The sequence below is a fragment of the Aquabacterium sp. genome (genome assembly GCF_016234775.1).
Lineage (GTDB): Bacteria > Pseudomonadota > Gammaproteobacteria > Burkholderiales > Burkholderiaceae_C > Aquabacterium.
In genome coordinates this window covers 1-57240 of sequence record NZ_JACRAH010000037.1, presented here as the reverse complement: position 1 = coordinate 57240, position 57240 = coordinate 1, and the positions used below count along the sequence as shown (strand labels likewise).

Sequence of the window (57240 nt, the reverse complement as noted above, 5' to 3'; positions counted from 1 at the left end):
ACAGAACGGTATCGGATAGCATGATTGGCGTCTGGGCTGATGGCGAAAATAGCACGCGCCCATCACCTTGCCCTCGGGAGCACCTGAGTGTTCAGGTGAATAAGCCTTCGCGGAAGGTGTAGGGCAGGTGAGTGTTCAGCTTTGAACTGAACGAATTATTTGGCAGGGGAAGAAGGATTCGAACCCTCGTATGTCGGAATCAAAATCCGATGCCTTAACCAACTTGGCGATTCCCCTACTCAGGACGCAGTGCGCTGCTGTATTGCTACTTCAACTCACTGCAACCTTGTAAGCTGCACTCTTGTTCAGAGCCTCGCATTATAGCCTGTTTTTTGCGTCATTCAAGTCTGTTGTTCAAAATCTTCACATTTTGATTTTGCTGCACCATCAATCAATGGGCTTCAGCAAATCAAGCAGTGGATGGTGAACCAGACCGTGAGCAACACGACCGACCCATGCGTGATCATCCAGATTCACATCAGCTGGCTGGAAGCTGGGGGCTTGCTGTGTGCTGGTGGGAATCCACGAAAACACGGTGCTGCCTGATCCCGTCATCCGGCTGTTGCCGAAGCGTTTCTGCATGATCTCCAGTGCCTGGCTGATCTGACTGCCGTACTGATTACTGTACTGCTCTGCGGGAGCTTGCAAGTCGTTTCTGCCAAAGCGCTGGGGCGCTGCAAGAAAGTCTGTGACTATAGCATGCTTTGTGTCGCGCTGTAAAACGGGACTGCCAAAAATCGCCACAGTCGGAACAGCGATGGGGGGCTTGAGCAGGGCCAGTGGGGTGTTTAGCGCCGCTGTTGGCAGCGAGATCGGGGTGATGGCCTCGCCAATGCCTTCTACCCAGGCGTTGCGCCCACGCACGAAGAAGGGCACATCGGCGCCGAGCTTGATGGCCAGGGCTTCCAGTCTTGCGCGGGGCCAGTTCAGGGCCCAGAGTTGATTGAGTGCAAGCAAGACCGTGGCGGCGTCCGAGCTGCCGCCGCCCAGGCCGGCGCCCCAGGGTACGTCCTTGTGAATGTGGATGTCACAGCCTTGTGATGTGCCGCTTTCGGCTTGAAGCAAGCGGGCGGCCTTCAGGCACAGGTCATCCTGAGGCAGTGCGACGTTCAGATCGTGGCGACGCAAATGGCCATCACTGCGTGTCTCGATGTGCAATGTGTCTTGCCAGTCGATCAGCATGAAGACGGATTGCAGCAAGTGGTAGCCATCGGGGCGGCGACCCGTTATGTGCAAGAAGAGATTGATCTTGGCCGGCGCGGGCAGATTGTGCAGGCTAGGCATGTCTTGTATGGGGCTCAGCGATCCAGGTAGATCTTGAGTTGAACAGCGCGTTGTGCTGGCGTGGCTGCGCGGCGTGCGTTCAGTTTCTTTTCAGAGAGTTCGTTGGTGTCGATCAGCCAGCCTTCCTGAATGAAGGTGTTGGCGTCAGGGCCGGGCAAGCTGGGCAGGTCAGGATCCGGCTGGCCTTGCATCCACTGGATCAAGGGTCGCAGAGGCAGTTGCTCACCCAGTGCGGCTTCACTGAGCGCCTCCAGGCTGTCATATCGTGTTCGCCCTTTGTCATTGCTTAACCAGGCTTCGCCCTGTTGCCAGTTGATCTGCGCCATCTGGCTGCCCATCAGTGTCATCAGATCCAGCTGACCTGATTCTGTGTTGCCCGAGAAGAAAAAGCCCAGACTCAAGCCTTTGGCGGATTGGTCGGCAAAGGCTGCCAGCTTGATGCTCATCTGGCCTTGCAGGTCCAGTTTGGGGCGTGCGACTGCACGCGGGAACGTCGGCGTCAACTGCTGCAGAACGGTCGGTGCCGATGTGTTCGTGTCAGCCGGTGCACAGGCTCCGCCGCTTCGCATCTGTGCCGCGATCGGGTCTGCATCGGGCAGGCTGCTGCACGCGCTCAAGCACAGCGGCAGCAGCGCGACGCAGGCATACAGGCGGCTCCAGTGGCTTGTGCTCACAGCTTGACCTGAAGGCGTTTCAAGGTTTCTTTGAGCGTGTCGTTGTCGGGTTCGCGCTTGTGGGCGTCTTGCCACACCTTGCTGGCCTCATCTTTTTTGCCTTGCGTCCACAGCACTTCACCCAGGTGGGCTGCGATTTCGGGGTCCGGGCGAGTCTGATAGGCGCTGCTCAGCAGGCGAGCGGCTTCCGAGAGGTTGCCTGCCTTGAACTCCAGCCATCCCAGGCTGTCGATGATGAACGGGTCAGCAGGGCGCAGCTCCAGCGCCTTTTTGATCAATACGCGGGCTTCATCGAGTCGAATGCCTCGATCAGCGAGGCTGTAGCCCAGTGCATTGAAGGCATTGGGGTTGTCTGGTGCCAGCGTGATGGCTTTGCGCAGCAGCGCTTCGGCTTCGCTGTATTTCTGCAGCTTTTCACCCAGCATGGCCTGGTCATACAGCAGATCACTGTCGTCAGGGAAACGTAGTGTGGCTTCAGCCATGACCTTGTAGGCTTCTTCCACCTGACGGGCATCGCGAAGCAACTGGGCTTCCGCCTGGTACTTCAAGACGGCATCCCTTGGTTCCGCCTCCGGCAAGTCGCGAATCAGCTTTCTGGCCTCCGGGATCTTGCCCTGGCGAACCAGCAGGCGGGCGCGTTGGCCCTGGATGTTCACTCGCTCGTGCTTGGGATCGGCGCGATCCAGCCAGGACAGGGACTGAGCGATGTCATTGCGTTGTTCCGCGATCTGCGCCATCAGCAGATAAGCCTGATCAACCTCGTTGGCGTCAGGTGAGCGGCTGCCTGGGGGCGCCGTCTCGGGCTGACCCTCGTTTTTGACCTTGCTCAGCAGGGTTTTCAGGGCAGCTTCTGCCTGATCGATCTGCTTGAGTTCCAGGCGAACGGCGGCCAGTGTGATCCACGAGCCCGTTTGCTCGGGGTGCTCCTTCAGCAACTGCTCCAGTTGTTGCGCGGCTTCTTCATAGCGCTGTGATCCAGCCAGTTTGCGGCCGTACGCCAGACGAACCACAGGTGCCACATCGCTGCGAGCCAGTTGTTGTTTGACGACGGCTTCTGCCTGGGGGCTGGCGTCCATGAGGTCGATGGCGATGAGCCCCGCATTGAGCAGTTGAGGCTTGAGCGCGAGGGCTTTGTTCAAGGCGTTCATGGCCTTGTTGGTGTCGCGCGCATGCATCCAGCCCTCGGCGCTGGCGGACCAGGCTTCTGCCAACTCCAGAGGAGCCTGGCGCCAGGGTTGCGTGGCGTCATCGATGACCTGGGCCGCGGCGGTCTTGTCCTGCAGGCGCGTCATGGTGCGTGGCAAGGACAGAATCCATTGCGGCTGCTGGGGCGTTGGCGTCAACTGAATGATGCTGCGCAATGGTGCAGCCAGGTCGGCCGAGCGGTTCATGGCCAGCAGGATTTCTGCGGTGTATTCCGACGCCTGCCTGGATTGCGGCTGAGCTTGTCGCCAGGCTTTCGCGGCGGTCAAGGCCAGTTCTGGCGAGCGGGCGCGAAATGCGACTTCCACTGCGCGTTGGTAAAGCTGCCCGTTCTTGTGCTGCTTGGCGGCTTCCAGGTAGTGCTGATAGGCCGAATTCAGGTCGCCGTTGTTGACCAGCATCTCCGCCAGGAAGATCTGGTAGAACATGGGCGCGTCCATGGGGGAGTTCTGGACGGGCGGTTTGGCATTGCTTGCCGTAGCGGGTGTGGTTGCCGCGTTGGTGGCTGGTGCCTTGTTGTCATTCTCTGCTGCCTGCGCGGCACTCACGGTGCTCAACGCCAGCATGGCGACGTTCAGCCAGCGTGCCGTCGACTTGTGTCGCCCAGGGACAGGCGCTTTTGAGCTAGCGGGATTGGGTGTGGTGGCGAGCAATTTCGCGAACGTGAGGGACATGTGGTCTCCAACAGATGTGGCCATTCTATTGATGTAGTGGTCCATCCTTTCTGTTCGAGTGGACCCGATTGACACCGGATAATTCCGTACATGCCTGAATTACCTGAAGTCGAGGTCACTCGACAGAGTTTTGCTGACCGCATTGCAGGTGCTCACATCGAGTCCATTCACATGGGCAAGCCGCTGCGTTGGCCGGTTGGTCATGACGTGGACACGCTGACGGGATGGCGGGTGGGTGAGGTGCTTCGGCGTGGCAAATACCTGTGGTTGCCTCTCTCGAACTCGAAAGGCCGGCAAGGTGGATTGTTGATTCACCTGGGAATGTCGGGCTCGCTGGCCTTCGGGCATCAACTGGCGCCCACAGGCATCCACGATCACTTCGAGATGATCACCAACAGGGGCACATTGCGCCTGACGGACCCTCGGCGATTTGGTGCCGTCATCTGGGGCGAGTCCATGCAGTCCGGCGTGCCGGGCAAGTTGCTTGCAGGCTTGGGGCTGGAGCCTTTTGATGTCGAGCTGACCGGGGCCTACCTGCACGAGCGACTCAAAGGGCGCAAGGTGGCCATCAAACAGGCCTTGCTGGTAGGCGATATCGTGGTGGGCGCGGGCAATATCTACGCGTGCGAAGCGCTGTTTCGTGCCGGCATCGATCCCCGATTGGCGGCAGGCAAACTCAGCAAACCTCGTTGCGAGAAACTGGTTCAGGAAATACAGGGTGTTTTACGGCAGGCGGTTGCGCTGGGCGGATCCAGCCTGAAAGACTTCAAGAATGCGCATGGTGCCCAAGGCCATTTCCAGCTGTCGACCCAGGTTTACGGACGCGAAAGCCAGCCTTGCCGGATTTGCAGCACACCCATCAAACGCATTACCCAGGGGCAACGCTCGACCTTTTTCTGCCCGAGTTGTCAGAAAAGGTGACAGCTGTGGCTTGATTGGCGAATAAGTCTGTACGTTTTGTCCCAACTCGGTCGAATAAGCTTATTTGCCTGACCACGGCTTGAGATAGGATCAATTCCCATGATGCCGACTTTTGCCAGCCACCTGGATGCACTTGGGCAGTGGCGTGCCGACACGGACGCCAAACTGGCTGCCCTGGCACGTTTTGCCCGCGAACACGATCTGCTTGACGACGCGTCGGCGGAGTGGTTCGAGGCCATGCGTCATCGCCTGTCTGGCGAAAAGCTGATGGTGGCGTTTGTCGCGGAGTTCTCGCGCGGCAAGTCCGAGCTCATCAACGCCATCTTCTTCTCGGACAAGGGTCGTCGCATGATGCCGGCCTCGGCTGGCCGCACGACCATGTGCCCTGTCGAGTTGGGCTACGACGCCGAAGATCCCGTTGGCTTGTCGCTGTTGCCGATCGACACCCGCCTGGAAGCTGCTTCGCTGGCCGAATACCGCCGCCAGCCCAAGGAGTGGACCTGGATCGAGCTTGATCTGTCCAACCCGGACGGCATGGCGCAGGCGCTCAGCGAGGTCATGCGCACCCGCATGGTGACGCCTGACGAGGCTGGTCGCCTGGGTTTCTGGGATGCCGAACGCCCTGAAGAAAATCCGCCCCTGCAGCCTGATGGCACGGTGGAAGTGCCCGTGTGGCGCCATGCCCGCATCAACCTGCCACACCCGCTGCTCAAGCGTGGCCTGGTGGTGCTGGACACCCCTGGCCTGAACGCCATCGGTACCGAACCCGAGTTGACGCTGGGGCTGCTGCCTCAGGCGCATGCCACCGTTTTCATCCTGGGCGCCGACACGGGCGTGACCAAGTCCGATCTGTCGATCTGGCGTGATCACCTTTGCGGCCCGGCGCTGGCACGCTTTGTGGCGCTCAACAAGATTGACTCGCTGGCCGACCCCCTCAGCACGCCTGAGCAGGTCGAGCAGACGATTCAGCGCCAGTGCGACAGCGTGGCGCAAACGCTGGAGATCCCCGCCGCCCATGTGTTCCCGATCTCGGCGCGCCAGGCCCTGGCTGCACGCTTGACAGGCAACCATTCGGGCCTGGGTGAAAGCCGCCTGGAGACGTTCGAGAACGCGCTGTCTGAAGGCTTGCTGCCGCGCCGCCGCGAGAACCTGGGGCAGGCCGCGGTGCAAGGCGCACAGCAGTTCCAGGTACAGCTCAACCGCCGCTTTGGCGAGATGCGCCGTCTGTTTGCCGATCAACTGCATGAGTTGCGTGGCCTGCGTGGCAAGAGCAGCGGCAAGGTTCAGTTGATGCTGCAGCGTGTGCAGGCCGAAGCCACCGAGTTCGAGCAGTGCACGGCCCGTCTGCAAGCCATGCGCAGCGTGCATGCGCGCATGTTGCGCAATGCCTTGCATGAGCTGTCGGCTGATCGGCTGCGTCAGGAAGTGGATGTGCTGCAGCAGGTGCTGGGCGGATCCTGGTTGCCTCTGGGCGCCAAGAAATCCTTCATCGACCTGTGCGCTCGCCTGCGTGATCTGATCGAGCAGGCGCAGCAACGCAATGACGAGATCCACGCGATGCTCGTGGCTTCCTACGCCAAGCTCAATGCCGAGTTCGGCTTCAGCCTGGTGGCCGATGTGCCGCTGGATGTGCGCAAGTACACCGATGACCTCAACCTCATTGAGCGCAACTACGTGCAGTATCTGGGCCTGAGCCAGGCCTTCAGGCTGGCGCAACCTGGCTTCCAGGAACAGTTCCGTCGCATGCTGATCTCGCGTCTGCGTGTGGTGTTCGAGACTGTGAGCAACGACATCGAGCTGTGGAACAAGACGGCCTCCGCACAGGTGGACAGCCAGCTGCGCGAGCGTCGTCGCAACTTCAAGCGCCGTTATGAATCGCTGGATCGCATCCAGTCTGCATCCAACGAGCTGGACACCCGCCTGCAGGAAGTCCAGGCGCAGGATGAACGCGTGCTGCAGTTGCAGACGCATCTTGGGGCCTTGATCGACGAGCTGGTCAAGCAGGCCCAGACCGACACGCTGTCGGCCGCACAGGCTGGTGCCGGCGTGCAGCACGTGTCGCTGGATCTGAATCTGGCGTCATCGCCCGAGGCCGCTCAGGTCACCACCGGGGCATGACAGCCCCGACCTCGGCCGGCCTGCTGCGGCATGCGCGGCAGGTAACCCCGGTTCTGGCTGATCGCCTGGTGGCCTGGCAGCATCAGGAAGGGCGGCATCATCTGCCCTGGCAGAAAGTACGCGATCCTTATCGCGTGTGGCTCTCCGAGATCATGTTGCAGCAGACCCAGGTCACGACCGTGCTGGGTTATTTCGAGCGCTTTCTGAAACGCTTCCCGGATGTGCAGGCACTCGCCGCGGCGCCGCTGGACGACGTGCTGACCCTGTGGAGCGGTCTGGGCTATTACAGCCGCGCCCGCAATCTGCATCGATGCGCGCAGGATGTGGTGAGCCTGCATGGTGGGCAGTTCCCGCCCAGCAGTGAAGCCTTGCAATCCTTGCCTGGTATCGGGCCATCCACCTCGGCCGCAATCGCGGCTTTCTGTTTTGACGAGCGCATCTCCATCATGGATGGCAACGTCAAGCGGGTGCTCAGCCGCGTGCTGGGCTGGGATCAGGATCTGTCCGTCAAGACGCATGAGCGCGCCTTGTGGGAGGCGGCCCAGGCCGTGTTGCCGAACAAGGCGGCCGACATGCCGTCTTACACGCAAGGCTTGATGGATCTGGGCGCCACCTTGTGCACGCAGCGCAAGCCGGCCTGCCTCACTTGCCCGTGGTCGGACATCTGCAAGGCGCGTGTGCAGGGGGCTCCTGAGCGCTATCCCGTCAAGACGCGCAAGCTCAAGCGCTCTGAGCGCGAAAGCTGGTGGCTGTGGCTCGAATGGCGTAAGCAGGTCTGGTTGCAGCAGATGCCGGACAAAGGCGTGTGGGCCGGGCTGTGGACCATGCCATTGCTGGACAGTGAGTCGGCAATCCTTGATCTGCTTCGAGATACATCATGCGCCATGGAGCTTCAGCCAGGTATCAAGCATGTGCTGACTCATATGGATTGGCGCTTGCGTCCATGCCGAGTTATCGTTGACGATGAGGCCGTGGCAGCAAATTGGGTGACGCGCTTGCGTTGCTTGTCACCTTCCGGGCGATGGGTGGCACATCGAGATCTGGAGCAGGTTGGTCTACCGGCCCCTTTGAGAAAGCTGCTTCAGTACTGACTGATGAGCGAAGTAGGCAAGCCGCGTTGATGCAGGATGTTAGAGTGGCGCCCGCTCGATTTGAGTGGCGAAGCACCACTATTCAGCGTGCGCGGAGGGGGGTAAATGAGTCAGTGGACAAAATGGCGCAGGCAGTCACTGCGTGGCTTGGCGTTGATGATTGTTGTCGGTGCGATGCCTGGCTGCGGTACGGTGCTGCATGTCGCGAACGTGCCGGGCAAGGACGCCGTGTCAGCGAACCAAGGCGTCTTGATGCTGAGTGTCACGAGCAATTCCCCACGCTCAGGACAGTTCGATAGCGTTGTTCTGGAACGGGTTGATCAGACGGCGGGCTTCACCATTCGGTATCAACTGAATCAGGTATCCAAGGGCCTAGCTCGGGACACAGCCTTGTATGTCGGCGCAGTGCCTGCGGGCAGCTACAAAATTGCGCGCTTCAACGTTGGATACCCTGGCGTTCCCGGCTCAATATTCGTCGAGTTGAATCCCGCCGCGCAGGATCGGATTGGTCGATTGAACGTCAAGCCGGGGGAAACTCAAGATCTTGGCAGATTGGTGGTGACGAACCTGAGCGGAGGTGTGCTGGTTGGGCGAAGTGAGTTGATCAAGTCCAACGTCGAGCTCGTCAAGCGATTTGCGACCGATGCGGCCATGTATGCGGAGCATGTCAATGGCTCAGGTTGGGACAGTCGTCGCGATCCCGCCGATCGCACGGAGGAATTTGCGCTGGAAACCCCAGCAGGCGCCAATGCTTTATGTGAACTGTCCTCTGGCGAAGTGGTTGCGGCTAGCCGTGTCGGCTCTATCCTCGTTCGCAATTGGGTGGGAAAGTGGCGTCGCATTGGCATTGATGGCCTGGAGTCTTTGCTTTGGCTGAAGCCGGTTGAAGAACCAGGCAATCGGCTCGTGGCGGTCGGGGAGTTCAATACCATTGTCAAAGTGGGAGAGGATTGGATTCCGCAGCGTTTGAGTGCCGGTAACCTACCGCCCGGCAACTTGATCTATGTAGACGGCAACAGCAAAGTTGGTTGGTATGTAGCGCTGTCTACCAGGAACAAGGTGACGATCTATCGTGCTGATTCGATTGATAAGGGAGATTGGAAGCCAGTGCGAGCGGCTGATGTTAGCTACTCAATGTGGAACGGTGCGTCTAATTTCTGGGCATGGCCAACGGCTGAAGGATTCGGTTACGCCCTTTCCAATGGCGAGTTGCATTGGTTCAATTTCTCGTCAGGCAACTGGACGCAAACCTCTGCCCCTGAGCGCCGTCGTATCTCTGACGTGCAGCCGAGCCCAAATGGCGCGTTGGGTTTGCTTAGTTCACCGGGAGGTGGGTTGGGAGGCTTCTTTGCAGGGGTGCACTTTACGTTGGATAGGGGCAAATCCTGGCAAACCATAGACTCCCCATTCAAGGTCAACGAGAAAGCACCGGTTCTCTTGGCTTCAGGGGCTTTGCTTATGCAAGGAAGCGCTTTGTCTGAGAAGGATCTCTATTACCGTGCTCAATCAAGCGATGCGTGGACCAAGATGTCCGCTAATGTCTACATTTCGGAGCAATTGGTTGAGCTGCCGACAACGGGCCTGTTTGCAATCGACGACGGGAGCACCGCCTCGGGTTATGCATCCATCCGTCGCTCGATAGACGATGGGCGTACGTGGCAGATCGAGTACAGCAATTTTGTCAAAAGGAATAAATAGGCCATGTTACGGGCGCCTCACGATCATCGCTCAAGCGATCGTGACGATGACCGGCGCGTGATCGCTGGGGCGTTCGTTTTTGCGTGGGGCCTTGTCAATCACACAAGCGGTGGTTCTGGCCTTGAGTGCATGGCTGACCAGGATGTGGTCGATGCGCAGGCCCTGGTTCTTGCGGAAGGCCAGGTTGCGGTAGTCCCACCAGCTCCAGGGTTTGGGTGGCTGTTCGAACAGGCGGAAGGCATCGTGCATGCCCAGATCCAGCAATTGCTGGAAGTGCGCACGTTCCTGCGGCGTGCAGTGGATCTGGTCCTTCCAGGCCACGGGGTCATACACATCGGCATCAGTAGGGGCGATGTTGAAGTCGCCCATCAGCACGAGGTTCTGATGTGTCTGCAACTCCTGCTTGAGCCAGTTTTGCAGCGCATCCAGCCAGCCCATCTTGTAGACGAACTTGTCGCTGTCGGGCGCCTGGCCATTGGGGAAGTACCCGCCGATCACGCGCACGCTGCCCACGGTCTCATCGAGGACGGTACCGGCGATCACGCGGGCTTGCTCATCCGCAAAGCCGGGGATGTTCCTGACGATGTCGGTGCTGCCAGTGCGTGTCAGCAGGGCCACGCCGTTGTAGGTCTTCTGGCCGAACCATTGCGATTGATAGCCCGCAGCTGCCAGATCGGCATGAGGGAACTTGTCATCGGTCAGCTTGGTTTCCTGCAGCACGAGCGCATCAACCGGGTTGGCAGCCAGCCAGTCCAGCAATTGGGGCAGACGAACGGACAGCGAGTTGACGTTCCAGGTGGCAAGTCTCATGGTGTGTGAAGCGCGATGTAGTCAATGGCTTGCCACCTGTTCGCGATTGCTGGTGACAAACCTGGCTACACGTCTGGGTGGCGACACCTTGATTGTGCCCTTGATGCAACTGGGCGAAGCGCAGACCTTCCAGGTGCCGCTTCGCCTGCTCGCTTCTGGCCGGGATCAGACCTGCTGCGCTTGTGCCTTGAGGGCCAGGCGCTTGGCTCGCGACCTGATGTTGAGCGCCTCTACAGCCAGAGAGAAGGCCATGGCAGCGTAGATGTAGCCCTTAGGGACGTGCATGTCCAGTGACTCGGCAGTCAGTGCCATGCCCACCATGACCAGGAACGCCAGCGCCAGCACCTTGACGGAGGGGTGTTTGTCCACGAACTCTCCAATCGGCTTGGCTGCGAACAGCATCACGCCAACAGATGCGATCACGGCGGCGATCATCACACCGAGCTTGTCGACCATGCCGACTGCGGTGATCACCGAGTCCAACGAGAACACGATATCGATGATGGCGATCTGGCCGATGATGCCCCAGAACAAGCGCTGGCCGGCTGCCTTGATGACAGCTGGGTCGGTGTCGGGGGCATGGTCGTCCTCACGGGCTTCAACTTCAACAAAGATCTCGTGCGAGGCCTTGTAAAGCAGGAACAGACCACCCAGCAGCAAGACCAGATCGCGGCCGCTGATGCCTTTGCCCAGTACTGTGAACAGATCGGCGGTCAGGCCCATGACCCAGCTCAGCGAAAAGAGCAGCATCAAGCGGGAGATCATGGCGAAGCCCAGTCCCAGGCGGCGTGCTTTGTCGCGCATCTCTGCAGGCAGGCGCCCTACCAGGATCGAGATGAAGATGATGTTGTCTACGCCCAGCACGATCTCAAGGGCGGTGAGCATGCCAAAGGCAATCCAGATGTTGGGGTCGAGAAGAAATTCCATGGATGTGTCTAATTCGAGTTATGCGGCCGTGGCCGGAAGCACGGACGTTATCGAATTAAGACACATCGGTAAAGCAGAAATTTATGGGGCAATATTTCGGGAAAACCGAAATATCGTGTGTCGAGCAAAGCACCGAGGCATCAAAGCTGCTCGACCAGGTCCGCCACCGTGCCGAACACATCACGCTTGGTGCTGTCCATGTCGAGCGACACGCCCATGCGCACCACCACCAACTGCTTGCTGGGCACGATGACCGTGAACTGACCCAGGTGGCCCAGGAACATGACGGTGTCAGCCGGAATGCGGTTGATCAGGTCGGTGGGGATGGCTTTGGACGAAGGCTGGCGCCAGATGTAGCCACCGTATTCCGCGCTCGCAGGCGAGCCGGCCAGCAGGAAGTTCATGGCATGGGTGTTGATCAGCGTCTGACCTTGCCACTGCCCGCCCTGGCTGACCAGTTGGCCCAGGCGGAGCCAGTCGATCGGCCGCAAGATGCCCCGTGCGCCACCTACCGGCGTGCCGGATGCATCAGGCTCGATGATGCCCTGGCGGATGCCCAGCGGCATCAGCAGGCGTTGCTGGTAGTAGTTGTACAGGGCCTGGTGGCTGCCACCCAGGAGCTGCTTCATGCGCAGCATGGCGATGTTGGGGAAGCCTGTCGAGTAATTGAAGACCGTGCCTGGCGTGCTGGTCAGTGGGCGCTCGGCCGCCCAGCTGCCTTCGTCAGCTTGCGAGAACAGCATGTCGGTGGTGTCGCCCGCACCGGTATAGCCCTCGGTCCATGCCAGGCCTGGTGCCATGTTGAGAAGCTGCTTCCAGGTGATGTCGGCCTTGGCGCTGCCGGACCATTGGGGTAGCCCCACCGTTGCGTCCAGGTTCAGTCGGCCGTCAGTGGCCATGGCCCCGGCAAGCAGTGCCGTGAGGGACTTGGTCATGGACCAGCCCAGTTGGGGTTGTTCTCGGTTGTAGTTCTTGGCGTAGCGCTCGTGTATTAGTCGCCCCTTGTGGGCCACGAGGAAGGCGATCGAGTTCTTCTTCTGGCTGACCTGGCTGGTGGACTCGCTGAAAATCTGATCACCACGCGCCTTGAGCAGAGCGACCTGGCTGGCACTCAGGCCAGCGGCGTCAGCGGCTGCTTCACCCATGGGCCAGGATTGGCTCGATGGCGCTGGCGTGTCGATGGCCTTGAAGGGCTGGGCGCGCACGGCGGCTTCGGTCATGCCAGGCGGGACGATGGTGCAACCCAGGCCCTTGCGGTAGATGGCGGTGCGAGGGTTGCTGATGAGTGGCACCCAGCTGCGCACATTGACCTTGATGCCTGGAACGTAGTCCACCATCCACACGGCCGACAGCGGCTGCACGACCGGCACCGTGTAATACCAGCGAACACGGAGATAGTCGTCACGGCTTTGCATGGTCCGCGTGCACATCTCCAGGGCTGCGTAGCCCGTGCCGGCGGGGATGTCGTCGATCAGGTTCGCTTGCGCGCCTTGTATGGTGAGCGCGGTCAGGCAGGCCAGCGCGAGGCGGCTGGCATGGCGACGGGTGACGGGTGTGTTGTCCATGGGCAGGCGCCTCCTCGGTTGGGTGTGTCTGGGTAGCGTTACGCGGGCAGAATTTATCTGGCTGCCTCGTGAACGCAACCGGGCACTTTCCCCGGGATGTCGCCTGCTGTACCGCTTGTTTCGGGGGTCAGCCTCGGCGGTAGGTCACAAAGGCGTAGTCGAAGTCGTTAGGCACGGGCGCATGGTGCGTTTCGCGTGAGACTTCCTTGAACGCGGTTTTGTCCCAGGTCGGGAAGAAGGCATCACCTTCGAAATCCCGGTCGATTTCGGTCAGCACGATCTCCTGCACGAGCGGCAGGGCTTCCGTGTAGATCTGCGCACCACCGATGACGAAGGCTTTTTCTACCGAACTGTCCAGCAGGGCCAGCGCGGCTTGCAGCGAGGAGGCGCTGTCGATCCCAGGCGCCGACCACGAGGCGTTGCGCGTGATGACGATGTTGCGACGGCCCGGCAGTGGGCGGCCTATCGAGTCATAGGTCTTGCGGCCCATGATGACCGGGCAACCCATGGTCGTGCGCTTGAAGAACTGCAGGTCTTCCGACAGGCGCCACAGCAGGGCGTTGTCCTTGCCGATGGCACCATTGCGGGCGACGGCGGCGATCAGGCAGAGCGTGGTCATGTGTGCGTGTTCTCGCTCGCCGGATCAGACGGCCACAGGTGCCTTGATGGCCGGGTGGTGCGTGTACTCGAGCACCTCGAAGTCTTCGTACTCGTAGTCGAAGATCGAGTCAGGCTTGCGCTTGATGTTGAGCAGCGGGTAAGGGTGCGGCGTGCGGCTGAGCTGCAGCTCGACCTGCTCGGTGTGGTTGCTGTAGATGTGGCAGTCACCGCCGGTCCAGATGAAGTCGCCCACATCCAGATCGCACTGCTGGGCCAGCATGTGGGTGAGCAGGGCGTAGCTCGCGATGTTGAACGGCACACCCAGGAAGATGTCGGCGCTGCGCTGGTACAGCTGGCAGCTCAGCTTGCCCTTGCCGCCTTCGGTCTGGGCCGGGGCCACGTAGAACTGGAAGAAAGCGTGGCAGGGCGGCAGCGCCATCTGGTCGATCAGGCCGGGGTTCCAGGCGCTGACGATGATGCGGCGCGAATCAGGCGTGGTCTTGAGTTGCTTGACCACGTCGCTGATCTGGTCGACATGGCCGCCATCGGGTTTGGGCCAGCTGCGCCATTGCACCCCATAGACGGGGCCGAGCGAGCCGTCGTCACGGGCCCATTCGTCCCAGATGGAAACGCCGCGCTCCTGCAGCCACTTGACGTTGTTGTCGCCGCGCAGGAACCACAGCAGTTCCACGATGATGGATTTGAGGTGCACCTTCTTGGTCGTGACCAGCGGAAAGCCTTCGCTCAGGTCGAAACGCATCTGGTGGCCGAACACGCTGCGCGTACCGGTGCCGGTGCGGTCGGTCTTGAGCACGCCAGTGGTGTAGACCAGGCGCATGAAGTCTTCGTATTGGCTGCGAACGGGGCGGGTCACGGGCAGGGCACCTCGAGAATGCAAAACAGCCGGGATTATCGCCCGGCTGCTGGGATTGGCCTTCGGTCAGGCCTCGAATCAGCGCGTGACGGGTTGCTGCGCCGAAGCCTGTTCGGGTTCGCGCAGGAAGATTTCCACGCGGCGGTTTTTCGCGCGGCCTTCTGCCGTTTCGTTGCTGGCGATCGGCTCACGCTCGCCACGGCCTGCGGTGTCCACTCGGCTGGCTGGCACGCCGCGGTCGGTCAGGAAGTCCTTGACGCTCTCGGCACGCTCCTTGGACAAGGGGTTGTTCACCGTGTCTGAGCCTGTGCTGTCGGTGTGGCCAACGATGCGCACGTGCATGCCGTTGCTGTCCTTGCTCAAGCCGTTGGCAAAGGTTTCCAGTACCGAGCGCAGTTCGGGCTTGATGGCGGCGCTGCCCGTGGCAAAGGACACATCGTTGGGGATGTTGACCTTGAGCTGGTTGTCCTGCGTGCGGGTCACTTCGACATCGGTACCGCGCGTGGCTTGTTCCATGGCTTCGCGCTGGGCCTGCATGCGCTTGGACCACACATTGCCGGCCACTGCACCGGCGATGCCGCCAATGACGGCGCCTGTCGCTGCGTTCTTGCCGGCCACCTGGCCGATGACGGCGCCAGCCAGGGCGCCAATGCCGGCACCTTGTGCCGTGCCACGCTGGGTTTCATCCATGTTGGCGCAACCGCTCAGGAGCATGGCCGAGCTGATGGCCGACATCATGAGGGTGCGAGCGGGATTGAATGGGGGCATGTGTATCAATAGAGCACTCTTGCGAGCATGTGTGGTTCAACGCAGCACGACCGGTTCAGGCTGACATGGCCAGCGGCGGGGTGCCATCGTGGTCAGGTTCGATCTGGTCGAACTGCATGGCCGCGAGTTTGGCGTACAAACCGTTGCGGGCCATCAGTTCAGCGTGGGTGCCCACATCCACAATGTGGCCGGCTTCCAGCACCACGATGCGGTCGGCGTTGACCACGGTGCTCAGGCGGTGGGCAATGACCAGGGTGGTGCGGTCCTTCATGGCCTCTTCCAGCGCGGCCTGCACGGCGCGTTCGCTCTCGGTGTCGAGCGCGCTGGTGGCCTCATCCAGCAGCAGCAAGGGCGCATTCTTGAGGATGGCGCGTGCGATGCTGATGCGCTGGCGCTGTCCACCAGACAGGCGCACACCGCGCTCACCCAGGAAGGTGTCGTAACCCTCGGGCAGCGCAGTGATGAAGTCGTGCGCGTGGGCGGCCTTGGCTGCTGCGGTGACCTGTTCATTCGTGGCATCCGGGCAGCCGTAGCGGATGTTTTCCAGCGCGGTGGTCGAGAAGATGGTGCTGTCTTGCGGGACGATGCCGATGCGTTGGCGCAGGTCGTTCAAGGACAACTGGGTGACGGCTTCGCCGTCGATCTCGATGCGGCCAGCTTGGGGATCATAGAAACGCAGCAGCAACTGGAAGACCGTGCTCTTGCCGGCGCCGCTGGGGCCGACCAGGGCCACGGTTTCGCCCGGGTTCACCAGCAGGTTGAAGTTTTCCAGCGCAGTTTGTTGTGGGCGAGACGGGTAGTTGAAGCGCAGGCCGGCCAGGCTGACACGTGAGCCGCTCTTGGGTGCTGGCAGTGGTTTGGGGTGTGCCGGCTCTTGAATCGGTGAGCTCGCAGCGAGCAACTCCATCAGGCGCTCAGTGGCACCGGCTGCACGCAGGATGTCGCCATAGACCTCGGACAGCGCCGCCACGGAGCTCAACAGCAGGATCACGTAGACCACGGTCTGGCCCATGTGGCCTGCGGTGATCTTGCCGTCCACCACAGCCTGTGTGCCTTGATACAGACCCCACAGCAGCGCACCGGTGGTGGCACTGATGATGAAGGCGACGAGCACGGCACGGGCACGGATGCGACGCTCACCCGTCTTGAAGGCACTTTCCGTTGCGACTACAAAGCGCTGAGCCTCACGCCCCTCGGCCGTGTAACTCTGGACTACCGGCACGGCATTGAGCACTTCGGCGGCGATGGCGCTGGAGTCGGCCACGCGATCCTGGCTGGCGCGGGACAGTTTGCGCACGCGTCGGCCATAGATGATGGCGGGCATCACCACCAGCACCAGGCCACCCAGTACCTGCGCCATCACATAGGGGTTGGTGATGATCAGCATGGTCAGGGCGCCCACGGCCATGATGACGTTGCGCAGGCCCATGGATACGCTGGTGCCCACCACAGTCTGGATCAGGGTGGTGTCGGCGGTCAGGCGAGAAAGGATCTCGCCACTTTGCGTGGTCTCGAAAAACTCGGGGCTTTGCTTGAGCACATGCCCGTACACCGCGCTCTTGATGTCGGCGGTGATGCGTTCACCCAGCCAGGTCACCGAGTAGTAGCGGGAGGCCGAGAACACGCCCATGGCCACGCCTACGCCGAACAGGGCCAGAAAGTGCTCCCGCATGGCCATCACGCGTTGATTCGGATCTGCAGACACGAGGCCTTGATCAATCAAGGCGCGCAGTGCGATGGGCAGCACCAGTGTGGTCAGGGCGGCCAGCAGCAGGAATACGAGCGCCAATGCGATGCGAGCTTTGTAGGGACGCAGGAAGGGCTTGAGATCCTGGAGCGATCTGACGGACTTGCCCTTGGGCGGTTGGCTGCTGGACGCGCTGGACATGTTGACAGGCTGGTTCGTGAAAGTCATGCCATTATCGTGCCTTGACAATATTTGCATGGGCAAATAAATTATCGCCATGATTGATTCGTCAACTACTTCAGATGACGCCCCTGAGGCAGCGACTCCGACGGCGCCGATCTATGCCAAGGGCAACTGGAAGCGGGAAGACAGCTTTGGCTACCTGATGCGCCGTGTGGTGCAGATGATGGTGGGTGTGGTGGACAAGCGTCTGGACAGCCATGGCCTGACTCAAGCTCAGTGGACGCCCATGTTCATGATCAGCAAGGGTGAGTGCAACACCCTGGCGGCCTTGTCGCGAGAGTTGCAACTGGATGCCGGCGCCTTGACTCGCACCCTGGATCGCCTGGAGACCAAGGGCTTGTGCAAGCGCGTACGCTCCACCGAAGACCGCCGTGTCGTGCATCTGAGCCTGACTGAGGAAGGCGAAAAATCCATTGCGCCCGTGCCCGGTGTGCTGTGCGAGGTGTCCAATGCCCTGCTGGAAGGATTCACGCTGGAAGAGTGGCAGACCTTGATGGGCTTGTTGCGGCGCATTCAGGTCAATGCGGAGCACTTGCGCGAAGTGTCGGAAGCTAAGCGCTCGGTCTGATGGCTCACCAGGCCTTTAGCGGAGCCACTTGGGCATGACTCAGTGCGGTACCGCGTAGTTGGCGTCGGTCATCAGATCGATGCCACACGACAGGCCTTCCACCCAGTCAATGAACTGTTTGACCGCGGCGCCTTGCAGGGGCGCGCCGTGCTGCGGCACGATCATGTCGATGGGCAACTGACGCACCATGCGGGCCCAGAAGCGCAAGATCTTGTTGGACACCATGTAGCGACGGTGAAAGGCTTCCATGCCCGGCGGCATGGGTGACAGCGACGTGATGGTCTGCTGCGCCTGCTTGCCGTTCATCAGTGACACGCCCAGATCGCCTGAGAACAGGATGCGGCTGATCGGGTCATAAAACTGGAAGTTGCCTTCTGCATGCATGAAGTGCGCAGGCAGGGCGACCAGTTCGCTGTTGCCGATGGGAATGCGCATGCCGGAGTCGGGCATGCCGATCACACGGCCGGTGGTCTTGCCGGGCTTGCAGAAGTGCGGCACGAAGCGTTCCCACAGGGTGGACACGTACAGCTTGGCATCGGGTGTGGCCGTCATCCAGCGGTCCAGCGCCGCGATGATGTCCGGGTCTGCATGAGAGGCCACGATGGCTGACAGGCGTGAGGGCGCGAAGTGCCGTGTCATCGCCAGGTAGAGTTCGCTGTAGGCCAGATTGCCGCCCGGGTCGATGATGGCGCCGGTGTCGTCATTGACGATCAGGAACTGGTTGGCCTGAACTGCGCCGCCCCCTTCGTCACACAGATCGGAAAACATCAGGCACACGTGCCCCTTGTGGCGAAACAGTTCGTACGGCATGGTCTTTCTCGGTAAGGCGCAAGCTTAATGGCGTGAATCTCGGCTTGGCGTTAACCCAAATCAAACCTGGCAGGCTTTGCCGAAGAACCTGCTGTATCTGTGGCAGAAACCACATGGCGGCTAACGTTGAACTGCAAGTCGCAGTTTGCCCTGTTTGCCTGTGCTTGCAATGAGCAATCAGGCCTGTTTCCGTGAGGGTTTTTGGCTGATGTGGTCGTTCAGCGTGGCAAGCCAAAGGCGCTTCGCACACCGTCAAGCGCATGGGGCTGATCGCAGTGCACCACGATGCGTTGCGGCATGCTGCGCAACCAGGTGATCTGGCGTTTGGCCAACTGGCGCGTGGCCGCAATGCCTTTGTCCATCACGTCTTTGAGCACGGCTGGGTTGCTCAGGTCTTGTCCCGCGTCCAGGGCTTCCCAGACCTGGCGGTAGCCAACGCATCGGATGGCGGGCAGGCCCACATGCAGGTCAGGGCGTTGGCGCAGGCGTTTGACTTCATCGATGAAGCCGGCCTGCATCATCAGCTCGAAGCGTTGTGCCACGCGTTGATGCAGCCAGGCGCGGTCTGTCGGCTCCAGTGAGACGAGGATGGCATCGTGCTGCGGCTCATCTTGCTTGCGGGCACGTTGATGAAAGCTGGACAGGGGCTGACCCGTGCTGTGCCAGACCTCCAGTGCGCGCTGGATGCGTTGGGTGTCGCCGGGGGCCAGGCGCGCGGCGGTGATCGGGTCAACCTGGGCCAGCTCGGCATGCATCGCGGGTGTGCCGCGCTCGGCGATCTGCGCATCCAGCATGGCGCGGATGGCCGGGTCAGCTGAAGGCATGTCGTCCAGGCCTTCGAGCAGGGCCTTGATGTAGAGCATGGTGCCGCCCACCAGCAGGGGCGTGCGGCCTCGTGCGCGAATCTCGCCGATCAGACGCTGGGTGTCTTGCACGAAGCGGGCTGCGCTGTAGCTCTCGGTGGGGTCGAGGATGTCGATGAGGTGGTGCGGTACGGCGGCCATCTCATCGGCGGAAGGTTTGGCGGTGCCAATGTCCATGCCCTTGTAGATCAGGGCTGAATCCACGCTGATGATCTCGATGTCCACATCCTGCGCGAGTGCCAGGGCGGCTGCGGTCTTGCCGCAAGCGGTGGGGCCGGCGAGGATCCAGGTGGGTTGCTTCGTCATCTCGTTCATGCTGGTGCGCTGTGGTGGTGGCCATCGCGTTGCACGCGACCGAGCGCCACCCAGGCTGTCATGGCGCCGCCGATGCCCATGCCCAGCGTCATCGGGTGGATGGTGCCGGCCCACGCTGGCAGCGAGGTCCACCAGGACATCAAGGCGCCAATCAGGAAGGCGATGCTCGACAGCACGAAGCCTGACAGGGCGGAGGCGGCGCCCGCTTGCGTGGGAAAGGCCGAGACCACGCCCGTCTGCCCGCAAGGCTGGTGGATGCCGTGTGCAAAGGCGTACAGCCACATGCCGGGCAGCAGGCTCCAGGCCGGCACATGCCAGTTCCACATCCATTGCGCAGCCGACACCAGCACCAGCGCGATGCCGCCTGCCAGAGAACACCAGCCGGCCATGCGAACGGTGCCCACCAGACCTCGACGCGGCAGCATGCGGCGGCACAGAAAGGTGCCCATCAGGTAGGACAGGGACAGGGTGGACATGCCGAAGCCGTAGACCGTGCGGCTGGTGCCCAGCACATCGATGAACACGAAGGCTGACAGCGCGAGATAGACGAAGAGCCCGCCATAGGTGGACGAGGTCAGCATGGCGTGGGCGCGGAAGGTGGGGTGTTTCGAGATTTGCCACCAGTTGCGTGCCATGGTGCCCCAGTGCAGATGGCGCTGGCGGCGTTCATCGGGCAGGGTTTCGGGCAGGCGTGTCCAGATGAAGGCCCACGTGGCCAGACCAAACAGCCCCAGCAGGCCCATGGTGGCACGCCAGCCGAAGTAGGTGGCGGTCAGCCCGCCCAGGATGGGCCCAGCCAGCGCCAGGACGCCCAGGCCACTCATGCCTTTGGCCATCATGCGTGCGCCTTGTTCGGGCACATACAGATCGCGGATCATGGCGCGGCCGCACATCACGGCCGCTGACAGGCTCGCGCCTTGCGCCACGCGCGCCAGGATCATCATGCTGAGGTCCTGCGCGACCATGGTCAAGCCGCTGGCCAGCACGTAAAAGCCCAGACCCCAGCGCAGCACGGGGCGGCGGCCAAAGCGGTCCGAGATTGGTCCCCAGATCAATTGCCCGAAGCCAAACGCCAGGATCATGGATGACAGCGTCCATTGCACGTGTGCCGAGTCCAGACCCAATTCGCGCTGCATCTGAGGCAAGCCCGGCAGGTAGACGTCTGTCGTGATGGGCTGCAGGCCCGTGAGCAGGCTCAGGGCCGTGATCACCACCCAGGCGGGCAGCGTCCGATCAGCACCCGTGTGCTCAGAAACGCTCATCAGGCCTCAGGAAACGCCATTGACCCAGCGGCAGCTTGCCCAGGGTGACGCTGCCCATGCGCACGCGCTTGAGGCCCACCACCTTGAGGCCGACGAGTTCGCACATGCGGCGGATCTGGCGCTTGCGGCCCTCGCGCAGTACGAAGCGCAATTGCTGCTCGTTCTGCCACGACACCTGTGCGGGTTTGAGTTGACGGCCATCCAGTTCCAGGCCGAACTTCAGTTGCTCGATGGCCTCGGGCGGCACCACGGCCGAGACGTTTTCGGCCTCGGGTGCCGATTCATAGACCACGCGCACCAGGTACTCTTTTTCGACACCCGAGTCTTCGCCGATCAGGTGCTTGGCGATGCGGCCATCCTGCGTGAGCACGAGCAGGCCGGTGGAGTCGATGTCCAGCCGGCCGGCGGGCGCCAGGTTCTTGAGGTGACCACGTGTCAGTTGCACGGGGAACTTGTCATCGTGCCAACGGTTCTCTGGGCGGATCAGGGCGACGGCGGGCTCATAGCCGTCTTCAGCCTGGCCGCTCACATAGCCAATGGGCTTGTGGATCAGGATGGTGACGCGTTGGGCCTGCTGTGTGCGTGCCAGCGGGTCAATGGTCACGACTTGATGGGGGAAGACGCGTGTACCGAGTTCGCTCACGACCTCACCATCGACGCTGACCCAGCCTTGCTCGATCCACTCATCAGCTTCACGGCGCGAGGCCAGGCCTTTTTCGCTCATGAGCTTGGACAGACGCAGTCGGCCGTCGTCCTCGCGGGGCTCGACTGGGGGCTGAGGCTGGCGGGGTGCCTCGTAGCCTTGGGAGGCGCGTGTGGCCGAATGGCCATCAGCGCGGCGATGGTCGCGGCGCGGGGCTTGTTCCGGGCGCTCATCTTGATAAGGCGCGCGGTCAGGCGTGCGGCCTCGATCGGCGCTGCTGCGCTGGTCCTGATCTCGGCGCGGCGCGGCTCGGCGATCGCCTTGCGGTGCCTGGCGTGGATCACGGCGCGGCTCGTTGCGGAAGTCGCCGCGGGCATCGCCACGCGGCTCGCTTCTTTGCTCACCACGAGGGGCGCCACGGCCTTCGCCTCGATCCTCTCCGCGGAACTCTCCACGATAAGCGCCACGTTCCTGGCTCGGTGCCTGTCGTGGGTCGCGACGCTGGGTCTGATCGTCGTGACGCGGGGCGGCACGCTCACGGGCTGCCGCTTCTTCGCGTGCCTGGGCGGCTTCAGCCGCCGACATGCGCTTGCGCGGCGCCGTACCACTGCCACGCACGGGTGGTTTGCGGTAGGGGCTGCCGGCTTGTTCTGGCTCGGCCTGGGCCGGTTTGGCCAGGCTCAATTTTTTTCGTTCGGTCATATGGGTGTCCGGCAGGGCGGCTGCGTGGGGCGAGGTGGCTCAGCGACCACGCAGGAAAAGGGCGTCAAGTTCTTTGAGTGTGAGCTGGCGCCAGGTCGGTCGCCCATGATTGCACTGATCGGCGCGTTCAGTGGCTTCCATATCGCGCAGGAGTGCATTCATTTCAGCCAGCGTGAGCCGACGGTTGGCGCGCACGGCGCCATGGCAAGCCATGGTGGCCAGCAGCTCGTGCTGCGCACGCTTGATCACGTCGCTGGCATCCAGTTGGGCCAGTTCAGCCAGCACCGAGCGCGCCAGTTCCACGCCGTCGGCCTGCGTCAAGGCCATGGGCAGCGAGCGCACGGCCAACTTGCCTGGGCCAATGGCATCGACATCCAGGCCCAGCGAGAGCAGGGCATCGCGTTGGGTCTCGGCTGTGGCCACTTCTTGCGGCGTGGCCGCAAACGTCAGCGGAATCAGCAGGGGCTGGCTTTCCAGCCGTTCGTGGGCCAGTTGCGCCTTCAGTCGTTCGTACACGACGCGTTCGTGGGCCGCATGCATGTCCACAATGATCAGGCCCTTGGCGTTCTCGGCCAGCACATAAATGCCTCCGATTTGAGCCACCGCACGGCCCAGCGGCCACTCGTGGCTGTCGTCCATGGTGGCGGGGGCGATCTGGCTGGTCCAGTCGTTGGCCGGTGGTTGGGCGGTAATCGGATCTCGGTTGATGGGGGGCGCGCCTGTTGCGAACGGCACAGGTACCTCATCCTCATTCGACGATGCCGACACCACGCGCGGCAGATTCAGGTCGGCAAACGGGTCTGGCGCGGCTGCGGTGGACAACACCGTGGCGGTGTCTTGCGTGTTATCGGTCGCGGTAGGCCAGCCGCCCCAACGGCGTTCGGGTGCGCTGTCCTGCACGCGCATCCAGGGCAGGGCAGTTTGTTGTGGCGGCGCCAGTTTGGGTGGCTCCGTGGTGGCTTGCAACTGGAAACCTGGTGATGCTTGTTCGCTGAGTGCTTGCGCAGGCGCATCAATGCGAGCCTGCTCCGCCAGGGCTTCGGCAGCCTGGCCAGCGCGTGACAAGGCCAGCGCAGCCTCGACGGCCTTGCGCGCAGCCTGGTGAACCTGACGTGAATCTCGGAAGCGCACCTCGATCTTGGTCGGGTGCACGTTCACGTCCACCAGTTCGGGGGCAATCTCGATGAACAGGGCGTAGGTGGGTTGGCGGGAACCATGCAGCACATCTTCATACGCCGAGCGCACGCCGTGCGCCAGCAGCTTGTCTCGCACATAACGGCCGTTGACGTAGCAGTACTGCCAGTCGGCACGTGAGCGGGCAGCATCAGGCAGGCCTGCGCGGCCATGGATGCGCATGGGCCCGATGGCCAGATCCACCTCTCGGCTGGTGCGCACGAATTCTTCGCCCAGCACATCGGCCAGGCGTTGCGCAGGCGTGCCTGGGCGCAACTGTTCGACCAGCTTGCCTTCATGCCACACGCTGAAGCCCACATCCGGACGAGCCAGGGCATGGCGGCGAACGGCTTCCAGGCAGTGCGCCAGTTCGGTGGCGTCACTCTTGAGGAACTTGCGGCGTGCGGGCGTGCTGAAAAACAGCTCGCGCACTTCAACGCTGGTGCCCACAGCGCGGGCAGCCGGTGTCAACTCGCCTGAACGCGCATCCAGGCGATGGGCATGGGCGGCATCCGGTGTGCGGCTGGACAAAGAGGTTTCAGACACCGACGCAATCGCGGCCAGCGCTTCGCCACGGAAGCCCATGGTGGCCACATGCTCCAGGTCATCCAGCGAGCGGATCTTGCTGGTGGCATGGCGACGCAAGGCCAGCGGCAGCTCTGGCACGGGGATGCCGCAGCCGTCGTCTTCCACGAGGATCTGGCGCACGCCACCGGCCAGCAGCTTGACGGTGATCTGGCTCGCGCCTGAATCCAGCGCGTTGTCCACCAGTTCGCGCACAACGGAAGCAGGCCGTTCCACCACCTCGCCGGCAGCGATTTGGCTGATCAGTTCGTCGGGCAACTCCTGGATCGTACGGCGCGCTGGCGCAGGCTCAGGGGATGAGGTGTCCGAAAATGCAGGGTTGCGGGCGGGCTCAGGCGTCATCCCGCTATTGTAGAAGCCCCGGCTTCAGGGTGTGGGGCGATGTCGCCGAAGGGGCAATCCCGGCCATAATGCGCCGCCATGGATATCGCACACTTTCTGATTGACTTCATCCTGCACGTCGACAAGCACCTTGCCGAGTTTGTGCAGATGTATGGCGTGTGGGTTTACGGCCTGCTGTTCCTCATCGTGTTTGTGGAAACCGGCCTCGTTGTGATGCCTTTCCTGCCCGGTGACTCCTTGTTGTTCATGGTGGGAGCCTTGGCTGGCACAGGCGCCATGAGCTTGCCGGTGGCCATGGCCGTCTTGCTGGCGGCGGCGATCCTGGGCGATCAACTGAATTACTCGATCGGGCGCTATATCGGCCCCAAGGTGTTCCAGTGGGAAAACTCGCGCTGGTTCAACCGCAAGGCCTTTGATTCGGCGCACGCGTTCTATGAAAAGCACGGTGGTGTCACCATCATCGTGGCGCGCTTCATGCCATTCATTCGTACGTTCGCGCCGTTTGTGGCCGGCGTGGCTGAGATGAACCGTGCCACTTTCACGGCTTACAACGTGGTCGGCGCCCTGATCTGGGTCCTGGGCCTGACCACGGTGGGTTACTACTTTGGCAACATCCCCTTCGTGCAGCAGCATCTGAGCAAGATCATCTGGGCGATGATCCTGGTGCCCGGCCTGATTGCCTTGTATGGCGGCTGGAAGGCGAGTCGTTCAGCCAGTCGGGCGGCTTGAGCGTACGTTGAGCGACTTAAGGAGCCCGCATGTGGGCTCCTGTCGGCCAAGGGTGCTTTACAGCGCGCGATTGCGGGCTAGTGGCGGGTTTTTGGCGAAGTAGCGCTGGATGCCTTGCAGCAGGGCATCCGCCAGCTCGCGCTGGTAGTCGTCATCCTGGAGTTTGGCTTCTTCCTCCGGGTTCGAGATGAAACCGGTTTCAACCAGGATGGAAGGAATGTCAGGTGCCTTGAGCACGGCAAAGCCAGCTTGCTCGACTTTGCCTCGGTGCAGCTTGCCGATCTTGCCCAGGTGGCCCAGCACGGCATGGCCCAGCTTGAGGCTGTCCTTGATCTGCGCGGTGGTGGACATGTCCAGCAAGGTGCGCATCACGGTCGCATCCTTGTTCTTGATGTTGACGCCGCCGACCTGATCCGACGAGTTCTCCTTGCGTGCCATCCAGCGCGCTGCCGCACTGGATGCGCCGGTTTCCGACAGTGCGAATACCGAGGCGCCGCGTGCCTGCGGGTTCATGAAGGCATCGGCATGGATGGACACGAAGAGATCTGCTCGTACGCGACGGGCCTTGACCACGCGCTCGTGCAAGGGCACGAAGTAGTCGGATTCCCGCGTGAGCATGGCGCGCATGCCGGGTTGAGCGTTGATCAGGGCGCGCAGTTTGTGCGCCACCTTGAGCACAACGTCCTTTTCATACAAACCACTGGGGCCCACGGCACCAGGGTCTTCGCCGCCGTGGCCGGCATCCAGGGCGACGATGACCAGCCTTTGGGCGCCAGCCTTGGCGTTGCCGAGCAGGGCGTTGTCGCTGTCGACGCTGGCCTTGTCGGCGGTGCGGTCGGGGTTCTTGTCACTGGACTTGTCCAGAGGCTTGTCACCAGGACGGCCAGGCGGCGCCTTTGCCACAGCCTTGTCCGATGCACCCAGAGGGCGCTTGAGGTTGCCGATGAAGTCACCCAGGGCATCGTTCATCGCATCGGCGGCCTGATCGGATTGCGGATTAGGCAGGGCGGGGCGTGCGACGCCGGGGGCCGCAGGTGTGGCAGGCGCAGAGATGAAGGCGCCAGGGCTGCCGCCACTGGCTGGCAAGGCCGAAGCGCTGGCCGCCTGACCGCTGTTGCCGCTCGATGATGAGGCGCTGGGGGTGTTTGTCTGCGGGGCAGCTGAGGCTGATGGTGCTCCGGGCTGAGCTTGCAGCGCCATCCTCGGGTCAGGGGTCTGCGTGGGGTACAGGTCAAAAACCAGGCGATGCTGGTAGGCCGCCACAGGAGGCAAACCGAACACCTGTGGTTTGATGGCTTGTTTCAGATCCAGTACCAGTCGGGCCACGTTGGGGCGGTTCTGGCCGACCCGCACGCCGGCAATGAACGGGTCATCCGAGCGCACCTTGCTGACGATGTCGCGCAGTTGGGCGCTTAACGCGAGCCCCTCTATGTCGATCACCAGGCGCGTCGGGTTGGCTACTGAAAAGAAAGTGGCATTGAGCGGGACATCCGATTCCAGCGTGACCCGCGTGTAATCCGCTGCCGGCCACACGCGCACGGCCACCAGTTGGGCGCCAAAAGCAAGCTCCTTGGGACCCAGCACCATGATCAGGGTGCCGCCCAGCGCCTGCTTGAGCAGTTGTCGACGGTGAGACTGGTGACGCTTATCCATGGCTTAGCGCGCCCAGGGCATGTTGTCCAAGCGGGCTGGCCGCCTCGATGCGCACGGTGCGGCATTCACCCTCATCCAGCCGAGGTGGGGGCTGAATGTGGATCTGCAAGTCTGCGCGGGGCAACAGGCCTTGCGCTTTTTCGGGCCACTCGGCCAGCTTCAGGCCAGGCGCCGCGAAGATGTCGCGAAAGCCAGCGTCTTCCCACTCCTGCGGATCGTTGAAGCGGTAGAAATCGAAATGGTGAATGGCCATGCCGGGCACGTCGTGGGACTCGACCACCGCATAGCTCGGGCTCTTGATGCGGCCCTGCACGCCCAACGCCCGCAGCAGGTGGCGGGTGAAGGTGGTTTTGCCCGCGCCCAGGGTGCCATGCAGTTCGATGTAGGCGGAATGCCCCGCCAGCAGGCCTGCTTGCAGCGCTTGCGCCAGTTCAGCGGCCATGGCTGCGCATGCGGCCTCATCTTTCCAGATGAAGTCGCGCACCGTCGCCGGTATGTTGGCGTTGGGGCCTTGCGGGCTTGCTACGATCGTCACATGCGTCATGTACTTCAGTCACCTCTTCCGGGCGTTGTTCCGGATGCCTGTCCGGGGGATTCGGGCCGGACGGCCGACCTCGCTCAGGTCATGGCGAGCTTGCGCCAATGGGCGACAGAATTGGGATTTTCTCAGATTGGCGTAGCTGATGTCGACTTGTCAAGTGCCGAGGCCCCATTGTTGGACTGGCTGGCGCGTGGTTTCCACGGGGACATGCACTACATGGCCAGCCATGGACTCAAGCGGGCCAGGCCTGCAGAGCTCGTCCCGGGCACGGTCAGGGTCATCACGGCACGCATGGATTATCTGCCTTCGAGCTTGCCTGAGCGGGCTGGCGAGTGGCAACGTGTCGAGTGGGAGCGGCTCAAGCAGCCTTCTGCCGCCGCGGTGTCGATGTACGCACGGGGGCGGGACTATCACAAGGTGCTGCGCAACCGCCTGCAGAAGCTGGCCGACAAGCTGGCCGAGCTGATCGGCCCGTTCGGCCACCGCGTGTTCACGGATTCGGCCCCTGTGCTGGAGGTCGAGCTGGCCAGCCGCAGTGGCCTGGGTTGGCGTGGCAAACACACTTTGCTGCTGTCGCGCGAGGCAGGATCGACCTTTTTCCTGGGCGAGATCTTTGTCGACATTGATTTGCCTGTCACCGAGCCTGAATCGGCGCATTGCGGATCCTGCCAGGCCTGCATGGATGTTTGCCCGACCCAGGCCATCGTGGGGGAGCGATTGGTGGATGCCCGTCGCTGCATTTCCTACCTCACGATCGAGCAGAGCGGTCCTATCCCTGTAGCGCTGCGCTCTTTGATCGGTAACCGCATCTACGGTTGCGATGATTGCCAGCTGGCTTGCCCCTGGAACAAGTTTGCACGTCGAGCCGTGTTGCCCGACTTCGATGTGCGACCAGCCCTGTCCAACCCGACCTTGTTGCAGTTGTGGCAGTGGGATGAGGCCACCTTTTTGCGCTTGACCGAAGGCAGTCCCATCAGGCGCATCGGCTTTGCGAGCTGGCAGCGCAATATGGCTGTGGCGCTGGGCAATGCCTTGCGGACCGAGCCTGATGAGGCCGCACTGATGGCCATGCGCAGGGCCTTGTCTGCCTGGTTGGTGCAGCCTCCGGTCGGGACCGATGTGGACCTGGTCGGCGAGCATGTTCAGTGGGCATTGGCTCAGAGGCCGGCCGACTGATCTTCACGCATCCGACAGGATTTTGTCCGTCAAGGTGTCTGCAGCAGCTGCATGAGCAAAGCCGAAGTGGGGTAGCCGTCTGCAGGCAAGTCCACACTGCGTTGAAACTGCTGTAGTGCACGACGTGTGGCTGGCCCCATCTGGCCATCAGGTTTGCCGCTGTCGAAGCCGCGCTGGTTCAGTGCGGTTTGCATGGACTGCACCTCGCTGCGTGTGAGTGGGCGCAGGTCTTTGGGCCAAGGCGCTTGAACACCAGGGCCTCCGCCGATGCGCTGCGCCAGCAAGCAAACAGTGAGGGCATAGCTGGTGGCGTTGTTGTAGCGCAGAACGGCCCGGTAGTTGCTGCCTACGATGAAAGCCGGCCCGCGCGCACCTGCGGGTTGCAAGATCGAGGCGTCGGCCAGGCTCGGGAGTGGCGTGTTATCCATGGTGCGCACGCCTTCTGCGGCCCATTGTGCGGAAGGCTGCCGCAACTGAGCATCGGCGCGTGAGGGGTCGAAGCTGGCCGGCAGTTGCACCTCTGTGCCCCAGGTTTCCTCTGCACGCCAGCCCGAACGGGCCAGGAAATGGGCTGTGGACGAGAGCACGTCGGCCATGCTGCCCCAGATGTCTCGCCGCCCATCGCCATCGGCATCAACGGCGTAGACCAGGTAGGACGAGGGCATGAATTGCGTCTGCCCCATGGCACCTGCCCATGATCCCACCATGCGTTCGCGGTCTATGTCCTTGCGTTGAACAATTTTGAGCGCGGCCAGCAGTTCGCTCTTGGCCCAGGCCTCGCGCCGGCCTTCGAACCCCAGGGTGGCCAGGGCGTCAAAGACGGGAACGTCGCCGTAGTTGCTGCCGTAGTTGCTCTCCAGGCCCCATACGGCCATCAGGACGGGTGTCGGTACGCCATAACGTGTGCTGGCGGCATCGGACTCCATCTTGAATTGGGCCAGCTTCTGCTGCCCCTGGGTAATGCGTTGGGGGGAGATGATGGCGTCCACGTAGTCCCACAGGGCCCGCGTGAACTCGGGCTGGGCGCGGTCCAGTTCCACCGCCCGAGAGCGCAAGCGCACACCATCCAGAGCGGCGTGCAGCGTGGCATCGTCAATACCTGCTGCGCGAGCTGTGTCACGAAAGTTTGCCAGCCACTTTGCAAAGCGTTCATCGACGGGCGCTTCGTTGACCAGGCCCGAGGGGGCCTGGATCAGGGCAGGGCTTTCCGCTGAAGAAGCGTTGGAGCTGGGGGCAGGGGCGCTCTTCGGTGTGGTGGTGGGGCCGGATGCGCACCCGGACAGCGCGGCAAGTATCAGCAGGGTTGAGTAAAGCGGCAGGCAGTGGCGTGTGAACGGCCTCTTGGACATGGAGGTGCGATGAAAGTGTTGATGCGAAGGTTGATCAGCATGCCACACGAGGTCATCGCCCGCATTTCTGGCGATATGTTGGTGTGGTGGCTGTTTATTTGGCTGCGCGCGTGCCATGCTCCATCATTCAACTCAGCGAGAGCTTGCCATGTCCTTCGAACCCTATTTCCACGACGCATCGGCCACGGTGCGTTTCTGGGTGCCGTCGGGGGAGTCGGGCATTGGCGCGATGATCGGCAGCGAAATACTCACGTATTGCTTCCGTGGTCGGGGCGATGAGGGGGAACCCATGAAGGTATACACCGCACATCGCGACCAGATTCACGAGGCGGTCCTGAAGCGCATGGCGGCAGGGGCCAGGGAACCGGTGATCTTGAAGCGCCACGATCTGGGCATTGTGGGCGCTTGAGGGAAGGGCGGCGCTGGGCCGCCTTCCTCATGATGCCGAGGCCTCAGCCGTTGACGAGCACAACCTTGCCGCGCACCTGACGTGAGCCCATCAAGGCAAATGCTTCCTTCAGTTGCGACATGGGCAACTGGTGTTCGATCACGGGCTTGATCTTGCCTTCCATGTACCAGGCCGCCAACTGCATCAGGCAGGCTGCATTGTTCTGCGGTTCGCGCTTGGCGAATTCACCCCAGAACACGCCCATCACCGAGGCGCCCTTGAGCAGCGCCAGGTTCAGGGGCAGCGCGGGGATGGGGCCGTTGGCAAAGCCGATGACCAGATGGCGACCGCGCCAGGCAATCGAGCGGAAGGCTTGCTCGGTCAGGTCACCACCCACCGGGTCGTAGATCACATCGGGGCCCTTGCCTTCGGTGATGGTCTTGAGTTCATCGCGCAGGTTCTGGCTCACGTAGTTGATGGTGGCGTCGGCACCCAACTCCTTGCACAAGGCGCACTTCTCGTCCGTTGACGCCGCAGCGATCACCTTGGCGCCTGCGGCCTTGGCGATCTGGATGGCCGCCGTGCCCACGCCCCCGGCGGCGCCCAGCACCAGCACGGTTTCACCGGCCTTGAGTGCAGCGCGGTCCAGCAGGCCGTGATAGGTGGTGCCATAGGTGCACAGGAAGGCCGCGGCATCTTCGAAAGAGAAGACCGGTGGCAAAGGCATCAGCATGGCAGCTGGTGCCACCGTGTGCGTGCCAAAGCCGCCTGTGCCCGCAAAACCTGCAACGTGGGTGCCCACGGCCAGGTGCTTGACGCCTTCGCCCACAGCCTCGACCACGCCGGCGAACTCGGCGCCAGGCACGATGGGCAGCGGTGGGCGCATCTGGTACTTGCCTTGCACGATCAGCAGATCGGGGAAGTTCAGGCTGGCCGCCTTGATGGCAATGCGTACTTCGCCTTTGCCGGGCTCGGGTGTGGGGCTTTCCTGCCAGGTTAGTGCATCGGGGCCGCTCAATTCGGTACAGGTCCAGGCTTGCATGGTGTTGTCTCCTTTATGGTCTTGGGTCTAGCTTGCGGATGCCATGCCGTGCTGTCAGACGGCATCCTTGGCGAAGGTGTTGCACTGGCGCATGTCGCCGGACGCCATGCCACGCTTGAACCAGGTCATGCGTTGCTGGCTGCTGCCGTGGGTGAAGCTCTCCGGTGAGACATGGCCACTGGCGTTGCGCTGCAAGGTGTCGTCGCCGATCTGGGCGGCCGCGTTCATGGCCTCTTCCACATCACCGGCTTCGATGACCTGGCGGGCCTGTTGGGCATGGTGGGCCCACACGCCGGCATAGCAGTCAGCCTGCAGTTCCAGCCGCACGCTCATGGCGTTGTATTGCGTCTTGCTCAGGCGCTGGCGCATCTCGTCGACCTTGGCCGATGTGCCCAGCAGATTCTGCACGTGGTGGCCCACCTCGTGGGCGATCACATAGGCTTGTGCGAAATCACCCGGCGCACCCAGGCGATCGCGCAACACGTCGTAAAAGCCCAGGTCGATGTAAACCTTGTGGTCACCGGGGCAGTAGAAGGGGCCTGTGGCAGCCTGGCCTTGGCCGCATGCCGTGGGCACCGATCCTCTGAAGAGCACGAGCCTGGGGTCCTGGTACTGCCCGCCGGCCTGTTTGAACAGTTCGCGCCAGACGTCTTCGGTGTCAGCCAGCACGGTGCTCACAAATCGGGTCTGTTCGTCATTGGCTGGGGTTTGGGATCGGCTGGCTGCAGGTTGGTGTGCGGGCGCCGGCGCACTCATGCCCCCACCGCCGCCGAGCATGTTGAGCACCGTCAGCGGGTTCACGCCCAGAAAGTAGCTGGCAACCAGTGCAATGGCCACCGATCCCAGGCCGAAACCTCGCCCCCCGAACGACATGCCCGGGCCACCGCCACCCCTGGCATCGTTTCGAACGTCTTCGACGTTGTCGCTTTCTCTGTTGCCTTGCCAGCGCATGGTGTCGTCCTTCAAATGCGGCGTGCTTGCCTCGCGGCATTCTAGGTCCGACATCGGAAACGGCGGGTGTTGGGGCCGCCTAGAATGCCGGGGCTTATGACGACGTCCAACCTGTTCGCTTTCAAGGGGTCCCTGCCCAGCCAAGATGCCGATGTGCGCATGCCCCGCAACTGGCTGTGGCTGGTGGCGATCGGCTCGCTGGCGTGGCGCCTGTGGGTGTCGGCTGCCTTGCCCTTGACGGGTGATGAAGCCTTGTTTTATTGGTGGGCGCGTTTTCTGGACTATGGCTATTACGACCACCCGCCGATGGTGGCCTGGTGGATCGCAGCGGCCCGTGCGCTGTTGGGCGATGCCAGTTGGGCCGTGCGCCTGCCCGCTACCTTGCTGCCACTGGGGGTGGGCTGGGCCATGTGGTGGGCCTGGTCACCCGTCAGTCGTGAACGTGCGGCCTGGGCCGTGCTGTTTTACTGGTTGGCGCCCGTCAACTGGCTCAATGCCCTGATCGCCACCGACTCGCCGCTCATCCTCTGGGCGGCCTGGTCTGCTGCGGCCATGGTGCGGGCGGAACAAGCCGCATCTCAAGGACAACGTGGTTGGGCCCTGTACCGCCTGTATGCCCTCAGTGGCTTGTTCATGGCGGCCGCGTTCCTGTCCAAATACTTTGCGGTGCTGCTGGGTATTGCCTACGTGGTGTATTTCCTGCTGTTTGCCCGCCAGCGCTGGCGTGGCTTTGCCGTGATGGTGTTGTGCGCCTTGCCCGGCGCGGCCCTCAACGTGGTCTGGAACCTGTACCACTGCTGGACCAACATCATGTTCAACCTGTTCAACCGCAATGAGGATGCGGTGGCATCGTGGGACACGGTACTGAGCTATGTGGGCATGATGGTCTACCTGATCAGCCCGGTGTTGCTGTGGATGGGCTGGAAGCACCGCGCAGCGCTGTTGCGAACGGTTCGTGGTCATGCCCTGCTCAGTTGTGTGGCCGTGGTGCCCTTGCTGCTCTTTGGCCTGATGTCCGCCAAGAAGGTGATCGGCCTGCACTGGGTGATGGGCTTCTACCCCTTTGCCTTTGTGTTGCTGGCGCTGGCACTGCCCGATGGCCGGGCCTTGTCTTCCACAGCCAGGGGCCTGACCGTGATCCTGGTGCTGCACCTCGTGGCCTCTGTGGCGCTGTCGGTGATGGGCTTGCATCAATGGCAGCACTTCCGCTATTACCACCGCCTGGTGGAGGCCGCCCGCAGCGAGCAGATGGTGCGGCAGGTTCAGTCGCCCGGCGTGGTGCTGGCTTCCAACGGGTACTCATCGGCCGCCATCTTTGGCTATGCCGCCAAGGCGCATGTGCCCGTGCTGGGCATGGGCAGCGTGCATGCACGCCAGGATGACCTGACGGTGGATTACAGTGCGCTGGAGGGCAAAACGATCCGCGTCATGGCCACCCGAGAGCCCTCGGTGGAGGACTATCGCCCGTATTTCGACCAGGTTCGCCTGTTGCGCTATGAGCAGGATGGCGCGCCCTTCTGGGCCGTGGAAGGCGTGAACTTCCACTTTGACATCTACCGTGACGTGGTCATGGCCGAGGTCAATCGCCGTTATTACCGCTTTCCGTCCTGGCTGCCGGTCAAGGGCTGCGCCTTCTGCCAGCGTCTGTGCGGAGCGGATCGCTGCACGCCTTGATGCATCACCTTGGTGCGGCGTCGGGCTTGAGGCCCTACATGTCGCTCAGGCAACCCAGGTCGAACGTGGGCGGGGATAGAATCGCCGCTCCTGCTGTCCCCAAGCTGTTCATCGAGGCCCTTGGTAACCTATGTCTGCTGCGACGGATTCGTCCTTGCCTGTTGTCATCATTGGGGCCGGTCTGGCCGGTTTGACGGTTGCATTGCACCTGGCGGAAACCCAGCCCGTGATCGTGCTGGCCAAGCGCCAGTTGGAAGAGGGCGCCACAGCCTGGGCACAGGGTGGCATCGTCGGCGTGCTGGGCAGCGATGACAGCATCGACTCTCATGTGCGTGATACCCAGGAGGCCGGTGCCGGCCTGGTGGACGAGCGCACGGCTGAATTCATTGCCCGCCACAGTGCCGAGGCGGTGGAGTGGCTGGTGGCACGCGGCGTGCCGTTCTCGCCCGATCCGGACGGCCCGCTGGGCTTGCACCTGACCCGTGAAGGTGGCCATGCCGTGCGCCGCATTGCGCACGCTGCCGATGCCACCGGCAAGGCCATCCACGATGTGCTGCTGGCGGAAGTCAAGCGCCATCCCAACATCCACTTGCGTGAGAAGTGGATGGCGATCGACCTGATCACCAATCGGCATCTCAAGAAGTCGGCGCAGGAGCAGCAGGAGGCACAACGTTGCCACGGCGTGTATGCGCTGGACATCGAAACCCAGCGAGTGGAGACCATGGCCGCATCGGCCGTGGTGCTGGCCACCGGTGGTGCCGGCAAGGTGTACCGCTACACGACCAATCCCGAGACCTCGACGGGTGATGGCATCGCCATGGCCTGGCGTGCGGGCTGCCGTGTGGGCAACATGGAGTTCATCCAGTTCCACCCGACCTGTCTGTACCACCCGCAAGAGCGCAGCTTCCTGATCACCGAAGCCCTGCGTGGCGAAGGCGGCATCCTGCGCTTGCCCGACGGCACCCGCTTCATGCAGGATCACGACGAGCGCGGCGAGCTGGCTCCCCGTGACATCGTCGCCCGCGCCATCGACTTCGAGATGAAGAAGCATGGCGCCGATCACGTCTGGCTGGATGCCACGCACCTGGGCGAAGCCTTCCTCAAAGAGCATTTCCCGACCATCTACGCGCGCTGCCTGTCACTGGGCATCGACATCGCGAAGCAGCCCATTCCCGTGGTGCCGGCAGCCCACTACACCTGTGGCGGTGTGGTGACCGATCTGCATGGCCGAACCGATCTGCCCGGCCTGTATGCCGTGGGCGAAACCACCTACACCGGCCTGCACGGCGCCAACCGCCTGGCCAGCAACTCCTTGCTGGAATGCGTGGTGCTGGGCAGAACGTGTGCCGAAGACGTGCAAGGCCAGATCCCGGCTTCGGCGCCCAAGGTGCCGGCCTGGGACGAAAGCCAGGTGACCGATGCCGATGAGGAAGTGGTCATTGCCCACAACTGGGACGAACTGCGCCTCGTGATGTGGAACTACGTGGGCATCGTGCGCACGACGCGCCGCCTGGAGCGGGCCCTGCATCGCATCAAGCTGCTGCGCAGCGAGATCGACGACTACTACGCGGCTTTCCGCGTGAGCCGCGACCTGCTGGAGCTGCGCAATCTGGTGGATTGCGCCGAGCTCATCGTGCGCTCCGCCTTGTCGCGCCAGGAAAGCCGCGGCCTGCATTTCAGCCGCGACTACCCGCGCACCTTGCCGGTCAGCTTCCCAACCATCCTGTGCAAGAAGCCCAAGAAGAAGGACGCCTGGCTGCCTTGAGCGCGCCTTGATGCATCAGTGCGCCGTGAACTGCGTCAGCCAATCCAGGTTGGCGTTGAGCGTCCAGGCCGCGCTGCCAGTCTGCCAGCCCGTGTCCAGGTTGTTCTGATTGCTCAGGCAGCCTTTGGCGCGGAAGTAGCAGTGGTCCGCCGAGCCATCCTGCACCTCGCTTTTGAGCACCATGCGCCAACCGCTGCCGTCCGGCTGCAGGCAGGTGGTGCCGGTACAGGTGTAGCCGCTCACCGCCACGCTGCTGGCTCTCACGGTTGATTGGCTGCCGCCCCCATAGATGTCGTTTTCGCCATTGATCACGCGCAGCCTGGCTTGAGGCAAGACGCGGTTGCCGTTGCCCACGCAGGCGTTCACGTTGTAGATGATGTAGTTCTTGTGCGCACCGGAGGCGTAGACGGCTTCCACGCGCGAGTCGAAGTTCTTGGACAGGATGCCCAGCAAGGCCCCCTGGCTGAAGCCGCCGACCACGATGCCCTTGCTGCAATCAGCCTGGTCACGTGAGCACAGGGCTGTAACCGCGCTTTGGGCGCTGGCCTGATCGAAGATGCACTTGCTGCGGGTGTTGAGGGTGTTGCAGTAGCCCATGGCCGAGTTGGCGTACTGGATGGTGGCGGCCACATAGCCACGATCGGCCATGCCTTGCACGGCCGCCATGGCCTGGGCGTTGTCATAGGTGTCGCTCGTACCCCCCATGTAGATGAACACGGGATGCCGACTTGAGTCGGCAGGTTCCTTGCCTTTGATCTGGTAGGTGGTGTTGCAGCTGCTCGATCCACCTTTGTAGGTGCTCGTGAAGTCCGCGGTGGCAGCGCGCGCAGGCAAGGACAGGGCCAGCAGGGCGGCAGCAAGTGGGGTGATGGCGGCACGGAGGCCACCGAGGCAGAAAAGGCGCTTGAACATGGGCGTCTCCGAATGAAAGTGGCCCATGCTGGCGCGGCTCACCTGACGACGATGTCGGTGGGTCGACAAAATGCGGGTTTGTTTGCCTCGGGCGAACCCGGGTGTGAGGCTGCTTCCTGTTCGCTCAGCGCCTTGCGCGCATGGCGTAGCGTGCCTGCACGAACTCGAAGGCGAACTTGACGGCGTCCTGGATCAACTGCTCGCTGTCCTGGCGCTCTTTCTCGGTCATGTGGAAGGCGAGGTCCACCTGGTGGCGGATGTAGCGAGGTGGCAGGCGATTGAGCGCCACGCAGGCCACGTCCGGCAGGTGATCCTTCTTGAGAAGCGGGTAGTTCGGCGCCAGATCAAGGACCTGGTCCACCACTTGTTTCTCGTAATAGTTGTGCAGGGTTGTGAAGTCGGCGGCCATGGCGATGGTGTCCATCCCTATCGAGACAAACGGCAGTGTCGCCCAGCCCGGCTTTCCTGTGTCGTGAAAAATGGGGCTTTAAGCGCGGCTTGTTGGCCCAATTTCCAGCGGCCTTGATCAGGCGCCGATGCGCTCCAGCACGCGCAGCGAGAAGTCCACGGCCTTGACGTCCTTGGTCAGCTTGCCGATCGAGATGCGGTCCACGCCGGTCACGGCGATGTCGCGGAGCTGGTCCAGGGTGACGCCGCCCGACACTTCCAGCAGGGCTTCGCCCTTGGCCAGTTCCTTGTTAAGGGCCACGGCCGCACGCATCATGTCGTAATCGAAGTTGTCCAGCAGGACGCTCAGCGCACCAGCGGCCAGGGCTTCGCGTAATTCGTCCAGGTTTTCAACCTCGACCTGGATGGTGATCTGTTCACGCTGCGGCGAGGGCTGGGCCGCCACCAGGGCTTGCGCGTTCTTCACGGCGGCGGTCACGCTACCAGCAGCTGCAATGTGGTTTTCCTTGATCAGGATGCCGTCATACAGGGCCAGGCGCTGGTTGGCGCCACCTCCCACGCGCACGGCGTATTTTTGCGCCAGGCGCAGGCCGGGCAGGGTTTTGCGGGTGTCCAGCACTACGCAGCCACGCGGGTTGGGCGAGGCGCCTTCGATGGCCTTCATGTGGCGATGGGTGAGGGTGGCCACGGCCGACAGCGTCTGCAGGAAGTTGATGCCCGGACGCTCGGCTGTCAGCATGGCGCGCGCATCGCACTCGATCAGGCACACCTCGGTGTCGGGTGCCATCAGGGCGCCTTCTGCATAGGCCCAGGTGATGCTGGCTTGGGGGTCGAGCTTGAACAGGCAGGCCTCGAACCAGTCCCGGCCACACAGCACGGCCTCTTCACGCACGATCAGGCGCGACTTCACGCGCTGGCCGGCGGGTACCAGTTGCGCAGTCCAGTCGCACACGCCGACGTCTTCGAACAGGGCGTCGCGCACATTGCGGTCGCGGGCTTCTTGCAGGGTCTCGTTGTGGTCAAACATGGTGAATCGATACGGATAAGTCGTGCAGCGAACTGGGGGGATCAGGCCGCGCCGATGTTGGGCACGAAGCCCTGAGCAGGTTTGGCGATGGCAGCCGGGTTCTTCGAGACGAAGTCCAGCATGCGGTCGATGCAGCCATGGGCCTTCACACGGATGGCCTCGTCCACCGTGATCTCGCCCACGCCCTTTTCCAGGCAGTCCAGCACGCCTTGCAGGCCGTTCATGGCCATCCAGGGGCAGTGCGCGCAGCTCTTGCAGGTGGCGCTGTTGCCGGCCGTCGGCGCTTCGATCAGCACCTTGGCGGGCGCCATCTGGCGCATGCGGTGCAGGATGCCGTTGTCGGTGGCCACGATGAACTCGGGCGCGTCGGATTCGATCACGGCCTTGAGCAATTGCGAGGTCGAGCCCACCACATCGGCCTGGGCCACCACGCTTTCAGGTGATTCAGGGTGCACCAGCACCAGGGCCTTGGGGTGATCCTTCTTGAGCAGGTCCAGCTCCAGGCCCTTGAACTCGTCGTGCACGATGCAGGCGCCGTTCCACATCAGCATGTCGGCGCCGGTTTCCTTCTGGATGTAGCGGCCCAGATGGCGGTCGGGTGCCCACAGGATCTTGTCGCCTTGTGCCTTCAGGTGGTTGACGATGGACAGGGCGCAGGAGCTGGTCACCATCCAGTCGGCACGGGCCTTCACGGCGGCGCTGGTGTTGGCATAAACCACGACCTTGCGATCCGGGTGGGCGTCGCAGAATGTGATGAAGTCGTCGGCCGGGCAGCCCAGATCGAGCGAACAGGTGGCGTCCAGATCGGGCATCAGCACGCGCTTGTCGGGGCTCAGGATCTTGGACGATTCGCCCATGAACTTCACGCCGGCCACGATCAGGGTCTGGGCGCTGTGATCGCGGCCAAAGCGCGCCATCTCCAGGGAGTCCGACACGCAGCCACCCGTTTCTTGCGCCAGATCCTGCAGATCTCCGTCGACGTAGTAGTGGGCCACGAGCACGGCATTGCGCTCTTTCAGCAGGGTTTTGATACGCGCCTTGATGTCAGCCTTGGCGTCTGCACTCAGCGGCGCAGGCACCTTGGCCCAGGCGTGGGCCGTGCACGTGGCGCCGGTGGCGTCCTGCAGGTCATAGTCATACGAGACGGCATTGGCGTCTGTGCTGGCGTCGGTGTGGGCGGAGCTCATGGTGTCGAACGGGAAAGTCGCTTTCTATCGGCCCAGGCTACCAGTTCGCACGATAGCCATATGGCGTAGAAGGAAAAGATGATGTCGCTGAGGAAGTGGCCACCTTGCAGCATGCGGCCGAAGCCCACCACAGCACCGGCGATGGTGCCGATCAGCACCCAGCGGCGGCGCCACACGGGGCCGCAGGTCAGCCCCAGGCTCATCAAGGCAAAGCCAGCGGCGGCATGGCTGCTCACGAAACTGCGGTGGTTGACCGTGTTGTCGCCCGGCGTGAAGGGGCCATGATAGGCCTCGGTACCGCCAAACTGCACGACCTGAACGGGGCGAGGGCGGCCCATCAGGCCTTTGCACAGCCCTTCGATCACCAGCCCGTTGCCGAGCAGCGCGCAGCACACGGTGATGGTCGCGAGGTGCCGCCAGGGGCCCATCGCCTTGCAGGCCTGTTCCTCACGCCCGGTCTTGTGCAGAACACGGGCGATCAAGGGCGCCAGCATGGCAAACAGCGCCAATACCAGTATCAGGCCACGGCCAATCAGGGGCGTCCAGTCATAAAGGGCCCGCACTACCACGTCGTCACGGTGGAAGAAGCCCTGCTCAGCGTTCCAGTAGTTAACGGACACCAGCAAATCAAGGCCCGGGAACTGCGCAAAGATGGCGAGCGAGAAGAACAGGCCGGCCCAGATCAGCCGGGTATCCAGCTCATCGGGGTCCTGCTCTTCAAGATGACGTCGAGAACGGCGTCTGGGCTCACTGATCATCAGTTGTAGAGGGCTTGTCGGCGCCGCTTTGTTCCAGGTAGGTCTTCTGGTCATAGCCCAGAAAACCGCGCAGGAAGAACAGGTGCATGTCAACGTTGCGATCAGGTCCGACCGCAATCGACGTGGATTTCATGTGGCGGATGATGGCAAAACGCTTGGTGATCTCCGCCGGCTTGGGATTGCTGGTCAGCAGCAGCACGTCTGCCCCCACCTTGTTGGGTAGGCTGCGCGTCATCTGGTAATGATCCTGACGTTGCTGATTGGGGTTCCACGCCAGCGTCTGCACGTTGTAGCGGCGCCAGTGGTAGGCGGCTTCCGTGATGAACAGGCGCGAGTCGGTCAGAACCGGCAGGCCGGTGACCACCGGGTCTTCCAGTTCGGGGGCCAGGTCGGCAAAGGCTTCCTGCCAACCGCGCATGCGCACGAGCACGTCGTACTTGGATGACAAGGTTGGGCCCACCACATCACGCAGGTGCAGGGTGATGGAGGTCAGGATCAGGTTGCTGGCCAGCACGGCGATCAGCCAGGTGGCCGGACGCGGTGCAGCCAGGGGCACCAGCGGTGCACTCAGGCGCGAGGCGATCAGCAAGGTGAAGCCAACCATGGAGGGGGCGGCCCAGTTCACGTGCGCATCGGCATACAGGGCCTGCACGATGGCGATGGCCTGCAGGGGGATGCTCATGGCCCACAGGAAACGATAACTGGACACCGAGGCCAGGTAGTAGGCCGAGTTGCGCACCACGGGGCGCTTCGCAGCCTGCTCACCTTGCCCGCCAGGCTGGCTGGGCATCGTGGCCTGGGTGGAGTTCTTCCACTGGCTGGGCGGCATCATCTGGCTGGATGCAGCCCACTGGCTGGTGGGGGCCGTGTTGCCAGGCATGCTGGTGCCAGGGGTTGGCTGACGCTTGTAAAGCCAGATGCCCGCGATCACGGCCACGGGGCCGAGCATCAACACCTGACCGGCCAGGAACACCAGCGTGGGCAGAACGCCGCCGGAGCGATCCGATTGCGCAGTCAGTTCGACCGTGTGCTGCAACGTCGGGAAGCCATTGGCGGCATTCCACATCAGGTTGGGCGACAGCAGCGCCAGTGCCACGATCATGGCGACCCAGGGGCCTGGGCGCCACAAGCCGCGTTGCGGGCCATGCACGGCCCACAGCGTCCAGATGGCGGTGATGGCAAAGGCCGCCATGGTGTATTTGCCCATCAGGCCCACGCCGCAGGCCACACCCAGAAGCACCCAATGGCTCATGCGATTGGTGACCTGCGCACGCCACAAGGCCCAGGAAGCCAGCGTCCAGCACAGGATCAGCGGCGCATCGGTTGACGCGAACATGCCCATGAGCCCCACCATCGGGATGGTCATGAACAGGGCCGCAGCCACCATACCTGTGCGCACGCCGCTGCTGGTAGGCCACAGTGCTCTGGCCAGGCCCACCATGCACAGGGCCGTGGCGGGGTACAGCAACATGGTCAGGGCCTTCACGCCCAGCACACCGGAACCGAACAAGGTCGTGCTCAGCCAGATCAAGCCGGCTATCAGCGGTGGCTTGGAGAAGTAACCCCAGGCCAAGTGCTTGGACCAGTCCCAGTACTGGGCTTCGTCAAAGAACAGCGAGATGCCGGAGTGACGAACCACCCACAAACGATAGGCGAACAGCACGGCCACCAGGGCCAGCAGTTTCCACATGCGAGGGCCCCAGATCTTGGGCCAGCGTTGTCCTGATGGACGTTTCGCGACCGGTGCAGCGCCGGTGGAAACAACGAGAGCATTGGTGGGTTGGTTCATGGTGTGTGGTCAATGACAACAACAAACAACGTCAATGGGTCTGATGCCAGGCAGTGTCGGCATTCAGGTGCGGCGCTTCACTGGTGTGATACGGCGCCACGTCGCCACGGTCGTAATAAATGCGGATCAGCAACTCGGCCAGCACGCCTGTGGTGAGGAACTGCAAGCCACCCAGCACGCAGAAGAAGCCCAGCCAGAGCAGCGGTCGCCCGCCGATGTTCTCGCCCATGATTTTCAGCACGGCGAGGTAACTCAGAATCAGGCCGCCCACCAGGCCGACGGCCAGGCCAACCCCGCCGAAGAAGTGGCCAGGGCGACCGGAAAAGCGCAAGAAGAAGTTCACGGCCAGCAAGTCCAGCACCACGCGCAAGGTGCGCGAGATGCCGTATTTGGATTCGCCGCGTGTGCGCGCATGGTGGCTCACGGGTTCTTCGGCCATGCGCGCGGGCGAGGTCACGGTGGCCATCCATGCGGGGATGAAACGGTGCATCTCACCATACAGGCTCACGCGCTTGAGCACGCTGGCGCGGTAAGCCTTGAGGCTGCAGCCCAGATCCTGGAACTCCAGTTGCGTGATCTTGCGGATCAGGCGGTTGGCAATGCGTGAAGGCACCTTGCGCAGCCACAGACCATCCTGGCGGTTCTGGCGCCAGCCGGCGACGAGGTCCAGGTCCTCCTTGAGCAGGCGCGCCACCAGCTTGGGAATGTCCTTGGGATCGTTCTGGAGGTCGCCGTCCAGGGTCACGATGACGTCACCACGGGCCGCATCAATGCCGGCCTGCATGGCGGCCGTCTGGCGAAAGTTGCGCCACAGGTGGATGGGGCGCACATGGGGCCCGCGCAGGCGAGCCTGCTCATCGAGTGCCTGTTGTGTACCGTCGCGGCTGCCATCGTTGACGATGATCAGTTCCCATTCAAAGGGGTAGTTGCCCAAAGCATCGTGAACGGCCGTGACGAAGGGTTCGACGTTGTCGACTTCGTTGTACATCGGCACCACCACGGTCAGGCGGTGGTTGGGCACGGCATCGGTAGAGACGGGCTTGGCCGTCAGGGCAACAGTCATGACTTCACTTTCTCGCAAACAAACCCACCCTCGCTAGTCAGGATGACGAGCAGAGGGCGTACCCTGACGCGCACGGGGCTGGTTAGCCCAGGACAAAACAGATGCCAGTACGCCCGCCAGGACAGCGCACAGCAGAAAACAGACATGCAGGGCCAGTGCCGCGCTCACTGCCTGCGACAGGGCTGCCGATTGTGCCGGCAGATGGGCGGCCATGCCGGCCCAGACGCCCGCCTCATAAGTGCCAAAGCCCGCCGGCCCCTGCAGCGGCACGATGGCCGCCAATTCTCCACCCAAAGCGCCTGCCCATGAGGTCAGCCAGGGCGCGGTGCTGACGGCTGACAACAAGCAGGCGCCGGCAGCCAGCTTCAGGCTCCAGTTGGCCAGTGTGGCCAGCCAGGCCAGCGGGTGGTGGTGTTCGGGTTCCAGCAGCGCCTGCCTGAGTTTGAGCATCAAACCAGCCAGTTTGCCCGTAGTAGGCTCATCGGCATGACGGGCAAACCACGTGCGTGACAGGTAACCCAGAGCCAGCCAGCCCATCCACATGGCGGCGAAGCCTGCACCACGCAGCCACAGCGGCAGGCCAGGCCACAACAGCAAGCCCAGCACGGCGAGGATCACGACATCCTGCACCCGCATCCACAGCAGGCAGGCCACGGCCCGTGTCAAGGGCAAGCCCAGCTCGCGCGAGGCCAGCCATGGGAAACTCAGCTCGCCAGCACGCATGGGCAGCAGATTGATGGCAGCGTTGTGCATCAGGATCACGCGCAGGGCATCGGTGCGCACGCCCAGCCAGCGATGCGCCGCCTTGTGATGCCCTTCCAGATTGAGCACAACTTGCAGGCGGGCAGCGCGCAGCACATAGCTGACGAGCAAACCGCCCAGCGTGATGACCCAGGTGAGCCAGTCCGGGCGGGTGAAGGCTTGCGCTACCTGCTCGAACGGGGTGCGTGACAGAAGCCAGACCAGCAAACCCAATCCAAGTCCCCAGGCCAGGCCCTTTTTGAGCAGGCCACCACCAACCGCACCGGACTGGGTGGGAGTGTCAGTGGCAGGTGCGCTTGGGGGGTGAGTCACAGGTTCGGGGTAAGGCGGACAACCCGCCATTGTCCTGCAACTTGATGCAGGTCTGAAACCGCACCCCCTGAAACGACGGTGGCGCACCCTGGGGTGCGCCACGTGATGGCAAGAAACCTCGGTATCAGTTGTCGTATCGTGGTATCAGAGGCCGGCCTGGATCAGTGTGCGCCTTCGCGGAAGAGCACCACGCTGACGGTTTCAAACAGGATCAGCAGGTCGAGAAACAGCGAATTGTTTTTGACGTAGTACAGGTCGTACTGGTGCTTGTGCAGCGCATCTTCAACCGAGGCACCGTAGGCATAACGAACCTGCGCCCAACCGGTCACGCCAGGTTTCACGCTGTGGCGCACGTCGTAGAAGGGGATCTGCTCCTTCAGTTGGGCCACAAAGGTGGGGCGCTCGGGGCGGGGGCCAACCATGCTCATCTCGCCGGCCAGCACGCTGAACAGCTGCGGCAGTTCGTCGATGCGGGTCTTGCGGATGAAGGCGCCCACACGGGTGATGCGCGAGTCATTCTTGGAAGCCCACACCGCCACGCCGTCTTTTTCGGCGTCGGTGCGCATGCTGCGGAACTTCAGGCACATGAAGCTTTTGCCACCCAGGCCCACACGTTCCTGACGGTAGATGATTGGGCCGTCGCTCTCCAGTTTGATGGCCAGCATGGTGATCAACATCACAGGCGAAGCCAGCAGCAACAGGAAACCAGACGTGATGACGTCAAACGCGCGCTTGATGATGATGCGGCCACGCCCTTGAGCGAAACCGCGGCCATAGACCAGATAGCTGGCCTTGAGGCTGTCAACAGGTACTTCGCCGGTGGTCTGTTCGTAGAAGGCTGCCAGGTCCATCACGGGGATGCCCTGGATGCGGGCTGACAGCAACTGGTCCATGGGCACGTTGCCGCCGCGCTGTTCCTTGACAGCCACGATGATCTGGTTGATGTCGTGCTTGTTGACGATTTCGTCGATCGAGGTGGCGCGCGGGAAGATGTTGAAGCGCTTGTCTTCGGCAGGCAGAACAGACTCGCCAGCAGGGTAGAAGCCGATCACGGAGTGGCTGCGCAGGCGGCGAGACTTCAGGTCGGTGGCCACGGCGTGGGCTTCGTTGCCTGTACCGACGATCAGGATGCGCTGTTGGACCAGCGCACCGCGCCAGGCAGACATCAGCAGGCCGCGAACGATCAGCAGGCCGATCATCAGGTAGGCCACGGCGAAGCCCATCAGTTGGTGGGCCTGGCTGCCATCCACAACGGTCTTGACGGCCAGTTGATAGGCGATGGGGGCGCCCAGGAGGCAGCCCAGTACGGCGCGACCGAGTTTGGCTCGGGTTGTCTTGCGTTCGGAGCCTTCCCGATACACGCCGACCAAGCCGCAGTGCAGAGGGATCAGGAGAGCGAAACCCAGTCCGGATCGCAAGGCGCTGGACATGCCCATGGCCGAGCCGGCATCGCCATAGAGATGCGCGATGGTCAGCGCACCCAGCACGATGGCCAGGAAGCTCGTCAGGCTGTCTGCAAGCAGTTCAGCCAACGTCGCAATCGAAATGTGATGCTGAAAAACCCGGAACATAAGCGCCTCTCAAAGAGACCGGGCCGCTGCAACAAGTGCGACAACCCAACCCAAAGTAGTAAGTTTTTGTAATGGGGGGATTGTCTTCGCACCAGGCCGGTGGCATAACCCTGCGTTCAAGGGGGACCACCCTAGAACTGGGGGTCCAAATGACTTTGGTCGTCGCGCCAAACACTAAGCAGTGACGGAATGCCGGCCGATTCGTGCATTTTTCAACAGTTGCACAGATAAGCGCGTTGGCGAAGCCTGCCATGGTGCAAATCTGGGTAACTGAAACATGTCTGTTTCTCGGGTGGCTACACCCCTTGCCGTGCAAAAGGCGGCACTGTAACCCGCCTCCTTGACCAGGTCTCGGTGCTCCCGGAGGTAGTCGGTGAGTGGGCGGCCATTCGGATAGGCGAACAGTTGAGGCGTTTTACCTGTGATGTCGCTCAGCGCCATCCGGTTGGTCAAGATGTCCTGACGAGCCTCATCCAGTGTGATTTTGCTCAGAATGGGGTGCGTATGGGTGTGCCCGCCAATGGTCATGCCGTCTCTGGCTAGTTCCTTGACCTGTTCCGGCAGCATCATCAGACTGGGGCGTACATTCTGTCCGGCACATTGGTGCCAAAGTTGGTCGCAGGTTTGTTCCCGCAAGTCCTTGCGCGAATATTTGATGTGCTGAATCAGTTCTCTCACCAAGCCCTGTTTTTCTTGCATATTGCCAACCGGGCGGGTGCCTAGCCCTAACCAAGACAAGTCCAAGCTGGGGCTTTGGGTGCGTCTGATGGCCTCAGTCACAATGTCATTGAACATCAGTCCGTTACCCAGAAAGCCGGTGCAGATGAAAAGCGTGGCGGGAAGACCGTGCTTTCTCAAGATCGGCAGCGCGACGGAATGATTGTCCTCGTAGCCGTCATCAAACGTGATGGTCAAGGCTCGCCGGGGCAGTTTGCTTTGATGCAACATGTCGAGCGCTTCGGGCAGCGGCAAGACGTTGAACCAGTTTCGGACGGCATTCATGTGCCCTTCGAAGCAGGCAGCATCGATTTGATCGGGTGGCTGCAGGATGTCTTTCCTGGGTAGTACGCGATGGTAGGTCAATACAGTCAGACAGCCATCTGCGCCGCCTGGCGACAGTAGTGCACCGGCTCCCATGAATGCAAGTGACGTAAATGGCATGTCGCGTCGCACTTTGTCTAAACGTGTGAATTTGTAAACATGATACTGGTGGCAAGCTGCTTTGCACGCCCCCACCTCAATGGGTTACGGAAATCTGTCTGGCAAAGACACAACAGTTCAGTTCAGGGCGCTCAGGTCTTTTCTCGGTGCTCTTTGCTTCCACCAGGCTGCAAGATGTTCGGCTGTGCGGTTGGCCGTGAGCCCATCCCAGAACTTGGGTAGGCGGCCCTTCTTGCCGCCGCCTCTAAGGATCTCAGCCACCGCGCGATGGATCAGGCTGCTATTGCAGCCTACGGCAATGTTGGTGCCTTGTTCTACTGTGATGCGGCGCTCCGTGTAGTTGTGCAAGGTCAGGCAGGGCACGCCCAGAATAGTGGTTTCTTCTTGCACCGTTGACGAGTCGGTCAGCACGCAGGCGGCCGTACCGATCAGACCGATCATTTTGTAGTACGGAACGACAGGCAGCAGTCCAAGCTGGCTACCATCCACGCCCGCCAGCAACTGGTGTTGCTCGATCAGGCGACGGGTGGGCTCATTGGCGACCCAGACCAGAGGCAGATCCCTGCTGATCGACTTGAGTATGGTTGTGAGTTCGGTCAACGTCTGGATATCGGCACCCATGCCGCTGTCGTGCAGGTGCACCAGGCCATAACCCTGTTTGCCCTTGAGCAGGTCTGGCGACTGGTTGAATTGTCGGAGCGTGTATTTGGGCGGGGAGGCTTGTGGCAGCATCGACCTGATGGTGTCCATGATCAGGTTGCCGGCAAACTGCACGCGGTCGGCCGAGATGCCTTCCCGCGTGAGGTTGTCATGGGCAACCCATTCCGATGTCAGCAGCAAATCGGCCATGTGGTCACACATCATGGCGTTGATTTCTTGGGGGCGTGAGCGATCAAAGCTGCGCAGGCCAGCTTCCAGATGGATGATAGGGACGCCTTGTCGGTGTGCGGCAAGGCTGGCCACCAGTGCAGCGTCATCCCCGCCTTGAACGATGACTGCCGCCGGGTTGTATTCGTGAAGCAGGTGATCGAGTTGACGCAGGCCATCTGCCATCTGCCCCACAGGCGAGGCGGATGGGACCTGTAGCGAGAAGTCCGGTTCGCGCAGGCCCATGTGCTCGCTCCAGTCGCCATGAAGCTCGAAGCGCCCTGGCGCGTTGATCGTCAGCAACTTCAACGCCGGTAGATCGGTACGTGCAGCAAAGGCCTTTTGCAAGGCCGCCGCACGGATGCATCCGGTGCGCGAACCGGCGACCATCAAGAAAGCATGTGTACGTGGCCCGCGAACGGTGGCCGGCTGGAGCAGCGCGTTGCTGAACCGGGGCATGTCCAGGGGGGCTTCCACACTGTCAGTGAGCGTGGGCATCACCAGCGGGCGTTGCGGCTGGGGCACGGCTTCGGTTGCCGGAGACAGGTCGTGATTGGCAACGCGCGTGAGCGTCGGTTCACCGATCTCGGCGCGGATCTCCATGGCAATACGGGCTACATCTGCCGAGGTAACGTTATGCCCCTCGATGAGGTAGGTGGCCAGCAGCAGCCTGTTGCACAGCAGGTTGATGCGGCGGGGGATGCCCGAGGTCCACTGATAGATTTCGTCGAAGGCATCATCGTCAAAATGGGGGTGGTCGTTCCAGCCCACTTTTTTGAGTCGATGCTCGATGTAGCGGCGTGTTTCCTCGCGGTCCATCGGACCGAGGTGATAGGAGGCAATCACGCGCTGACGCAGCTGTTCGAGGCTGCGCGACAGCAGCATGTCGCGCAACTCGGGTTGCCCGATCAAGAAGCTCTGGAGCAAGGCCTGATTGCCGAACTGGAAGTTCGACAGCATGCGCAACTCTTCGATGGCATCCCGGCTCAGGTTTTGTGCTTCGTCGACAATCAGCACGGCACGCTTGTTTTGCGTTGCCAGCAGTGTCAGATAGGCTTCCAGCGTCGCGATCAGTTCGGCTTTGGTCTGTCCCTTGGGGGGGATGCCGAAGGCGGTGATCGTCGAGCGAAGCAGGTCGCCAGCCTCCAGTTGCGTGCTGACGAGTTGAGCGGCAACGACTTTGTCGTTGTCGATGTCGCTGAGCAGGGTGCGAACGAGCGTGGTCTTGCCGGCACCGATGTCTCCGGTTACCACGATGAAGCCCTCGGCCTGATACAGACCGAACTTCAGGTAGGACAGGGCGCTGCTGTGCCCTCGGCTATCAAAATAGAAGCTGGGGTCAGGGTTGAGAAGAAAGGGGGCGCCGGTGAGGCCAAAGTACGATTCGTACATCCTGCATCTTTTCCTAGAAGCGGTACCCAAGCCCGACAAACATCACCGATTCGCTGGTGACGCTGGTGTTCAGGTGGGTGATCTGCCTGCGAAGTCCATAAGTTGCCGTGGTATCCGGTGTCAGTTGGGTGTCCAACGAGGCGCGCCAGGAAAACTCTCTTGAATGGCTGAAATCGCTGTTGCCATTGAGCATCGTGGTGTTATGCGCCCGGCTCCAGCGCAGGCCGCCGGTCAGGCTGTTCAAGCGTGTGAGTTGGTGCGTCAGCTGGGTGTCCAGGAAGTACTCGCTGCTGGTGATGTCCGGCAACAGCGGGTTGGTGGCGACGTTCTGGTCATAGCGCAAAGGAATGGACTTGCTCATGCCCCCGACGAGAATCAGCATGTGGCGACGCCCCATGAATGCCAGCCTGCCCGTGGTGACCTGACGCATTTGAGCTGACAGGTCATACAGGTCTCGTGTGCCTGCCAGGTTGGTGGGGAGCTTGCGCTGGGTGATGATGTCGTCAACGGCGCGTGCGCGATCGGTCTTGTTGGTGATGCGGGTGCTCAACATCGCGTCGAGGATGCTCCTCACCGATTGGCCGGACTCAAACGTTCCCAAGGGTGCCGCCGAGGTTTCGGCGCTGCGACGGCTCTGAAATCCAAAGCTCATCCAGGGGGAGCGATGGGTTGCGTCCAACTGCCAGGTTTGACCATGGGCGTGGTCTTCACCTATACCCTTCACGAGGGTGCGTTCGCCGGGCGTCCACCGAAACTGGGCGCCCCTGACGGTGCTTGAAACAGACTGTTGCAACACGCTGGTCGTTTCGCGGCCGGCAATGGCGCCGATCTCCAGTTCTCGGCTGAGCGCGTAAAGCAGTCGTCCTCTGGCCGCTTTGATGGTCAGGGTGGGATCAGGTTGATCGGACACGATGGTGCTCTGATACGCACCATCCAGTCCAAAACCGAAAGGTGTGGGTTGACGTGTCAGGCTGAATCCATCGTCACGCACGCGGCTGTCGGGGCGCTCGACCAGTGCGCCGCTGTTGCGTTCGCTCCTCACCCAGGTGCGATTGATTTTTGCAAGCACGGTGGTGTTGCTGTCAAACTGGTGCGCGAACTGGGGGCTGAGTCGATAACGGTAGTCGGTGTAGGTGTCTTGAGTGGACGGGGTGGCCGAGTTGGTGGCCGTGAACTGGGATCTGGTCTGCTCCGCAGCAACGCCGGCATCCAGGCTCAAGCCTTGGGGGCCAGACCCCAGGCGGGCGTTCAGGTTGCCGCTGGGCAGGGTGCGGTCACTCTGCGTCTGATGCGTGTAGCGGACATGCGAAAAGCGCCAGGCGCCCTCCAGTTCACTGTACGCACCTCTTGTCGAGATGCTGATGCCAGGGGTGACTGTCAGGAGCACATCGCTTTGGGGTGATCCATTCTTGATGGTGGCGTTGTCCGTGGCCAGAGCTTGCATGTCCAGCGAAGGCCGTATCTTGGTGGTTTGGCTTTGCGACCACGCGAAGGAGGCTTGCCCGGCCAGTAGAACCAGGCTGAGCCATGGGACGGTGCGCGCAAGCTCAAGGCGCATAGTAGCCATAGGTGTTGTGCCCCTTGGGCCCCCTGTATTTGTTCAGGACGGTCATGACCACGGGGTGATCTTCCACGGTGGCAAATGCCTGCTTGACCATGGTCAATGAGGTCTTGGCGGCCTCGACGACCATCACGACTTGTCCCATCTGTGCGGCGAGGACACGGGATTCGGTGGTCGACAAAAGCGGAGGCGTGTCAAACACGATCACGCGATCGTTGTATTTGCTGGCGAGTTCATTGAGCAGGTGGCTCATGGCGCCGCTGGCGAGCAACTCGGTGGACCGCGCGTTGCCTGTGCCTGTTGGCAACAGGGTCAGCTTGGGGATGTTGGTTTTGAGCAGTACGTCAGACAAGTCCATGCCCGGGTGTTGCAGCAGATCCAGCAAGCCCTTGTCAGCCTTGACGCCCAAGCGTTCGAGTGCTGTTGGCCTGATCACGTCAGCCTCGACAAGCAATACCGTGTAGTCGAGCTCCATGGCCATGCTCACAGCCAGATTCAGCGCAGTTTGTGTCTTGCCTTCTCCAGCCATTGCGCTGGTGACCATGATCAGGTTGGCACGCTCAGGGCGAATCGCGCTTTGTTCCTTGACGTTGTCCAGCAGTGGGCGCTTGATGATGCGGATCTCTTCCTCCAGTTGAGAGCGAGGCTGACCCGGGACAAGCAATCCGGCGCGTTGCATCTTCAGGAAGTCGAGGTCAATCTGCCGGCTCTTGCGGTCCGAAACAGGTGCCGACGTGGTTGATGGCGTGGCAGCAGGGGCGGGGGTATTCGGCTCGTGTGCCACCAGCACAGGCGTGTCCGGTAAGGCGCTGTTGGGCTCTGCGATGCCAGAGGTGTTCGTTTCGTCCGTGGTCGAGTTTGATAACTCGCTGACATCCACTCCGGCTCGGCGGAGTTGCTCCAGTCTCTTGGCTGCTTGTTCGATCGTGCTCATGGGTGTCACCTTATTGCGTCAACACCTGCTTGACGATCACCAGCCAGGCCACGTTGGCCAGCAGGAACGCCGCGACAGTCAAAGAAAAATGACGGTTCTGGCGGTGCGTGGACTCCAGTGCGGCCGGACTGACCACCATGGAGATGCTGCCCAGCACCGGTCGCCCCGTGAGGTTCTTGAGCTGACTGGTGTCCAGCACGGTCGGGAAAAGTTGGGTCACGCCGAACGTGGCGGCAACGCCTGCCAGCACGGCAAGAAACATCGAGGCGACAGCGATCAGCATGCGGCTGGGCTTGGCCGGCTGAGATGCCACGCGTGGCGGCTCCACCACTCGAAACTCGGCCACATTGGTGGTCTCATTGATTTTCTCGCCCAGTGACGCCGATTCGCGGCGTGCAACCAGTTGCTCGTAGTTCTTGCGCACGATTTCGTAGTCGCGATTCAATTGGGCCAACTCGGCTTCGACTTCCGGCATGCGGCCGGCCATGTTGCGAGCTTGGGTGAGTTGATCCTGTTGTGCGGCCAGTTGCCCTTGCAGCGAAGCCACCTTGGCTTCCGCTTCGGCCAGGGCGATGCGAATGCGCTGGAAGACGGGGCTGGTTGGTGCCAGTCGACCTTTTCCGCCACGGGCCTTGGCTTCTTCCTCGGTACGGCGTTGCTGTTCCAGTTGGGCGATGCTGCGACGAACAGCCACCACATCCGGATGGGCGTCCGTGTAACGGCGCATCAACTCGTCGAGTTGCCGGCGCTGTGCGTCCAGTCGGGATTCTGTTTCCGAGGGTTGCAAGACGCCGCCGGGTGTCATGGCCTCAACCGGGATGGTGGGCTCTTCGCTGGACAACTCGCGGCGCAACGCATCGCGTGATCGCTCAGCAGCCTGCAGTTCAATGCGCAAGCGATTGGCCTCTTGTGTGGCGTCGGACATGCGAGCGAAGTAATCCTGGTTGGACGTGCCCGTCAGGCCGAAGTTGCGCAGCTTGAAGTCCTTGAGGCGGGTTTCCGCTTCAGTCAGTTTGGCTTCATAGGCCTTGATCTGGCTGTCAAGAAACTGCCGGGCCTGCTCGGAGTCTCTTTGTTTGTCGACCACGCCAGACGACACGAACAGGGCCACCAGGTCTTCGACCATGTGTTGCGCACGGGTAGGGCTCATGTCCCTGTAGCTGATCGCGTACAAGTTCGCGTCGCCGCTTGGGGCGACGCGAATTTCCTTGATCAGGCGGTCAATGACCTTTTCCCGGTCTCGCTCTGAAAGACCTTGCAAGCCGATTCGAGGGGAGCTGATCAGCCGCTCGACATTGGGCCTGTTGATCAATGTGCGCGCCAGCATGCGCACCTGCTGGTCGCCATCAGGCTGGAAGGCCAGGCCAGTCATCAATGGTTTCAGCACCGATTGCGTGTCAACGAACACGCGGGCGGTCGCCTCGTACTTGTCCTTCATGACAAACACGACGCCAGCACCCAATATGGCGACGAGCCATGCGACCAGCGCGCCAAGCCAGCGGCGCTGCCACATTGGGATCAGCAAAGAACTCAATTGCCGGAAAACGTCATCCATGGGCAGCAGGGCAGGTCAAGATAAGTCGTCGGTGGGGGGCAAGCCGGCTGTCAGAACCAGCTTTGGGGCACGATGATGATGTCGCCCGGTTTCATGTCCACGTTGGCAGAGATATCGCCACGTTTGATCAAATCCTTGAGCCGCAGGCTGTACTGCTTGCCGTTTTCCGCGCCGCGAACCAACACTGCACCGTTGCCATCGGCAAAGTCGGTGAGGCCGCCAACCTGGATCATCACATCCAGCAAAGTCACGTTCTGGCGGAATGGGACGGTTTGCGGTCGGGTGGCTTCACCCACGATGCGAATCTGCTCGCTGCTGATACCCTGAAAGCTGTTCACGACAACGGTGACCACGGGCTCTCGGATGTATTTGGCGAGTGCCTGCTCGATTTCGCGGGACAGGTCATTCGGGCGACGTCCTGCTGCCACGATGTTCTCGACCAGCGGCAGCGAAATTCGGCCATCCGGCCTGACGGTAATCGTGCTCGACAGGTCGGGGTTGCGCCAGACAACGACGGTCAGTTGATCCAGTGCGCCAATTCGGTAGATCTGGTCGACGTTGTCCGTTGTCTGTGGGGCGGGTGGGGGGCTGTTGAACGTGCTGCAGCCTGGCAGCGTCAGGGTCAGCGCGGCAAGGAGCGTGCAGATCAGGCTGGTTTGTGTGGCGTTGCGGTGGGCCTTCATATGGACACCTTCTTGGCGTGAAAAGATTCCGGGATGGAGCAGGGTCAATTTGACGCAGCTTGACCCGTCTAGCATAGGCCCATTCTGCGTGTGTGTGTGGGTGCGCTTGTTGCAAGCATGCACTTAACCCCAATTTCAGGGGATTGAGCGTGTGCGTTTCACTGTCAAAGTAATTGCGCCCCCCATCTGAAGTGGGGGTGTTTCCCTCAGTTAGGGTGTTTGGGTGCGGTGCACAATGAATGGCGCCGATGATATGATAACGGTCCGGATGTGTACTTGCCACCATTTTGATCATGACGAATCAGCCAGGGAAGCTTTCTGCACACGTCCAGCGTGTTCTGTATCACCATCGAACCCAGGGTAAAGCCGTTGAAGGGGTTCACATTCGTGGGATTACAGATGCACTGCGGGTGGAGGGCGTGGAAACGGACATCATTTCCCTCCCCGGAGCGGACCCATATGCAACGCCCAAGGCCATGTCGCCAACCAAGCAGGCCAAATGGTGGATGAAAATCGTCACGGCCTTGCCTGAGCCACTTTTTGAAATCGCTGAACTGGGTTACAACGTGGTCGCCGGCTGGCGGGTGTGGCAGTATTTGCGCCAATATCCTGATACAGGGTTTATCTATGAAAGATATTCCCTTTATATGTTTGTGGCGGTTTTGATTGCACGCCTGCGCAAATTGCCCATTATTTTGGAAGTCAATGATTCTTCCACCGTGTATCGGGTGCGGCCGCTGTTTTTCCAGCGTCTGGCAACGGCGGTCGAGCGTTGGGTCTTTACCCGGGCGTCCGGTCTGGTGTTTGTGTCCACCGTGTTTCGCGATCGGGTTCAGGGCGCGCATGGTTGCGCCTTGGCGCCCAGCATCATCACGCCGAACGCAGCCAACATTGACAAGTTCACCTTCTCGACTGAATCTCGTGCGCGCTCGCGTGCCAAGTGGGGCGTCGAAGACGCGGTGGTCTGCGGCTATCTGGGTGCATTCGTGCCTTGGCATGCGATCGATCAGTTCGTCTACCTCATGGCCGAACATCTCAAGGCCAACCCCTCGCTCAAGCTGCTGCTGGTAGGGGATGGGGCCACGTTTGCCGAGGTGGATGCCTTTGTTCAGCAGCAGGGCTTGCAAAAGCAGGTGATCCTGACCGGTCGCGTATCGCACGACGAAGTGCCAGATCTGCTGGCGGCGATGGATCTGGCCATTCTGCCAAGTGCCGGTGACTACACCTCGCCCGTCAAGCTCTTCGAGTTCATGGCCTGCGGCATTCCGCCCATTGCGCCTGATTTTCTGCCCATTCGGGAAGTGCTGGACGCCGGTCGGACGGGGTGGATGTTTCCGGCCGGTAACTTGCCGGCGGCGGTCGCTGCCGTGCTCGAAAAGAGCAAGGATATCGAGAATTTGCGCGAGGTGGGTGCCAGGGCTCGCGCCTACATTGCCGCCGAGCGGCAGTGGTACAACAACGTCCGGCAATTGGTGGAGTTTTATCTCCAGTTGAAGCGCGGATCCTGAGGATGTTCAGGCTTGTCATCAGTGATATCAAAGCCAAGCAGCGCTTGTATTCTCAATACGGTGCTTCATGCTCGTTCTTTCGAGCCTTGCTGACAGACGGCACTTCGGCCAATGTGCTCTATCGCCTGCAGGAGTGGCTGTCAGGCCTGGGGTTGGCTCCGCTGGCCTTGTTGCCCCACACGCTCAACAAATGGTTCAACGGATGCGTCATCGGCGTCAAGGCGCGTTTTGGCGAAGGCTTCGTGTTGATACATCCTGTGGGTGTGGTGATCAACTCCAGTGTCCGGGGCGGGCGTGAGGTGTGGATCGAAAGCGGTGTGGTTATTGGTGACAACCGTGGGCGATCCCCTGAGCTTGGGCATGGTGTTTTCGTCGGCTCTGGCGCCAAAATCATCGGCGGCGTTCGCATCGAGGATGGCGCCAGGGTGGGGGCCAATGCGGTGGTCACCAAAGACGTCGGACGTGGCGTGACCGTGGTGGGCATTCCTGCTCGCCCGGTTCACGAGGGCGCACGCGCTCCGTGATGGGGCGCGTGTGTTTGTTGGCTCGGCAGTGGCGAGATGAGGCAGCGGAGCCCGTGCTTCCTCGTTTCAAAGGAGTGGGTTTTGCTTGAGAAATTGAAGTTCGCGATGGCAACGGTCAAGGAGATGTACGAACTCCCGCCGGTGACGATCAACCTGATGCTGGCCCAATCAGAAGCCAATGCGCCGTTTTTCAAGACGATCACGCAACGCTTCTACCAGGCCGCCAACAAGCGGCATCCCAAATTCCCTCTGATTCGAAAGATGGAATATGGCCTGGCTGTGTGTGACCTGCAGGCCAAGGAAGGGGCCTATTCGTCCTGGCTGGACTCAGCAGCCCGACGCAACCTGAAGAAGGCCATCCGTTTGGGTTATCGATTCGAGCGGATCGACTACAACGCACACCTGGATGACGTCACGAAGATCCATCAATCAACCACGGTGCGTCAAGGCAGAGAAATGCCTCAGCATTTGCTGACCGGCAAGGCCGGGCCTCACTCTGACCCTCCTTCGCTCAGCCCTTTCCATGACTATCCCTATTTCGGGGTGTTCAAGGATGGCGTGCTGGTGGCGTATGCGTCGTGCATGGTGGCTGGCGAACTTTGTGCCCTGCAGACCATTTATGGACATGCGGATTACCTGTCCGATGGCGTGGTGCCATTGCTGATCGCATCGATGGGTGACTACATGCCTCAGCATCATCCCGCTGTGCGCTACTTCGCGTATGACACGTATTACGGTGCGTCCGAGACGATGAAGCGGTTCAAACGGAAATTCCTGTTCTTCCCGCACCATGTCAAGTGGGTGTTGGGTGCTTGATATGAGATACATGACTACGCCGTCTACTGAGGCCCCGTTCAGCGAGATCTCCTTGCGGGTCCCGGACAAGCTGCACTTTCAATTGGTGTTTCGCCGCGAACTGCCCCAGGCTGTGGTTGTCAGGGAAGTCAAGGGCGTGCAGTTTTGCGTGTTTGATTCACTTGGCGCTTGTATGGCGAATCTGGCTCTGCTGAGGCAGGCGCTTGGCCAGGCGGGTGCGATCAAGGCGGTACTGAAAGTGCTTCGTGGCCGGGTGTTTTATCTGGCGCATGAGCAAGGGCGCGTCCTGCACACCGGATGGGTGACCTTCTCCTTTTGCCGCTTCTACCGAGTCGAACAAGGGGATGCGGTGATTGGCCCGATCTGGTCGGCAGAAGCTGCGCGTGGTCGAGGTGTGGCGGTGTATGCCACGCAGATGATCTTGAATGTTCTGTTCAGCAAGGGGGTACGTGTTTGTTTCATTGACACATCCAACGGCAACGTCCCGTGTCTGAAGGTCATTGAGCATGCGGGGTTTGGTTATCCCGTCGGTGTGTTTCTGCGCGATTGATGCTTTGTCTCAACGCTGGCTGCGTTGTAGTAGGCAATAAAAAACCCGCCTTGTGGCCAATGCCAGTCAGTTAAGCTTGACTGGCGTTTTTTTTGATGGGTACTTACCGCGGGCGGAGCGTTTGACCTCGCGGGGGAAGCTGCGATCGGTGCGACGAGGAGGGAGCACGAAGTAACGAGCCTGCTCAAGTAAGCGTTGCAAGTGCTGAGGCAAGGTTCCTGCGCGAGCCAGG

The 57240-nt window shown here is 61.8% G+C and carries 50 protein-coding genes and 1 tRNA gene (1 of these 51 only partly in view); 14 read left to right on the top strand and 37 right to left on the bottom strand.

Annotation, left to right across the window (positions count from 1 at the left end; genetic code table 11):
* From HY836_RS11465 to HY836_RS11445, 5 genes are all read right to left on the bottom strand, one after another.
* A protein-coding gene (locus HY836_RS11465; RefSeq protein WP_290676284.1) for a ribose-phosphate pyrophosphokinase crosses the window boundary here: on the bottom strand, window positions 1–22 show its beginning. Its footprint begins 941 nt before the window's first position; 22 of the gene's 963 nt are visible here — the first part of the coding sequence; its start codon is at window positions 20–22; its stop codon lies off the left edge, out of view.
* A gap of 138 nt (window positions 23–160) precedes the next feature.
* Window positions 161–237 (bottom strand) — tRNA-Gln (locus HY836_RS11460).
* Between the two features lie 150 nt (window positions 238–387).
* On the bottom strand, window positions 388–1284 hold the full coding sequence (gene ispE / locus HY836_RS11455; protein ID WP_290676283.1) for a 4-(cytidine 5'-diphospho)-2-C-methyl-D-erythritol kinase: 897 nt from the start codon (window positions 1282–1284) through the stop codon (window positions 388–390).
* Window positions 1285–1298: 14 nt separating this feature from the next.
* Window positions 1299–1958, bottom strand: a complete 660-nt coding sequence (locus tag HY836_RS11450; protein WP_290676282.1) for a lipoprotein insertase outer membrane protein LolB — start codon at window positions 1956–1958, stop codon at window positions 1299–1301.
* Complete coding sequence (locus HY836_RS11445; protein ID WP_290676281.1) at window positions 1955–3835, bottom strand: tetratricopeptide repeat protein; 1881 nt, start codon at window positions 3833–3835, stop codon at window positions 1955–1957. Before HY836_RS11445 ends, HY836_RS11450 begins: the two co-directional genes overlap by 4 nt.
* 90 nt (window positions 3836–3925) lie before the next feature.
* On the opposite strand from HY836_RS11445, the gene mutM reads away from it, so the two are divergent.
* From mutM to HY836_RS11425, 4 genes are all read left to right on the top strand, one after another.
* Window positions 3926–4756 (top strand): bifunctional DNA-formamidopyrimidine glycosylase/DNA-(apurinic or apyrimidinic site) lyase, encoded by an 831-nt coding sequence (gene mutM / locus HY836_RS11440; RefSeq protein ID WP_290676280.1) that lies wholly within the window; start codon window positions 3926–3928, stop codon window positions 4754–4756.
* 99 nt (window positions 4757–4855) lie between these two features.
* On the top strand, window positions 4856–6874 hold the full coding sequence (locus HY836_RS11435) for a dynamin family protein (RefSeq protein ID WP_290676279.1): 2019 nt from the start codon (window positions 4856–4858) through the stop codon (window positions 6872–6874).
* Complete coding sequence (gene mutY, locus HY836_RS11430) at window positions 6871–7965, top strand: A/G-specific adenine glycosylase (protein ID WP_290676278.1); 1095 nt, start codon at window positions 6871–6873, stop codon at window positions 7963–7965. The genes HY836_RS11435 and mutY overlap by 4 nt, the downstream gene beginning before the upstream one ends.
* Before the next feature lie 105 nt (window positions 7966–8070).
* A complete protein-coding gene (locus HY836_RS11425) occupies window positions 8071–9663 on the top strand; it encodes a hypothetical protein (protein WP_290676277.1) in 1593 nt (530 codons plus the stop codon).
* Window positions 9664–9693: 30 nt separating this feature from the next.
* Here the strand turns inward: HY836_RS11425 and xth are convergent, their stop codons facing one another.
* The 7 genes from xth to HY836_RS11390 all read right to left on the bottom strand — a co-directional run bounded on the left by xth (window position 9694) and on the right by HY836_RS11390 (window position 17095).
* Entirely contained in the window at window positions 9694–10473 is a 780-nt protein-coding gene (xth, locus tag HY836_RS11420; protein ID WP_290676276.1) for an exodeoxyribonuclease III, read from the bottom strand.
* A 165-nt stretch (window positions 10474–10638) separates the two neighbouring features.
* The gene (locus HY836_RS11415; RefSeq protein WP_290676275.1) at window positions 10639–11400 is read right to left on the bottom strand and encodes a TerC family protein; all 762 of its coding nucleotides are present in this window, start codon (window positions 11398–11400) and stop codon (window positions 10639–10641) included.
* A 140-nt stretch (window positions 11401–11540) separates the two neighbouring features.
* Entirely contained in the window at window positions 11541–12965 is a 1425-nt protein-coding gene (locus HY836_RS11410) for a serine hydrolase (protein WP_290676274.1), read from the bottom strand.
* A 127-nt stretch (window positions 12966–13092) separates the two neighbouring features.
* Entirely contained in the window at window positions 13093–13584 is a 492-nt protein-coding gene (locus tag HY836_RS11405) for a dihydrofolate reductase (protein WP_290676273.1), read from the bottom strand.
* A 24-nt stretch (window positions 13585–13608) separates the two neighbouring features.
* A complete protein-coding gene (locus HY836_RS11400; protein ID WP_290676303.1) occupies window positions 13609–14445 on the bottom strand; it encodes a thymidylate synthase in 837 nt (278 codons plus the stop codon).
* 72 nt (window positions 14446–14517) lie between these two features.
* Complete coding sequence (locus HY836_RS11395; RefSeq protein ID WP_290676272.1) at window positions 14518–15207, bottom strand: OmpA family protein; 690 nt, start codon at window positions 15205–15207, stop codon at window positions 14518–14520.
* A gap of 55 nt (window positions 15208–15262) precedes the next feature.
* Complete coding sequence (locus HY836_RS11390) at window positions 15263–17095, bottom strand: ABC transporter transmembrane domain-containing protein (RefSeq protein ID WP_290676302.1); 1833 nt, start codon at window positions 17093–17095, stop codon at window positions 15263–15265.
* A 76-nt stretch (window positions 17096–17171) separates the two neighbouring features.
* Between HY836_RS11390 and HY836_RS11385 the strand changes: the two genes are divergently transcribed.
* A complete protein-coding gene (locus HY836_RS11385) occupies window positions 17172–17705 on the top strand; it encodes a MarR family winged helix-turn-helix transcriptional regulator (protein ID WP_290676271.1) in 534 nt (177 codons plus the stop codon).
* Between the two features lie 39 nt (window positions 17706–17744).
* Here the strand turns inward: HY836_RS11385 and HY836_RS11380 are convergent, their stop codons facing one another.
* The 5 genes from HY836_RS11380 to mutL form a co-directional block, all read right to left on the bottom strand.
* Window positions 17745–18515 carry an MBL fold metallo-hydrolase gene (locus HY836_RS11380; protein ID WP_290676270.1) on the bottom strand — a complete coding sequence of 257 codons (771 nt, stop codon included), beginning with the start codon at window positions 18513–18515 and terminating at the stop codon, window positions 17745–17747.
* Window positions 18516–18733: 218 nt separating this feature from the next.
* Window positions 18734–19693: a tRNA (adenosine(37)-N6)-dimethylallyltransferase MiaA gene (gene miaA, locus HY836_RS11375; RefSeq protein WP_290676269.1), complete on the bottom strand. Its 960-nt coding sequence runs from the start codon at window positions 19691–19693 to the stop codon at window positions 18734–18736.
* Complete coding sequence (locus tag HY836_RS11370; protein ID WP_290676268.1) at window positions 19690–20955, bottom strand: multidrug effflux MFS transporter; 1266 nt, start codon at window positions 20953–20955, stop codon at window positions 19690–19692. Before HY836_RS11370 ends, miaA begins: the two co-directional genes overlap by 4 nt.
* Window positions 20942–22300, bottom strand: a complete 1359-nt coding sequence (locus HY836_RS11365; protein ID WP_290676267.1) for a pseudouridine synthase — start codon at window positions 22298–22300, stop codon at window positions 20942–20944. The genes HY836_RS11370 and HY836_RS11365 overlap by 14 nt, the downstream gene beginning before the upstream one ends.
* 39 nt (window positions 22301–22339) lie before the next feature.
* Window positions 22340–24400 carry a DNA mismatch repair endonuclease MutL gene (gene mutL / locus HY836_RS11360; RefSeq protein WP_290676266.1) on the bottom strand — a complete coding sequence of 687 codons (2061 nt, stop codon included), beginning with the start codon at window positions 24398–24400 and terminating at the stop codon, window positions 22340–22342.
* Between the two features lie 78 nt (window positions 24401–24478).
* On the opposite strand from mutL, the gene HY836_RS11355 reads away from it, so the two are divergent.
* A complete protein-coding gene (locus tag HY836_RS11355; protein ID WP_290676265.1) occupies window positions 24479–25129 on the top strand; it encodes a DedA family protein in 651 nt (216 codons plus the stop codon).
* Window positions 25130–25186: 57 nt separating this feature from the next.
* Here HY836_RS11355 and HY836_RS11350 read toward each other — a convergent pair whose 3' ends face one another.
* Together HY836_RS11350 and tsaE are read right to left on the bottom strand one after the other, a co-directional pair.
* Window positions 25187–26782, bottom strand: coding sequence for an N-acetylmuramoyl-L-alanine amidase (locus HY836_RS11350; RefSeq protein ID WP_290676264.1), 1596 nt, complete (start codon window positions 26780–26782; stop codon window positions 25187–25189).
* The gene (gene tsaE / locus HY836_RS11345) at window positions 26775–27311 is read right to left on the bottom strand and encodes a tRNA (adenosine(37)-N6)-threonylcarbamoyltransferase complex ATPase subunit type 1 TsaE (RefSeq protein ID WP_290676301.1); all 537 of its coding nucleotides are present in this window, start codon (window positions 27309–27311) and stop codon (window positions 26775–26777) included. The genes HY836_RS11350 and tsaE overlap by 8 nt, the downstream gene beginning before the upstream one ends.
* A 96-nt stretch (window positions 27312–27407) precedes the next feature.
* On the opposite strand from tsaE, the gene queG reads away from it, so the two are divergent.
* Complete coding sequence (gene queG, locus HY836_RS11340; protein ID WP_290676263.1) at window positions 27408–28499, top strand: tRNA epoxyqueuosine(34) reductase QueG; 1092 nt, start codon at window positions 27408–27410, stop codon at window positions 28497–28499.
* 29 nt (window positions 28500–28528) lie between these two features.
* Here the strand turns inward: queG and HY836_RS11335 are convergent, their stop codons facing one another.
* Window positions 28529–29848, bottom strand: a complete 1320-nt coding sequence (locus HY836_RS11335) for a lytic murein transglycosylase (protein WP_290676262.1) — start codon at window positions 29846–29848, stop codon at window positions 28529–28531.
* 148 nt (window positions 29849–29996) lie between these two features.
* Between HY836_RS11335 and HY836_RS11330 the strand changes: the two genes are divergently transcribed.
* Entirely contained in the window at window positions 29997–30257 is a 261-nt protein-coding gene (locus tag HY836_RS11330) for a DUF1488 family protein (protein WP_290676261.1), read from the top strand.
* A gap of 43 nt (window positions 30258–30300) precedes the next feature.
* On the opposite strand, the gene HY836_RS11325 is transcribed toward HY836_RS11330, so the two are convergent.
* The gene (locus HY836_RS11325) at window positions 30301–31278 is read right to left on the bottom strand and encodes an NADPH:quinone oxidoreductase family protein (protein ID WP_290676260.1); all 978 of its coding nucleotides are present in this window, start codon (window positions 31276–31278) and stop codon (window positions 30301–30303) included.
* A gap of 54 nt (window positions 31279–31332) precedes the next feature.
* Window positions 31333–32229, bottom strand: a complete 897-nt coding sequence (locus HY836_RS11320; RefSeq protein ID WP_290676300.1) for a neutral zinc metallopeptidase — start codon at window positions 32227–32229, stop codon at window positions 31333–31335.
* Between the two features lie 96 nt (window positions 32230–32325).
* Between HY836_RS11320 and HY836_RS11315 the strand changes: the two genes are divergently transcribed.
* On the top strand, window positions 32326–33903 hold the full coding sequence (locus HY836_RS11315; RefSeq protein WP_290676259.1) for a glycosyltransferase family 39 protein: 1578 nt from the start codon (window positions 32326–32328) through the stop codon (window positions 33901–33903).
* A 130-nt stretch (window positions 33904–34033) separates the two neighbouring features.
* The gene (gene nadB / locus HY836_RS11310; protein WP_290676258.1) at window positions 34034–35668 is read left to right on the top strand and encodes an L-aspartate oxidase; all 1635 of its coding nucleotides are present in this window, start codon (window positions 34034–34036) and stop codon (window positions 35666–35668) included.
* Between the two features lie 15 nt (window positions 35669–35683).
* Here nadB and HY836_RS11305 read toward each other — a convergent pair whose 3' ends face one another.
* The 15 genes from HY836_RS11305 to HY836_RS11235 form a co-directional block, all read right to left on the bottom strand.
* Window positions 35684–36580, bottom strand: coding sequence for a hypothetical protein (locus HY836_RS11305; protein ID WP_290676257.1), 897 nt, complete (start codon window positions 36578–36580; stop codon window positions 35684–35686).
* Between the two features lie 124 nt (window positions 36581–36704).
* Window positions 36705–37004 carry a late competence development ComFB family protein gene (locus tag HY836_RS11300; protein ID WP_290676256.1) on the bottom strand — a complete coding sequence of 100 codons (300 nt, stop codon included), beginning with the start codon at window positions 37002–37004 and terminating at the stop codon, window positions 36705–36707.
* Between the two features lie 102 nt (window positions 37005–37106).
* Window positions 37107–38015: a carboxylating nicotinate-nucleotide diphosphorylase gene (gene nadC / locus HY836_RS11295; protein ID WP_290676255.1), complete on the bottom strand. Its 909-nt coding sequence runs from the start codon at window positions 38013–38015 to the stop codon at window positions 37107–37109.
* A 41-nt stretch (window positions 38016–38056) separates the two neighbouring features.
* Window positions 38057–39202, bottom strand: coding sequence for a quinolinate synthase NadA (gene nadA / locus HY836_RS11290; RefSeq protein ID WP_290676254.1), 1146 nt, complete (start codon window positions 39200–39202; stop codon window positions 38057–38059).
* A complete protein-coding gene (locus tag HY836_RS11285) occupies window positions 39199–39960 on the bottom strand; it encodes a phosphatase PAP2 family protein (protein ID WP_290676253.1) in 762 nt (253 codons plus the stop codon). The genes nadA and HY836_RS11285 overlap by 4 nt, the downstream gene beginning before the upstream one ends.
* Window positions 39950–41749, bottom strand: a complete 1800-nt coding sequence (locus HY836_RS11280; protein ID WP_290676252.1) for a glycosyltransferase family 39 protein — start codon at window positions 41747–41749, stop codon at window positions 39950–39952. Before HY836_RS11280 ends, HY836_RS11285 begins: the two co-directional genes overlap by 11 nt.
* 31 nt (window positions 41750–41780) lie before the next feature.
* Window positions 41781–42812 carry a glycosyltransferase family 2 protein gene (locus HY836_RS11275; RefSeq protein ID WP_290676251.1) on the bottom strand — a complete coding sequence of 344 codons (1032 nt, stop codon included), beginning with the start codon at window positions 42810–42812 and terminating at the stop codon, window positions 41781–41783.
* Between the two features lie 33 nt (window positions 42813–42845).
* Entirely contained in the window at window positions 42846–43886 is a 1041-nt protein-coding gene (locus tag HY836_RS11270; protein WP_290676250.1) for a lysylphosphatidylglycerol synthase transmembrane domain-containing protein, read from the bottom strand.
* Window positions 43887–44047: 161 nt separating this feature from the next.
* Window positions 44048–45418 carry a TIGR03013 family XrtA/PEP-CTERM system glycosyltransferase gene (locus HY836_RS11265; protein WP_290676249.1) on the bottom strand — a complete coding sequence of 457 codons (1371 nt, stop codon included), beginning with the start codon at window positions 45416–45418 and terminating at the stop codon, window positions 44048–44050.
* 213 nt (window positions 45419–45631) lie between these two features.
* Entirely contained in the window at window positions 45632–46618 is a 987-nt protein-coding gene (locus HY836_RS11260) for a polysaccharide deacetylase family protein (RefSeq protein ID WP_290676248.1), read from the bottom strand.
* 117 nt (window positions 46619–46735) lie between these two features.
* Window positions 46736–48877 (bottom strand): XrtA/PEP-CTERM system-associated ATPase, encoded by a 2142-nt coding sequence (locus HY836_RS11255; protein WP_290676247.1) that lies wholly within the window; start codon window positions 48875–48877, stop codon window positions 46736–46738.
* A gap of 13 nt (window positions 48878–48890) precedes the next feature.
* Complete coding sequence (locus HY836_RS11250; RefSeq protein WP_290676246.1) at window positions 48891–50444, bottom strand: TIGR03016 family PEP-CTERM system-associated outer membrane protein; 1554 nt, start codon at window positions 50442–50444, stop codon at window positions 48891–48893.
* Entirely contained in the window at window positions 50425–51372 is a 948-nt protein-coding gene (locus HY836_RS11245; RefSeq protein WP_290676245.1) for an XrtA-associated tyrosine autokinase, read from the bottom strand. Before HY836_RS11245 ends, HY836_RS11250 begins: the two co-directional genes overlap by 20 nt.
* A 10-nt stretch (window positions 51373–51382) precedes the next feature.
* Window positions 51383–52927: an XrtA system polysaccharide chain length determinant gene (locus HY836_RS11240; RefSeq protein ID WP_290676244.1), complete on the bottom strand. Its 1545-nt coding sequence runs from the start codon at window positions 52925–52927 to the stop codon at window positions 51383–51385.
* Window positions 52928–52977: 50 nt separating this feature from the next.
* Window positions 52978–53610, bottom strand: a complete 633-nt coding sequence (locus HY836_RS11235; RefSeq protein ID WP_290676243.1) for an XrtA/PEP-CTERM system exopolysaccharide export protein — start codon at window positions 53608–53610, stop codon at window positions 52978–52980.
* A gap of 293 nt (window positions 53611–53903) precedes the next feature.
* Here HY836_RS11235 and HY836_RS11230 point away from each other — a divergent pair, with 293 nt between their 5' ends.
* From HY836_RS11230 to HY836_RS11215, 4 genes are all read left to right on the top strand, one after another.
* Window positions 53904–55118, top strand: a complete 1215-nt coding sequence (locus HY836_RS11230; protein ID WP_290676242.1) for a glycosyltransferase — start codon at window positions 53904–53906, stop codon at window positions 55116–55118.
* 2 nt (window positions 55119–55120) lie between these two features.
* A complete protein-coding gene (locus HY836_RS11225) occupies window positions 55121–55642 on the top strand; it encodes a hypothetical protein (protein ID WP_290676241.1) in 522 nt (173 codons plus the stop codon).
* Window positions 55643–55723: 81 nt separating this feature from the next.
* Entirely contained in the window at window positions 55724–56458 is a 735-nt protein-coding gene (locus tag HY836_RS11220) for a hypothetical protein (protein ID WP_290676240.1), read from the top strand.
* A 52-nt stretch (window positions 56459–56510) separates the two neighbouring features.
* The gene (locus tag HY836_RS11215; protein ID WP_290676239.1) at window positions 56511–57008 is read left to right on the top strand and encodes a GNAT family N-acetyltransferase; all 498 of its coding nucleotides are present in this window, start codon (window positions 56511–56513) and stop codon (window positions 57006–57008) included.
* The last annotated feature ends 232 nt before the right edge of the window (window positions 57009–57240 follow it).

Bases quoted from the DNA above. Each gene is read 5' to 3' on its own strand.
- ispE (WP_290676283.1), bottom strand. From the start codon at position 1,284: ATGCCTAGCCTGCACAATCTGCCCGCGCCGGCCAAGATCAATCTCTTC.
- HY836_RS11445 (WP_290676281.1), bottom strand. From the start codon at position 3,835: ATGTCCCTCACGTTCGCGAAATTGCTCGCCACCACACCCAATCCCGCT.
- mutM (WP_290676280.1), top strand. From the start codon at position 3,926: ATGCCTGAATTACCTGAAGTCGAGGTCACTCGACAGAGTTTTGCTGAC.
- HY836_RS11435 (WP_290676279.1), top strand. From the start codon at position 4,856: ATGATGCCGACTTTTGCCAGCCACCTGGATGCACTTGGGCAGTGGCGT.
- mutY (WP_290676278.1), top strand. From the start codon at position 6,871: ATGACAGCCCCGACCTCGGCCGGCCTGCTGCGGCATGCGCGGCAGGTA.
- HY836_RS11425 (WP_290676277.1), top strand. From the start codon at position 8,071: ATGAGTCAGTGGACAAAATGGCGCAGGCAGTCACTGCGTGGCTTGGCG.
- xth (WP_290676276.1), bottom strand. From the start codon at position 10,473: ATGAGACTTGCCACCTGGAACGTCAACTCGCTGTCCGTTCGTCTGCCC.
- HY836_RS11415 (WP_290676275.1), bottom strand. From the start codon at position 11,400: ATGGAATTTCTTCTCGACCCCAACATCTGGATTGCCTTTGGCATGCTC.
- HY836_RS11410 (WP_290676274.1), bottom strand. From the start codon at position 12,965: ATGGACAACACACCCGTCACCCGTCGCCATGCCAGCCGCCTCGCGCTG.
- HY836_RS11405 (WP_290676273.1), bottom strand. From the start codon at position 13,584: ATGACCACGCTCTGCCTGATCGCCGCCGTCGCCCGCAATGGTGCCATC.
- HY836_RS11395 (WP_290676272.1), bottom strand. From the start codon at position 15,207: ATGCCCCCATTCAATCCCGCTCGCACCCTCATGATGTCGGCCATCAGC.
- HY836_RS11390 (WP_290676302.1), bottom strand. From the start codon at position 17,095: ATGTCCAGCGCGTCCAGCAGCCAACCGCCCAAGGGCAAGTCCGTCAGA.
- HY836_RS11385 (WP_290676271.1), top strand. From the start codon at position 17,172: ATGATTGATTCGTCAACTACTTCAGATGACGCCCCTGAGGCAGCGACT.
- HY836_RS11380 (WP_290676270.1), bottom strand. From the start codon at position 18,515: ATGCCGTACGAACTGTTTCGCCACAAGGGGCACGTGTGCCTGATGTTT.
- miaA (WP_290676269.1), bottom strand. From the start codon at position 19,693: ATGAACGAGATGACGAAGCAACCCACCTGGATCCTCGCCGGCCCCACC.
- HY836_RS11370 (WP_290676268.1), bottom strand. From the start codon at position 20,955: ATGAGCGTTTCTGAGCACACGGGTGCTGATCGGACGCTGCCCGCCTGG.
- HY836_RS11365 (WP_290676267.1), bottom strand. From the start codon at position 22,300: ATGACCGAACGAAAAAAATTGAGCCTGGCCAAACCGGCCCAGGCCGAG.
- mutL (WP_290676266.1), bottom strand. From the start codon at position 24,400: ATGACGCCTGAGCCCGCCCGCAACCCTGCATTTTCGGACACCTCATCC.
- HY836_RS11355 (WP_290676265.1), top strand. From the start codon at position 24,479: ATGGATATCGCACACTTTCTGATTGACTTCATCCTGCACGTCGACAAG.
- HY836_RS11350 (WP_290676264.1), bottom strand. From the start codon at position 26,782: ATGGATAAGCGTCACCAGTCTCACCGTCGACAACTGCTCAAGCAGGCG.
- queG (WP_290676263.1), top strand. From the start codon at position 27,408: ATGGCGAGCTTGCGCCAATGGGCGACAGAATTGGGATTTTCTCAGATT.
- HY836_RS11335 (WP_290676262.1), bottom strand. From the start codon at position 29,848: ATGTCCAAGAGGCCGTTCACACGCCACTGCCTGCCGCTTTACTCAACC.
- HY836_RS11330 (WP_290676261.1), top strand. From the start codon at position 29,997: ATGTCCTTCGAACCCTATTTCCACGACGCATCGGCCACGGTGCGTTTC.
- HY836_RS11325 (WP_290676260.1), bottom strand. From the start codon at position 31,278: ATGCAAGCCTGGACCTGTACCGAATTGAGCGGCCCCGATGCACTAACC.
- HY836_RS11320 (WP_290676300.1), bottom strand. From the start codon at position 32,229: ATGCGCTGGCAAGGCAACAGAGAAAGCGACAACGTCGAAGACGTTCGA.
- HY836_RS11315 (WP_290676259.1), top strand. From the start codon at position 32,326: ATGACGACGTCCAACCTGTTCGCTTTCAAGGGGTCCCTGCCCAGCCAA.
- nadB (WP_290676258.1), top strand. From the start codon at position 34,034: ATGTCTGCTGCGACGGATTCGTCCTTGCCTGTTGTCATCATTGGGGCC.
- HY836_RS11305 (WP_290676257.1), bottom strand. From the start codon at position 36,580: ATGTTCAAGCGCCTTTTCTGCCTCGGTGGCCTCCGTGCCGCCATCACC.
- HY836_RS11300 (WP_290676256.1), bottom strand. From the start codon at position 37,004: ATGGACACCATCGCCATGGCCGCCGACTTCACAACCCTGCACAACTAT.
- nadC (WP_290676255.1), bottom strand. From the start codon at position 38,015: ATGTTTGACCACAACGAGACCCTGCAAGAAGCCCGCGACCGCAATGTG.
- nadA (WP_290676254.1), bottom strand. From the start codon at position 39,202: ATGAGCTCCGCCCACACCGACGCCAGCACAGACGCCAATGCCGTCTCG.
- HY836_RS11285 (WP_290676253.1), bottom strand. From the start codon at position 39,960: ATGATCAGTGAGCCCAGACGCCGTTCTCGACGTCATCTTGAAGAGCAG.
- HY836_RS11280 (WP_290676252.1), bottom strand. From the start codon at position 41,749: ATGAACCAACCCACCAATGCTCTCGTTGTTTCCACCGGCGCTGCACCG.
- HY836_RS11275 (WP_290676251.1), bottom strand. From the start codon at position 42,812: ATGACTGTTGCCCTGACGGCCAAGCCCGTCTCTACCGATGCCGTGCCC.
- HY836_RS11260 (WP_290676248.1), bottom strand. From the start codon at position 46,618: ATGCCATTTACGTCACTTGCATTCATGGGAGCCGGTGCACTACTGTCG.
- HY836_RS11255 (WP_290676247.1), bottom strand. From the start codon at position 48,877: ATGTACGAATCGTACTTTGGCCTCACCGGCGCCCCCTTTCTTCTCAAC.
- HY836_RS11250 (WP_290676246.1), bottom strand. From the start codon at position 50,444: ATGGCTACTATGCGCCTTGAGCTTGCGCGCACCGTCCCATGGCTCAGC.
- HY836_RS11245 (WP_290676245.1), bottom strand. From the start codon at position 51,372: ATGAGCACGATCGAACAAGCAGCCAAGAGACTGGAGCAACTCCGCCGA.
- HY836_RS11240 (WP_290676244.1), bottom strand. From the start codon at position 52,927: ATGGATGACGTTTTCCGGCAATTGAGTTCTTTGCTGATCCCAATGTGG.
- HY836_RS11235 (WP_290676243.1), bottom strand. From the start codon at position 53,610: ATGAAGGCCCACCGCAACGCCACACAAACCAGCCTGATCTGCACGCTC.
- HY836_RS11230 (WP_290676242.1), top strand. From the start codon at position 53,904: ATGACGAATCAGCCAGGGAAGCTTTCTGCACACGTCCAGCGTGTTCTG.
- HY836_RS11225 (WP_290676241.1), top strand. From the start codon at position 55,121: ATGTTCAGGCTTGTCATCAGTGATATCAAAGCCAAGCAGCGCTTGTAT.